Source organism: Amycolatopsis sp. CA-128772, from assembly GCF_002904295.1.
In the GTDB taxonomy this organism is placed as follows: Bacteria; Actinomycetota; Actinomycetes; order Mycobacteriales; family Pseudonocardiaceae; genus Amycolatopsis.
The window spans coordinates 115343-173013 of sequence record NZ_PPHG01000026.1 but is presented as its reverse complement, the minus strand read 5'-3'; the positions used below and the strand labels follow the sequence as shown (position 1 = coordinate 173013).

At 75.0% G+C, this 57671-nt stretch carries 27 protein-coding genes (2 of these 27 running past the window's edge); 18 read left to right on the top strand and 9 right to left on the bottom strand.

The window, feature by feature from the left end:
- The 3 genes in view from C2L59_RS11950 to C2L59_RS11940 are tightly spaced (each overlapping or abutting the next) and all read left to right on the top strand, a layout consistent with a single transcriptional unit that may run on beyond the window.
- Positions 1 to 32: the 3' portion of an alpha/beta hydrolase gene (locus C2L59_RS11950; RefSeq protein ID WP_103349588.1), read on the top strand. The gene continues 946 nt to the left of window position 1, outside the view; only the last 32 of its 978 coding nucleotides appear in the window; its start codon lies beyond the left edge, outside the window; its stop codon occupies positions 30 to 32.
- Positions 29 to 991: an alpha/beta hydrolase gene (locus tag C2L59_RS11945; RefSeq protein WP_103349587.1), complete on the top strand. Its 963-nt coding sequence runs from the start codon at positions 29 to 31 to the stop codon at positions 989 to 991. The genes C2L59_RS11950 and C2L59_RS11945 overlap by 4 nt, the downstream gene beginning before the upstream one ends.
- A complete protein-coding gene (locus C2L59_RS11940) occupies positions 988 to 2175 on the top strand; it encodes a multidrug effflux MFS transporter (protein ID WP_103349586.1) in 1188 nt (395 codons plus the stop codon). The genes C2L59_RS11945 and C2L59_RS11940 overlap by 4 nt, the downstream gene beginning before the upstream one ends.
- On the opposite strand, the gene C2L59_RS47405 is transcribed toward C2L59_RS11940, so the two are convergent.
- On the bottom strand, positions 2160 to 2327 hold the full coding sequence (locus C2L59_RS47405; RefSeq protein ID WP_158263046.1) for a hypothetical protein: 168 nt from the start codon (positions 2325 to 2327) through the stop codon (positions 2160 to 2162). The genes C2L59_RS11940 and C2L59_RS47405 overlap by 16 nt on opposite strands.
- 45 nt (positions 2328 to 2372) lie before the next feature.
- Between C2L59_RS47405 and C2L59_RS11935 the strand changes: the two genes are divergently transcribed.
- Entirely contained in the window at positions 2373 to 2552 is a 180-nt protein-coding gene (locus C2L59_RS11935) for a hypothetical protein (protein ID WP_103349585.1), read from the top strand.
- Positions 2553 to 2635: 83 nt separating this feature from the next.
- Here C2L59_RS11935 and C2L59_RS11930 read toward each other — a convergent pair whose 3' ends face one another.
- A complete protein-coding gene (locus C2L59_RS11930) occupies positions 2636 to 3049 on the bottom strand; it encodes a MarR family winged helix-turn-helix transcriptional regulator (protein ID WP_233223430.1) in 414 nt (137 codons plus the stop codon).
- 101 nt (positions 3050 to 3150) lie between these two features.
- Here C2L59_RS11930 and C2L59_RS11925 point away from each other — a divergent pair, with 101 nt between their 5' ends.
- The 3 genes from C2L59_RS11925 to C2L59_RS11910 all read left to right on the top strand — a co-directional run bounded on the left by C2L59_RS11925 (position 3151) and on the right by C2L59_RS11910 (position 6780).
- Positions 3151 to 3933 (top strand): alpha/beta fold hydrolase, encoded by a 783-nt coding sequence (locus tag C2L59_RS11925; RefSeq protein WP_103349584.1) that lies wholly within the window; start codon positions 3151 to 3153, stop codon positions 3931 to 3933.
- A gap of 25 nt (positions 3934 to 3958) precedes the next feature.
- Positions 3959 to 4723, top strand: a complete 765-nt coding sequence (locus C2L59_RS11920; protein WP_103349583.1) for an MBL fold metallo-hydrolase — start codon at positions 3959 to 3961, stop codon at positions 4721 to 4723.
- Between the two features lie 491 nt (positions 4724 to 5214).
- Positions 5215 to 6780: a glycoside hydrolase family 44 protein gene (locus tag C2L59_RS11910; protein WP_233223429.1), complete on the top strand. Its 1566-nt coding sequence runs from the start codon at positions 5215 to 5217 to the stop codon at positions 6778 to 6780.
- A gap of 228 nt (positions 6781 to 7008) precedes the next feature.
- Here C2L59_RS11910 and C2L59_RS11905 read toward each other — a convergent pair whose 3' ends face one another.
- Entirely contained in the window at positions 7009 to 7569 is a 561-nt protein-coding gene (locus C2L59_RS11905; protein WP_103349582.1) for an EF-hand domain-containing protein, read from the bottom strand.
- A 251-nt stretch (positions 7570 to 7820) separates the two neighbouring features.
- Between C2L59_RS11905 and C2L59_RS11900 the strand changes: the two genes are divergently transcribed.
- Together C2L59_RS11900 and C2L59_RS11895 are read left to right on the top strand one after the other, a co-directional pair.
- Complete coding sequence (locus tag C2L59_RS11900) at positions 7821 to 10208, top strand: molybdopterin-dependent oxidoreductase (RefSeq protein ID WP_103349581.1); 2388 nt, start codon at positions 7821 to 7823, stop codon at positions 10206 to 10208.
- Entirely contained in the window at positions 10205 to 10756 is a 552-nt protein-coding gene (locus C2L59_RS11895; RefSeq protein ID WP_103349580.1) for an EF-hand domain-containing protein, read from the top strand. The genes C2L59_RS11900 and C2L59_RS11895 overlap by 4 nt, the downstream gene beginning before the upstream one ends.
- 39 nt (positions 10757 to 10795) lie before the next feature.
- Here C2L59_RS11895 and C2L59_RS11890 read toward each other — a convergent pair whose 3' ends face one another.
- Positions 10796 to 11440: an alpha/beta hydrolase gene (locus tag C2L59_RS11890; RefSeq protein WP_199199029.1), complete on the bottom strand. Its 645-nt coding sequence runs from the start codon at positions 11438 to 11440 to the stop codon at positions 10796 to 10798.
- Between the two features lie 14 nt (positions 11441 to 11454).
- Positions 11455 to 12048, bottom strand: a complete 594-nt coding sequence (locus C2L59_RS11885) for an NAD-dependent epimerase/dehydratase family protein (protein WP_103349578.1) — start codon at positions 12046 to 12048, stop codon at positions 11455 to 11457.
- A 137-nt stretch (positions 12049 to 12185) separates the two neighbouring features.
- On the opposite strand from C2L59_RS11885, the gene C2L59_RS11880 reads away from it, so the two are divergent.
- Positions 12186 to 12719: a LysR family substrate-binding domain-containing protein gene (locus tag C2L59_RS11880; RefSeq protein WP_233223428.1), complete on the top strand. Its 534-nt coding sequence runs from the start codon at positions 12186 to 12188 to the stop codon at positions 12717 to 12719.
- Between the two features lie 2 nt (positions 12720 to 12721).
- Here the strand turns inward: C2L59_RS11880 and C2L59_RS48035 are convergent, their stop codons facing one another.
- Positions 12722 to 13264 carry an Ltp family lipoprotein gene (locus tag C2L59_RS48035; protein ID WP_199199028.1) on the bottom strand — a complete coding sequence of 181 codons (543 nt, stop codon included), beginning with the start codon at positions 13262 to 13264 and terminating at the stop codon, positions 12722 to 12724.
- Between the two features lie 249 nt (positions 13265 to 13513).
- Between C2L59_RS48035 and C2L59_RS11870 the strand changes: the two genes are divergently transcribed.
- The 3 genes from C2L59_RS11870 to C2L59_RS11860 all read left to right on the top strand — a co-directional run bounded on the left by C2L59_RS11870 (position 13514) and on the right by C2L59_RS11860 (position 16860).
- On the top strand, positions 13514 to 14866 hold the full coding sequence (locus C2L59_RS11870) for a DUF4041 domain-containing protein (protein ID WP_103349577.1): 1353 nt from the start codon (positions 13514 to 13516) through the stop codon (positions 14864 to 14866).
- Between the two features lie 3 nt (positions 14867 to 14869).
- Positions 14870 to 15451 carry a DUF2510 domain-containing protein gene (locus C2L59_RS11865; RefSeq protein WP_233223427.1) on the top strand — a complete coding sequence of 194 codons (582 nt, stop codon included), beginning with the start codon at positions 14870 to 14872 and terminating at the stop codon, positions 15449 to 15451.
- Between the two features lie 800 nt (positions 15452 to 16251).
- A complete protein-coding gene (locus tag C2L59_RS11860; RefSeq protein ID WP_158263045.1) occupies positions 16252 to 16860 on the top strand; it encodes a MerR family transcriptional regulator in 609 nt (202 codons plus the stop codon).
- A gap of 33 nt (positions 16861 to 16893) precedes the next feature.
- Here the strand turns inward: C2L59_RS11860 and eno are convergent, their stop codons facing one another.
- A complete protein-coding gene (gene eno / locus C2L59_RS11855) occupies positions 16894 to 18177 on the bottom strand; it encodes a phosphopyruvate hydratase (RefSeq protein WP_103349575.1) in 1284 nt (427 codons plus the stop codon).
- A 454-nt stretch (positions 18178 to 18631) separates the two neighbouring features.
- Between eno and C2L59_RS11850 the strand changes: the two genes are divergently transcribed.
- The 3 genes from C2L59_RS11850 (at position 18632) to C2L59_RS11840 (ending at position 27376) form a co-directional block, all read left to right on the top strand.
- Positions 18632 to 21454: an AAA family ATPase gene (locus tag C2L59_RS11850; RefSeq protein ID WP_233223426.1), complete on the top strand. Its 2823-nt coding sequence runs from the start codon at positions 18632 to 18634 to the stop codon at positions 21452 to 21454.
- 161 nt (positions 21455 to 21615) lie between these two features.
- Positions 21616 to 24444, top strand: coding sequence for a LuxR family transcriptional regulator (locus C2L59_RS50065; protein ID WP_158263044.1), 2829 nt, complete (start codon positions 21616 to 21618; stop codon positions 24442 to 24444).
- Positions 24437 to 27376, top strand: a complete 2940-nt coding sequence (locus C2L59_RS11840; protein WP_103349572.1) for an AAA family ATPase — start codon at positions 24437 to 24439, stop codon at positions 27374 to 27376. Before C2L59_RS50065 ends, C2L59_RS11840 begins: the two co-directional genes overlap by 8 nt.
- 284 nt (positions 27377 to 27660) lie before the next feature.
- Here C2L59_RS11840 and C2L59_RS48845 read toward each other — a convergent pair whose 3' ends face one another.
- The gene (locus C2L59_RS48845; RefSeq protein ID WP_233223425.1) at positions 27661 to 54789 is read right to left on the bottom strand and encodes a type I polyketide synthase; all 27129 of its coding nucleotides are present in this window, start codon (positions 54787 to 54789) and stop codon (positions 27661 to 27663) included.
- A gap of 484 nt (positions 54790 to 55273) precedes the next feature.
- On the opposite strand from C2L59_RS48845, the gene C2L59_RS11830 reads away from it, so the two are divergent.
- Both C2L59_RS11830 and C2L59_RS11825 read left to right on the top strand, forming a co-directional pair.
- A complete protein-coding gene (locus C2L59_RS11830) occupies positions 55274 to 56083 on the top strand; it encodes a DUF2306 domain-containing protein (RefSeq protein ID WP_103349570.1) in 810 nt (269 codons plus the stop codon).
- 483 nt (positions 56084 to 56566) lie between these two features.
- Positions 56567 to 57556, top strand: a complete 990-nt coding sequence (locus C2L59_RS11825) for a DUF1996 domain-containing protein (protein WP_103349569.1) — start codon at positions 56567 to 56569, stop codon at positions 57554 to 57556.
- A gap of 69 nt (positions 57557 to 57625) precedes the next feature.
- Here C2L59_RS11825 and C2L59_RS11820 read toward each other — a convergent pair whose 3' ends face one another.
- Positions 57626 to 57671, bottom strand: partial view of a DUF305 domain-containing protein gene (locus tag C2L59_RS11820; protein WP_103349568.1) — the 3' portion only. The gene runs 542 nt beyond the window's last position; only the last 46 of its 588 coding nucleotides appear in the window; its start codon lies off the right edge, out of view; its stop codon occupies positions 57626 to 57628.

Below are 57671 nucleotides of genomic sequence, written 5' to 3'. Positions count from 1 at the left end.
GGCTGCGCCGGATCCTCGGGATCGCGCGGTGAAGCCGGTCCCCTACGACCCGGAACTCGAGCCGGGCCTGGCCGCGTTCCTCGAGCTGGTCGAGCGGATCCCGCTGCGCGCGGACACGATCCTGGAGAACCGGGCCCACTTCGCCACCATCGTCCCGCCGTTGGCGCAGCAGGTCGGCGACCGGCCCGTCGACGTCGAGGAGCGCACGGTCCCCGGACCGCCGGGCGCGCCGGACATCACGCTGACGATCATCCGGCCGCGCGGCGGCGTCACCGGAGCACCCGCGTTCTACGCCATCCACGGCGGCGGCATGATCCTCGGCAACCGGTTCTTCGGCATCGACGGCCTGGTCGACGACGTGCTGCGGTTCGGCGCGGTCGGCGTCTCGGTGGAGTACCGGCTGGCGCCGGAGCACCCCGCCCCGGCCGCGGTCGAGGACTGCTACGCGGGCCTGGTGTGGCTGGCGAAGCACGCGGCCGAGCTGGGCGCCGACCCGGCGCGGATCGTCGTGACCGGGGCCAGCGCGGGCGGCGGCCTGTCCGCCGGCGTCGCGCTCATGGCCCGCGACCGCGGCGGCCCGCACCTGCTCGGGCAGGTGCTGCTGTGCCCGATGATCGACGACCGGAACGCGACGGCGTCGGCCCGCCAGTACGACGGGATCGGCGCGTGGGACCGCACCAACAACGACACCGGCTGGAACGCGCTGCTCGGCCCGTTGCGCGGCACGGAGGAGGCGTCGCCGTACGCGGTCCCGGCCCGCGCCCGGGACCTCTCGAACCTGCCGCCGGCCTTCATCGACGTGGGCGCGGCGGAGGTGTTCCGCGACGAGGCGACCGAGTACGCCCTGCGGATCTGGGCCACCGGCGGGCCGGCCGAGCTGCACGTCTGGAACGGCGGCTACCACGCGTTCGCCGGCTTCTCCCCCGGCGCGGAGGTGTCGCGCGCCGCCGCCGCGGCCCGGCTTTCCTGGCTGCGGCGACTCCTCTCGTGAACCGGCGCCGGCTGGCGGTGGTCCTCGGGCTGCTGGAGATCTTCGGGCCGATCTCGATGGACCTCTACCTGCCCGCCCTGCCCCGCCTGGCGGCCGACCTGCACACGTCGACGAGCCTCGCCCAGGCGACGATGTCGATCTGCATGCTCGGCCTGGCGTTCGGCCAGCTGGCGGTGGGCCCGCTCAGCGACCGCTTCGGCCGGCGGCGCCCGCTGCTGGCCGGAACGGCGTTGTTCGCCGTGCTGTCGCTGGTCTGCGCGGTGGCGCCGTCGATCGAGGTGCTGCTGGTGGCCCGGCTGTTGCAGGGCCTGTGCGGCTCGGCGGGGATCGTGCTGTCCCTGGCGATCGCCCGCGACGTCGCGTCCGGGATCGAGCTGGTCCAGCTGCTGGCGTTGCTCACCACGGTCGGCGCGCTGGCCCCGATCGTCGCACCGCTGGCGGGCGGCCAGCTGGAGGCGTGGATCGGCTGGCGGGGCATCTTCGTCGTCCTCGCCGGCATCGGGTCGGCGTTGTTCCTCCTGGCGCTGGTTTCCCTGCCGGAGACGCTGTCCCCGGGCGCCCGGGGCCGCCCGGCCGAGTTCGGCGTGCTCCTGCGCGACCGGCTGTTCGTCCGCTACCTGCTGGTCGGCGCCTGCGGCGGCGCCGGTTTCTTCACGTACCTGACGTCGGTCAGCTTCGTCCTGCAAGACGGCTTTTCGTTGTCAGCCCGCACCTTCAGCCTGTGCTTCGCGGCGAACGCGGCGATGTCCATCCTCGGCGCACAGGTCAACCGCGCGGTGGTGCGCCGGCTCGGACCGGCCCGCATGTACCTCATCGCCACCACGGTCACGGCCCTGGCCGCGGCGGCCATGCTGTCGGCGGCCCTCCTCGGCGCGGGCCTGGCGGGAGTGCTGATCCCGCTGGCGGTCATCTTGTTCACCGGCGGCGCCACCCAGCCCAACGGTTCGGCCCTGGCCCTGACCGACCACGGCCCCCGCGCGGGTGCGGCCGCGGCATTGCTGGGGATGTCGGCCTTCGCGGTCGGCCCGCTGGTCGGCCCCCTGGTGTCGCTGAAGGGCCCGGGGGCGCTGTCGATGAGCGCCACGATGACGGCGGCCTACGTCACCGCGGCGCTGCTGGTGTGGACGACGGTCGGGGGAAGGACCGGCCGGGCGACGAAGGAGGTCGGTCAGCAGCCGAGGTAGGCGACGACGAGGTTCGGATCCCGCCCGGTCACGTACGCGGCGCTGAACACGTGGACGGTGCGGCCGCGGACGGCCACCGAAGTGGGGTTCTGCAGGCCGTCGGCCGGGGTGAGCACGATCGAGTGGCTCCCGTCGGGCCGGACGAGGGCCACCTTCGCCGGGGTCGTCGAGCGCCGCGTGGTGCCAGCACCGAGTCCGTGACGTACAGGGCCGGTGTCCTGGTCGAGGGCCAGGCCGTTGGGCAGGCCCCCGGCAGCGCCAACGGCCTGAAGCTGCGCGGCGGCGCGGTGTGGGCCACGAACCTCGACCGGGGCACCGTGCTGCGCATCCCGATCCGGCGGGACGGCCGCGCCGGCGCGTGGATTGCCGAGCAGTGACCAGCCGCCGGAGGCCGGCTACGCGCCCGCGCTGATGTTCACCGGGTCACGCGTGTCGGTGGACGAAGCCGAGGCCGCGCCGGTCACCGCTGTCCGGCGGCTTTGAGCAGTAGCTCGTGCAGGGTGACCCGCTCGGCATCGGTCAGTGCGCCGACGGTCTCGGCCAAGACGGATTCGAGGACGAGCGATCCGGCTTCGAAGGCGCGCTCGCCTTCGCCGGTCAGCTCGTGGCGGGTGGCTCGGCCGGGTCCGTCGGCCCGTTTCAGCAGGCCTCGCTCGATCATGCGTTTGGCGAGGGTGCCCATCGACTGGTCGGTCTGGAAGGTCAGTTCCGCCAGCGTGTGCAGGGTGGCGTCCGGCTGCTGGTGCAGGTGCCGGAGAACGTCCCACTGCACCAGGGAAAGCCCGTGCCCGGCGAGGCGGCGGTTGGCCTCGCGGTGGTGGCGCCACTGCAGCCGCTTCACAGCGAGCCCGATCTCCTGAAGCGACGGCGACACCGACGCAGCGTAACCCACCACCGGCGGCCTCCTCACCCTTGGCGAAATAAGGATATTTATATAAGGTTGCTTAGACAGCATAGCCCACAAGGAGCCATCCGATGCGCAACTCCGTCCCCGCCGGAACCCTCCGGCCCACCCGCACCCTCACCGCGCCTGCCGCCGGCGGCGCGGTGACCGTCGAAGATCGCGACCACACCCGGCCCTTCCTGCTCCTGCACGGCGGCGGCGGACCGGCAACGGTGACCGGCTTCGCCGACCTGCTCGCCCAGCGCACGCACTCCCGCGTGCTGACCCCGACCCACCCCGGCTTCGCGGGCACCCCGCGGCTGCCGGGCGTGGACTCGACCCGTGCGCTCGCGGCGGCCTACGCCGGCCTGCTCGACGAACTCGGCCTCGACGACGTCACCGTGATCGGCAACTCCTTCGGCGGCTGGCTGGCCGCCGAGATCGCGCTGCTGGGCAGCCCGCGCGTCAGCGGTGCGGTGATCGTCGACGGTATCGGGGTCGAGGTCGAAGGGCACCCCGTGACCAGCGTCGCCGGCCTCGCGCCCGCCGAACTGGGCAAACTGTCCTTCCACGACCCCCGCAAGGCTCCGGCGCCGCCCGCCGGCGGTGGGACCGGGCCGGGCCCGGACGTCCAGGCGCTGATCTCGTACACCGGCCCGGCCATGTCCGACCCGACCCTGCTGGACCGGCTGCGCACGCTCGACGACCTGCCCGTCCACGTCATCTGGGGCGAGAGCGACGGGATCGTCAGCACCGAGTACGGCAAGGCTTACGCCGCGGCGATCCCGATGGCGAAGTTCACCGTGCTCCCCCGGTCCGGCCACCTGCCGCAGGTCGAGACGCCCGAAGAACTCCTCGGCGCCATCACCGGCTGACCGTTCCCGGAAAGGAGCACCCGGCATGAGCACTCCCCTCGCGGTCACCCGGATCGCCCACGCGTGCCAGCTGATCGAGTTCGGCGACCTGCGGGTCCTCACCGACCCCTGGTTCACCGAGACGGCCACCTACCACCCGGGCGAGCGGCTCGCGGCACCCGTGTCCGCCCTCGGCCGGCTCGACGCGGTCGTGATCAGCCACGAGCACTACGACCACTGCGACCTCGACGCCCTCCTCGCCGGCGGCCTCGACCCGGGCACCCCGCTCATCGGGCCGGGCACCGTGACCGCCCTCGCCCGGGAGAAGGGGTTCCGCGTCCTGCACACCATCGAGGCGTGGGAGTCGGCCCGGGTCGGCGACCTCACGGTCACCGCCACCCCCGGCGAGCACGGCGTCCACGAGGTGACGTTCGTCCTCCAGGCGGGCGGCCGGACCGTGTTCTTCGGCGGCGACTCGCTGCGGGTGCCCGGACTCGACGAAATTCCCGGCCGCCTAGGACCGGTCGACCTGACGATCCTGCCCACCAACGGCCTCTGCGTCCGGCCGGCGAACCTGCGCCAGGTGGTGATGGACGCCGAGCAGGCGGCGGAGCTGACCGCCGTCCTGCGGCCGGCGCTGGCGATCCCCCACCATTACGCGTTCCACAGCGGCTACCTCGGCGACCGCATGATCACCCAGGCCGACCAGGACCCGCGCCACTACGCCGACGCCGTCGCCCGCATCGCTCCGGACATCGAGGTGCGCATCGCGCTGCCCGGGGTCCGGGTGGCCGTCCCGGCGCCACACTGACGGGTGGACCTCGCGACACGACATCGACAAGAAATGCCGGCCGATTCATCCTGAAAGGTTGCGGCCACGAAACGATCGACACGGACCCCGGCTGCCGGGTCATCGCCGACGCCGACGGCTCGAACGCCGAAGAGATCGCCGGCCGGCAACACCCGGCGGAGGGCCGGATCTTCGAGCACGACCGCTACCAGGTGGCGATGATGGCGGCCCTGAGCGAAGTCCCGCCGCTCGGAGTCACCGTCCGTCGACCTGTCCGGATTCCGGGCCTCCGGCGGCGGCCCCCCCATGCTGCACCTTGAACCTGCGCCCAGCGGATGACCGCCACCGGGCGTAGGCGCAGCCGGTCCTTCCACCCGGCCGATTGACGACCGGCACCTGACCGGTATCGTGTGGGAGCGCTCCCACACATCGACGTCAGGAGTCTCCCCGTGGCTGCTCAGCGGCGGAATCGCGTACGGTCCGGCACGCCCCTCGCCGCGGGCGGTTGCCTGGTGGCGGCGCTCTTGACCACCGGAGCACCACCGGCTTCCGCCGCCGGGGTCAGCCTGTCGGTGGACCTCTTCGCGGCCCGGCACGCGATCAGCCCCGACATCTACGGGATGAACGGCGGCGATCCCGCGCTGGTCGCCGAGCTCGGCACCCCGGTCTCGCGCTGGGGCGGCAACGCGAGCAGCCGCTACAACTTCACCAACCACACCTACAACACCGGCAGCGACTGGTACTTCGAAAACATCGTCGCCGGCCCGGACAACACGCTCGAAGCGTACGTCCAGCGCAACCGCGACCGCGGAATCAAGCAGGTGGTCACGCTGCCGATGTCCGGCTGGGTGGCGAAGGACTCGCCGTCGTCGCCACACGCCTGCGGTTTCCCGGCCACCCGCTTCCCCGCCCAGGACGCGTTCGACCAGTGGGACGCCAACTGCGGCAACGGACGGCTGGACAACACGAACCTGACCGGGGCCGAGCCCACCGACACCTCGATCCCGGCTGACGCGTCCTTCGCGGGTGCTGAGGTGTCGCACCTGGTGAGCCAATTCGGCCCGGCGGCGCGGGGCGGCGTCCCGATCTACGAACTCGACAACGAACCGGTGCTGTGGAACTCCACGCACCGCGACGTCCACCCCCAGCCCGTGTCCGACGACGAACTGGGCGGCAAGAGCACCGCGACCGCAAAGGCCGTCAAGGCCGCCGATCCGCGGGCGGCGGTCCTGGGCCCGTCGGGCTGGGGTTACTGCGAATGGGTTGCGTCCGGTGTGGACGGGTGCGCGCCGGGTGCGGACGCCGCCGCCCACGGCGGGCTCAACCTGTCCCAATGGTTCCTGAAGAACATGAAGGACGCGAGCAGCGCCGCGGGCAAGCGGCTGCTCGACTACTTCGACCAGCACTACTACCCCCAGATCAGCGGCGACAAGACCCCCGAAGCCAACGCGCTGCGGCTGCGGTCGACCCGCTCCCTGTGGGACCCGGCCTACGTCGAGGAATCCTGGATCGGCCCGAGCGGCGTCAACGCGCCGCCGCTGCAGTTCATCCGCACGATGAAGCAGTGGATCGCCCAGTACAACCCCGGCACCAAGACCGCCATCACCGAGTACAACTGGGGTGCCCTGGACGACATCAACGGCGCCTTGGCCGAGGCCGACGTGCTCGGCATCTTCGGCCGCGAAGGCCTCGACCTGGCGACCATCTGGGGCGAGCCCCAGCCCACCGATCCCGCCGCCTACGCGTTCCGGATGTACCGCAACTACGACGGCACCGGAAGCAAGTTCGGCGACATCAGCGTCTCGGCGGCCAGCACCGACCAGGGACAGCTCGCGATCTACGGCGCGCAACGCCGCTGCGACGGGGCCCTGACGCTCATGGTGGTCAACAAGACCGGCGCCGACGTGAGCGCCCCGCTGTCGATCACCGGCGCCGCCGGCAAGAGCAAGGCCCAACGGTTCACCTACGGTGCGGCCGACCTCTCCTCGATCACGCGAGGCGGCGATCTGCCGGTGAACCACGGCCGCGTCACCACGACCTACCCGGCGAACTCCATCACCCTGCTCGTCCTGCCGTAACGGGCAGCCGGCGGCGAACTCGCTGCGAAGACGCCGGCAGGACCCGGTCTCCGGTGTTTGGGCGCGGACACGTCTGCGCAGGAAGAGATGATCGATAACGTCACGAACGACATCCGGAGCAATGTCGTCCACCAGCAGCTCCGCGACCAGCATGGCAATCCGGATTCAGGTACGGAAGCGCGACACCGCCTGCCGTTGCCCGTGGTCCGGCCGCGTGCGGCTTCGGCGTCAGCTGAAGCTGCGGCCCATCCACCAGTTGCCGGGGGCGTCGGGGTCGGTGCTGGACCAGAACTCCACGCAGGCGCGGGTGAACTCCTCGGCCGTGAGGTGGCCGTCGCCGTCGGTGTCCAGGTGGGTGAATGCCTGGGCGATCTCGGCTTCGGTCAGGCCGGGGAAGTGGCCGCGCTGGAACAGCAGGAACTCGGTGGGACTCACGCGGCCGTCGGCGTCGGTGTCGGCGATGGCCAGGAACGCCTCGGCGAGCGCGCCGAGGCCGGCTTGCGCCGCATCCGGGTCGTCGGCCAGGGAACCGGTCGAGGCGATGAACTGCTCGCGGGAGATGGCGTCGCCGCCGCCGGGGATGTGGGGCAGGTGCAGCTCGCGCCAGATGCGCAGGTAGGCGTCGATGATGGCCTGTTCCTGCGGCGAACCGGGCGCGTGGCCGAGGGCTTCGGCGGCACGCCGGCCCATCAGGACGTGGTCCTGTGCGGTGAGCCGCCCGTCCCCATCGACGTCCAGGTGGGAAAACCCGTGCTCGATCTTGGCTTTCAGCAGGTCGTTGACCGGCACGAGGGTCTCCCGGCGTGATCGGTGGCGGCGGACGGTGTTCAGGATGCCGCCGCCGCGAGCCCCCGGACAAGCACCGAACGGGTCCCGAGCCACCACGAACAGGTGACGTCGAATCCGGCGCCGAATACCGCGTGCAGCCTCGGACCAGGACCCGTGCGGACGTCGTCAACCGCGTCCCGGCCGGGGTATGTTCCGTTGCGGCACACCACTCCGGCGACCCGAGGACGCTTCAGGAATGGAGTTGATGCGTGATGGAAAGACGCGTGCCGGTGGCGACGCACTGGGGTAGTTTCGTCGCCGTCGTCGACTCCGGCCGGCTGGTGCGCATCGAGCCCAGGCCCGACGATCCCGCGCCGTCGCCCATCGGCCCCGGCATGGTGACCGCCGCCGACGACAGCGCCCGCGTGCTGCGCCCTGCAGTGCGCCGGGGCTGGCTGAACGGCGAGCCTCGCACCCCCGGCGCGGCCAGGGGCTCGGACGCCTTCGTGGAGGTGAGCTGGGACCAGGCGATCACGCTGGTGAGCGAGGAACTCCGCCGGGTTCGTGCCCAGCACGGGAACAGCGCGGTGTTCGGCGGGTCCTACGGCTGGGCGAGCGCGGGCCGGTTCCACAACGCGCAGGGACAGCTCCACCGGTTCCTGGCGCTGGACGGGGGCTACACCGGCTCCCGCAACACTTACAGCACCGCGGCGCTGGAGGTCATCCTCCCCCACGTGATCGGCGGTCATCCGTGGAGCCACCAGAGCCGGATGCCGATGTGGGACGCCATCGCCGGGAACTGTGAACTGGTGGTGGCGTTCGGCGGGCTGGCCCTCAAGAACAGCCAGATCAACCCCGGCGGGCTGGTCAAGCACCGCACGCAGGAGCTGCTGCGCCGGTGCCGTGCGGCCGGGGTGCGGTTCGTGAACATCAGCCCCCTCCGCAGCGACGTCGCCGGGTTCGCCGACGCCGAGTGGCTGCCCGTCATCCCGGGTACCGACACCGCCGCGATGCTCGGCATGGCCCACACGATGCTGGTCAACGGGTGGCACGACGAGGACTTCCTGCGCCGGTGCTGCACCGGGTTCGACCGCTTCGCCGCCTACCTGACCGGCGAGCTCGACGGCGTCCGGAAGGACGCCGCCTGGGCGGCGAAGATCACGGGCATCGGGGCCGACGTGCTCGTCGACCTCGCTCGCCGACTCACCACCCGGCGGTCCCTCATCATGGTCAACTACGCGGTGCAGCGCGGAGACCACGGCGAACAACCCGTCTGGATGTCGGTCGTGCTGGCCGCCATGGCCGGTTCCCTGGGGCGGCCCGGGTGCGGCTGGGGCACGGGTTACGCGACGATGGACGCGACCGGCGTGGCCGAGGACCGCGCTTTCGTGGCGTCGGTACCGGCGGTGGCCAACCCGGTTCCGGATTTCATCCCCGTCGCGCGGATCGCCGACACCCTGCTGCACCCGGGCGAAGTCATCGACTACGACGGCCGGCGCCTCACCTTGCCGGAGCTCCGCCTGATCTACTGGTGCGGCGGGAACCCGTTCCACCACCACCAGGACCTCCACCGGCTGACCCGCGCCTGGCAGCTCCCGGACACGGTGGTGGTGCACGAAGCCTGGTGGAACACGACGGCCAAGTTCGCCGACATCGTCCTGCCCGTGGCCACCAGCCTGGAGCGGGACGATTTCGCCGCCGGGTTCTCCGACCCCCACCTGATCGCGATGCCGAAAGTTCGCGAGCCGGCGGGCGAATCGCGCACCGATCACGCGATTTTCGCCGCCTTGGCCGCCCGGCTCGGGTTCGAGCGGGAATTCACGGAGTCGCGTTCGGAAATCGGCTGGGTCCGGCACCTCTACGAGCAGACGAGGGAAAAGCTCGGCGAAGCTGCCGCGCTGCCGGGTTTCGACGACTTCTGGCGAAGCTCCACCGTTGAGCTCCCGGCGTCGACCGGGCCGTATCCCGGCAGTTTCGAAAGCCTGCGCGCGGATCCGCAGCGGTTCCCGCTGACGACGCCGTCGGGCCGGATCGAGATCTTCTCCGAGGAGATCGATTCGTTCGGGTACGACGACTGCGCCGGGCACCCGAAGTGGTTCGAGCCGGCGGAGTGGCTGCGCGCCGGCCTGTCGGACCGGTTCCCGCTGCACCTGATCTCGAACCAGCCCGCTTCGCGCCTGCACAGCCAGTACGACAACGGCGGCCACAGCCTCGGTTCGAAGATCCGTGGCCGCGAGCCGGCGACGATCAACCCCTCGGACGCCGCGGCGCGCGGCATCGAAAGCGGCATGATCGTGCGCGTGTACAACGACCGGGGCAGCTGTCTCGCGGGCGTGATCCTGTCGGACGACGTCATGCCGGGCGTCGTGCAACTGTCCACGGGGGCGTGGTGGGATCCGGTCGAGCCGGGACAGAGCGGAACGCTGGACCGCCACGGCAATCCGAACGTCCTCACCGCGGACCGGCCGTGCTCGCGCCTGTCCCAGGGACCGAGTGCCCTCAGCGCGCTGGTCGACGTCGAGCGCCACGACGGTCCCGTTCCCGATGTGCTCGCCTTCGCACCACCCCGCCTCGTGCCACCCGAACGAATGATCCAGTTCCCTCCTTCGGGGACGCCGCTGGACATCAGGCAAGGGCGTGCATACGTTGCGGGCCCATGACCGAAATTCGGGATCTCAAGTACCGCCAGTGGTTCAAGGGTGCGGACGTCGACGGCGACGGGTCGATCACCCGTCACGACGTCCGGTTGATGGGCGAGCGCTACATCGCGGCCCGTGGCACCGGGCAGCAGATCGCGACCGCCCGGCAGCTGACCGAGGGCCTGGACGCGTTCTGGGCCACCGTGATCGCGCCGATGGACCAGGACGGCGACGGCAAAGTCGACCTGCGCGAGATGACCGAAGGGTTCCGCCGGGCGCTGGCCGACCCCGCTTTGTACGCGCAGCAGGTCGGCCCGGTGGCCGACTGCTACTTCGACCTGATCGACCTCGACGGCGACGACCGGGTCGACCAGGCCGAGTTCGCGGAGATCTTCGGCCAGGCGGGCAACGTGTCCCAGGAGGACTGTGCGGCGGTCTTCACCGCACTGGACCTGGACGGCTCGGGCGGCATGGACCGAGCCGAATTCCACCAGGCACTGACGGAGTTCTTCTACGGCGAAGACCCGAACGCCCCCGCGGCGCACCTGTTCGGGAAGATCCCGGGCTGACCGGTCCGCCCATGCCGCCGGACCCGATGTCCTGACGCATCATTCCCGTTCGAAGGCCCGCCGGCGGAGCTGCTCGCCGACGAAGGCGGCGACGTCGTCGATCTCCGGGCCGCGGACGTCGTGCCCCAGCCCGGGATGGACGCGCACCTCGGCGGTGGCGTGGCGAGCCGGCCACCGTTCGGTCCGCGCGAGCGCGCCGGCCGGGATGACCCGGTCTTCCCGGCCCCGTCCCCAACAGACGGGTGGTCGCGTGACGCTCAGCGGTTCGTCGCCGGGCTGCTCGTCCCGCACGACGAATCCCGCCAGGTTCACGCAGTAGGCGAACCGGTGCGGCGCCAACCGCATGAGCTGGTGCGCCATGGCGCCGCCTTGCGAGAAGCCGAGCAGCCCGATCGACGGTGCCTCGATGGTCTCCAGCCACGACAGCACGTCCAGCGCCGCGGCGTTCGCGACCGCCGGCCGGGGATCACCGATCGGGTCGCCTTCGCTGGGGAACCACGCATACCCACCGCCTTCGGGAATCCGCGCCCGCACCGAGGCGACCACAACCTCGTCCGGCAGGCGCGGCGTGATCAGCCGGTACAGGTGCGTCTCTTCGTAGCTCCAGCCGTGCAGCATCACCAGCAGCGGCCGTGCCCCGCGACCACCCTCCACTTCGGACCACGACACCGCCTCGCGGTCCATGCCCGGCTCCCGGTTCATTCCGCGGCGAACTCGGTCAGCGGATCGGCGTGCACCGGCGTCCAGCCCAGTTCACGCTGCGCCTTGGCCGGGGTCAGCTGCTGGTCGAGGGCGAACGCGTCGGCGATCGGGCTTATCCGCTCACGGGCCTCGGCCAGGGACAGGGAGACGGTCTTCCCGGCCGGCCCCGCGGCGTGGGCGCACGCCTCGGCGACCTCCTTGGCCGTCGGGTTGACCCCGCCCACGCCGAGGTAGACCGAGCCCGCCGGAGCCGGCAGCGCCGCCGTGTACAGCCGGGCGAGGTCGTCGAGGTGGATCAGGGCCCAGTGGTTGCCGCCGTCGGCGATGTAGGGGATCGCGCCGCTTTCCCTGCCCGGCTCGCCGCCGGTGGCCTGGGCGAGGTGGATCACGGCTTCCGCCCTCGCCGCCGCCTGGTTGAGCACGTCGAGGTCGGTCAAGCCACCACGGACCGCGCTCGCCCCGGCGGCGACCACGGCCGCCTCGGCCCGCTCGCTGCGCGCGAGCGCCTCGACGACGTGCCCTTGCCGTACCAGCTCGCCGATCGTGGCGCGGCCGATGTAGCCCGAGCCGCCCGTGAGGAAGATCTTCATCACTGTCCCATCACTCGTGTTCGGTTCCTCCTCCACGGTGGCCCGGGCACCCGGGATGCGTCCAAGACCCGTTCCGTGCGCTGTGATGCCGCGACGGCATCACAGACCTGCGATGATGGGGGCGACGGGAGCGGGAGGTGCGCACCAGCTGGCACGACCAGGTGGAGGTCGTCCACGACGGCCGCGTGGACGTCAGCATCATCAGGCTGCCGGTCGACCAGCGCGGCCTGACGGTGCGGCCGCTGTTCACCGAACCCCGCGTCGTGATGGTCCCCGCCGGGCATCGGCTGGCCGGGAAGGAGTCCGTGTCGGTCACCGAACTCGCCGACGAGCACCTGCTGCAGGACCCCGACGCCGTCCCGGAATGGCGGGACATCGCCCTCGAACTACGCAAGCCGGACCGCCCCGAAGTCCCGCGCATCCACAGCGTCGAAGAAAAACTGGAACTCGTCGCCGCCGGCGCGGGAATCAGCGTCATCCCCCTGTCGACGGCCACGTTCTACACCCGCCCGGACGTCATCGGCATCCCGGTCGAAGACATCGGGCCGAACCAGGTGTCCCTGGCCTGGCTGGCAACGCGGCGGTCACCGCTGATCGACGCCTTCCTCGACGCCGCGGGCAGCCTGGTGCCCCAGGTGCACGGCCCGGGGGTGGCGACATCAGGCACTTGACCTTACTTGCACGCGTCGGTCCGGCCGGCTCCGTAGGCGGCCTGCGCCTTGGTGTAGCCCTCTCCGGCAGACGACGAGAGCTGCTGCTTCAGGCCTGAGCAGGAGAACGACGTGAAGCTCAGATAGCTCTCGGCCGACTTGACGGCCTGCGCGTTCCAGTCGACCGACAGGCTGTCCACGGCTTCGGTGGCCACGGCTTTCGGAAAACCTTCCCCAGCGTCCGAGGACAGCTGCCGGATCAGGCCGGCGCGGGAGAACGCGCTGAAACCGAGGTAGCTCTGCGCCTTGTCGCGGGCCATCTCCACCTGCGGTGAGAACTGTGCAGCCGCCTCCACGGTGCTGGTCTCGTTGTGGTGGCTCGCGCTGGTCGGCAACAGCGTGCTGGGCGCGGAGGTGACCGGCTGGGTAGTAGGCGGCTGGGTCGTGGCCGCGGCGGGCTGCTCGATCGGCGCGGACGCCCGAGGTGCCGGGCCGCTGCACGCCGTGGCGATCACGAGCAGGGCGAACTCGACGCCGACGCCGACGCCGATAAGAACCTTCTTCACGGTGGTTCTCTCTTTCTGAGTCGAATCGCGTTTCTTGGGCCTCTCGGTGACAATGCGCGTGAATGAGGGGTCGCGGTGGCTACTCTGCGTGTTACGTCCGCGCTCACGGCGCTGCCGAACTGTGATCAAGTGCAGAGAGGCGCACCTGGAGCGACGTTGTAACAGGGCATGGGGTGTTGCCGATCTCAGGTGAGCCATCCGGTCCGTTGTGGCCGGATACGAAATTCACCGGGTGAAAGGGCAACGGCAGTGGCACTGTTCGGCGGTCGGGAGAATGCGGATCTGACCGCGTTGCAGCAGCAGCTCGGTGCCGCACACGCGACGATCGCGGAGTTGCGCGGATGGGTCACCCAGCTGCGCGGCGCGGAAACGCCCGCGCTGGAAGCCGACCTGCGGCGGTTACGTTCGACCGTCGAGAAGACGAAGCAGGAGAGCGCGGCTCTCGACGCATCGATCGGACAGCGGAAATCCGAGACCGCGACGTGGCAATCCAGGCTGGTCGAGACGCGGGAACTCGCGCTGCTGCAAGAGGTCGGCGTCTACGAGTACGCCCACCCGCTGGACGACGCCGTCGCCTACAAGGACGAACTGAAGAGGCTGCGCGAACAGATCAAGGTCGAGGCGCGGGGCAGTGCGGTGTCGTGTCAGGTCGACTGGGCCGTCAACGGGTCGGTCAAGGAGGGCCAGAAGCTCGGCCGCGACATGGCCAAGCTGATGCTGCGTGCCTACAACGCCGAAGCCGACAACGCCGTCCGCGTCGTCAAGCCCCACACCCGCGAAGCGGTGAAGAAGCGGCTTTCGACCACACGGGACACCATCGGCCGGCTCGGTGTGCTGATGCGGATCGCCGTCTCCGACAGCTACCACCGCCTTCGGCTCCGGGAAATCGACCTGACCGCGGACTACCTGGTGAAGGTCGAGGCCGAGCGAGATGAAGCCCGCGCGGAACGTGAACGCCTCCGCGAAGAGGCCAAGGTGATGAAGGAGATCGAGCGCGAACGCGCCCGCCTGGCCAAGGAACGGGCCCACTACGCCACCGCCATCACCAAGCTCGAAGCGAAGGGTGACTTCGACGGTGCCACGCGGGCGAAGGAGCAGCTGACGTCGATCGACGACGCCATCGCCGGAGTCGAACTGCGAGCGGCCAACATCCGGGTCGGGTACGTGTACGTGATCTCCAACATCGGCGCCTTCGGCCCGGACGTCGTCAAGATCGGCATGACACGACGGTCCGAGCCCCTCGACCGGGTCCGCGAGCTCGGGGACGCGTCCGTGCCCTTCCGCTTCGACGTCCACGCCCTGGTTTTCTCCGAGGATGCGGTGACGTTGGAGACCGAACTCCACCGGCGGCTCAGCCACAAGCGGGTCAACCTGGTCAACATGCGGCGCGAGTTCTTCTACGCCACTCCGGCCGAGGTGAAGGAGCACCTGATCGCGATCCGCGACGCCCACGTCCTCCAGTACACCGACACGCCCGAGGCCGTCGAATGGCGCGCGTCCGAGCCGAACCGCCGCGGCGCGGCAGTACCTCTTGGGGCGCCGGCGCTGCCGGCCATGGCTCTGCACGCCGACGGCGATCTCTCCGACGACGGGGGTGAGTGACGCGTGACCCGGCCACCGATCACTCCGGTCCGCCCGCCCGGATGGTTCACCGATCCCCTCGACGAACTGCTGCTCCGCTACTGGGACGGCCGACGCTGGACGTTCCACACCGCCGAGCTGCCGGCTCGGGCACCGGCAGCCGTGCCACCCGCGCCCACGAAGCCGGCGGAGACGGCTCCCGCGCTCCGACCGGACATCGCGCACGCGGTGGGCCGCGTGCGCGGCCTGCTCGTCGGTTCGATGAAGGAGGTCAACCTCCTGGCCGGCTACCTCCGTCCCGAGGAGCGGGTCCTGGCCCTGACCGGAGCACAGGGAGAAGGCTTCGGCGTCCTCGCCTGCACGAACCAGCGGCTCCTGTTCCTGTTCGTCGGCATAGTGCGCAGGCAGGTCCTCGAGGTCGACTGGAACCAGGCCAAGGCCGCGATCTACAACCGCTCGACGAAGTTCCTCGCGGTGTACACGACCCGGCCGACGAAACGCGCGGTGCCGGCCATGGCGGTGCGCGTGAACAACGCCGCCGACGCACACGCGATCGTCGACGCGGCGGAGGCAGCGTCGGCCGCTCCCCGGCTTGACGTCATGTGAGTTCGCGGGCTGGACCGCATCGCGGACTCAACTCGGCAGCGACTTGTAGCAGTCGCGGGCCGGGCGGCTCTCCATGGCGCGCGTGCAAGCGAGACACAGCACGCCGCCGGGACCGGCTGGTGCACGATCGCAATGAAACAGGATCGTTCGACGATCTGCTGGTCGTGGTCGGGATTGACGCAGAGCGTACTTTCCGCGGCTCGGCCACCTCGAGGACGACGGTGTCCGGCCAGTACGCGCCGTTCTGCCCGGTCAGCTCCTCGAACCGGGTCAAGGTCTCGGGTGCGACGAGGTGCACATCACCCCGCAGCGCCCGTTCGGACAGGTCCCGAAGTTCGTGACCGTACAAGCGCGCGCGACGAACCGGCTCGGCCCCAGCGCGGTAGCGGACCGCCTCGGCGGCAACGAACTCCACGGCAGCTTGGTGCAGCCGAGCGCCGGAACTTCGTGGAACCACGGCGGCGTCCGGTCGGAGTCCAGGAACCAGACCGGCAGCCGGCATCCTCGGCGGCCCGCAGCACCAAGGTCGACATCCGGCGCCTTCCCGGCGTGATACGGGCGGCAATGCGGCCATTCGAGTACCGATCAGCCCAGACCGTCGGCGGCACGAAGCCGAGCCAAGCCGGACAAGGGGACACATCCGGCTCTCGTGGACCGGGCAATGTCAGCCATACCGCCGCCGGCGCGAAGTCTAAGCATCCTCGCAGACTTCGTGCCCGACCCTGGGCCCCGGCCCCGCTCAGCGGTTGACTGGGGTGCCCGGCTCGACGGGTGGAAAAGGGGAACCCTGCGCAATGCGGATGGCTGAACTCAGCGCGGCATCGGGCGTTCCGGTCGCGACCGTCAAGTACTACCTGCGCGAGGGGCTGCTGCCCGGCGGGCGGCGGGTCGGGCCGAACCAGGCGGACTACACGGATGGGCACGTCAAGCGGCTGCGGCTCGTCTGTGCGTTGCGGGAGATCGGTGGGTTGTCGCTCGCCGAGGTGGCTGATGTGCTCGGGGCGCTGGATGCCGGGCGGGCGGCGCGGGTCGTGCTCGGGGTGGCGCAGGACGGGCGGGTCAGCGGGCGGCCCGTGCCCGCCGCCGCGCGGGCGTGGGCGCTTGCGCACGTCGGACGGCTGCTCGGGGAAGCCGCGGACGACGCCGATGCGGCGGTGGCGAACCTCGTCACCGTGCTGGCCGTCTGCCACGGGCTCGGGCACGAGGCCGTTTCCGGCCGGCTCGCCCAGTACGCCGCCCTCGCCCGGGAGGTCGCGGCCGTCGACGCGGCGCTGATCGACGACGTCGGCCCGGCGCGGCGGCCCGCCGAGACCGCGCTCATCACCACCCTGCTCGGCGAACGGCTGTTCGCCGGGCTGCGCCACTGCGCCCTCGTCGACGCGCTGGGCGCCGCGCCGGCCGGAGCCTGACGCCGGGACCCCGCGGGCCCCGGCGCCCGGACCTCAGCGCTTCCGGCGAAGCGGGGCGCGGCCCGCGTACTCCGCCGCCGGGCCCAGGTTCTCCTCGATCCGCAGCAGCTGGTTGTACTTCGCCGTGCGGTCGGCCCGCGACAGCGACCCCGTCTTGATCTGGCCACAGCCCACCGCGACCGACAGGTCGGCGATCGTCGTGTCTTCGGTCTCCCCCGACCGGTGCGACAACACGACCCCGTACCCGGCGCGCGAGGCCACCTCGACCGCGTCGAGCGTCTCGGTCAGCGTGCCGATCTGGTTGACCTTGACCAGGATCGCGTTCGCCACCCCCTGCTCGATGCCCTCGGCCAGCAGGGCCGGGTTGGTGCAGAAGACGTCGTCGCCGACGAGCTGGACCTCCTCGCCCAGCGCGCGGGTCACCAGCTGCCAGCCATCGGTGTCGTCCTGGGCCATGGCGTCCTCGATCGACGCGATCGGGTACCGGGCGACCAGCTCGCGCAGGTAGCCGGCGTGCTCGGACGCGGACCGCTTCACGCCTTCGCCGCGGTAGTGGTAGCTGCCGTTCTCGTAGAACTCCGAGGCGGCGAGGTCCAGCATCAGCACCACGTCGTCCCCGGGCACGTACCCGGCCCGCTCGATCGCCCGCACCACGAAGTCCAGCGCCTGGTCGGCCGTCTCCAGCTGCGGCGCGAACCCGCCCTCGTCCCCGACGTTCGTGTTGTGCCCGGCGTCGCGCAGGATCCCGCGCAGCGTGTGGAAGACCTCGGCGCCGACCCGGACCGCGTCCGCGAAGCTCGACGCGCCGACCGGCGCGATCATGAACTCCTGGAAGTCGATGCCGTTGTCGGCGTGCACGCCGCCGTTGACGATGTTCATCATCGGCGTCGGCAGCAGGTGCGCGCGCTCCCCGCCCAGGTGGCGGTACAGCGGCAGCACGTGGGCCTGCGCGGCCGCCTTCGCCACCGCCAGCGACACGCCGAGGAGCGCGTTCGCGCCCAGCCGCGCCTTGTTCGGCGTGCCGTCCAGCTCGATCAGCACCCGGTCCACTTCGGCCTGTGACCGCGCGTCGAGGCCCACGACCGCGCGGGCCACCTCGCCGTTGACCGCGGCGACGGCTTTGGCCACCCCCTTGCCGAGGTAGCGGCGGGGATCGCCGTCCCGCAGCTCGACGGCTTCGCGGGTGCCCGTCGACGCCCCCGAGGGGACCGCCGCCCGCCCGAACGACCCGTCGGCCAGCTCGACGTCGACCTCGACCGTCGGGTTGCCGCGGCTGTCCAGGATCTCCCGGCCGGTGACTTGGGCGATGGCAGTCATTTCTCTCCTCAACGCACGACAGGGTCGCGCCTCGGGTTTCGGGGAAGGGCCGGCGGGACGAACACGGCCGGAGCGGGACGACGTCGTCACCGGGCACCGGCCGGACCGGTCCCCCCGTTCTACCGGTCCCGGCACTGGGGAAAACCCCAGCATCGGGGTTACCCGAGCGTTCCGATGGTTTTCGCCGCGTGCTTCGGACGTCCCGAGACGCCGGGCGTTTCCGTTGCGCGCCAACGCTTCCCCGCCGGCGGTCGTCCGGACACCGGGGGCTGGCCGAGCGCACGGGGGGCGGCCTTCCGGAAACCCGCGAACCGGATCCGGATCGGCCGCCGGTCCCCGTGGTCAAGCAGTTCCGGGGGAAATCCGGGTCCGGGTGCGGCGGGCGCGCCTCCGATGGGCCAGGCTGAGGGCGCCGGCCCGGGCGCTCCGCCCGGCGATCGCGGACGGGAGGAACGTGGCTGTTCGGAGTGGGGTACGGGAACCGGCGCGGGCGGGCCTGGCGGGCCGGGACTGGGAACTGCGGGTGCTCGGCGAACGCGCCCGCGCCGCCGGCCGGGGTGCGGGCCAGGCGGTGCTGCTGCGCGGCCCCGCCGGGATCGGGAAGACCGGGCTGCTGTCGGTCGCGCTCGGCGAGCCGGCCGCGACCGCCGCCACCGTGCTCTCCGCCTCCTGCGCCGACACCGGTGCCGCGGCCTACGAAACGGTCCGCGCGCTGTTCGGCCCGTTGTGGCCCCGCGGGGACGCCGCCGAGGGCGACCTGCTCACCGGCAGCGCCCGGCTGGCGCTGCCGGCCCTCACCCCGGGGCGCGCCGACGGCTCCGCCGACACCTACTCGGTCATGCACGGCCTGTCCTGGCTGGTGGCGGACCTGGCCGCCCGCGCCCCGGTCGTCCTCGCGGTGGACGACGTCCAGTGGTGCGACGAGGCTTCGCTGCGGTGGCTGGGTTTCCTGCTGCGCCGGGCCGAGGACCTGCCGGTTCTGGTGCTGCTGGCCCAGCGCACCGGGGCCGGCGAGCCGGTCCCGGAGGTACTGGCCGAGCTGGGCGCCGCGGCGAACTGCCTCGCGGTCGACCTGGCGCCGCTCACCGCCGCCGCGGTGGCCGACGTCCTGGCCGCCGGGTTCGGCGCGGTCCCGGACCCGGAGTTCGTCCGCCGCGCCGTCGGCGTCACCGGGGGCAACCCGTTCCTGCTCGAACGCGTCATCGGCGCGCTGCGCGACCGCGTCGCCCCGGACGCCGGGCACGCGGCCGTGCTCGACGAGCTCGGCCGGGAAGCGGTGATCCGCCCGCTGCTGGACCGGCTGTCCCCCGGCGCGCTGTCCGTGGCGCGCGCGATCGCCGTCCTGGGCGGCGAAGAGCTGGAGACGATCGCCGCCCTCGCCGGCACCCGGCCGGGGCCGGCGCGCACCGCCGTGCAGGCGCTGCGCGAGGGCGAACTGCTCGAACCGGGCCGGCTCGACTTCGCCCACGACCTGATCCGCACGGCCGCGCTCGCCACGGCGGACGCGGCCGAGCTGGCCCGCCTGCGGGAACGCGCGGCCACCCTGCTCAACGACAGCGGGCGCGCCGGTGAAGAAGTCGCCGTCCACCTGCTGGCGCTCGACGGGCCGCCGCAGCCGTGGATGGTCACCGTGCTGCGCGACGCGGCCGCCGCGGCCGAAAGCCGGGGTGCGCCGGCGGCAGCCGCGCGGTACCTCGCGCAGGTGCTGCGGACGCACGAGGACGACGTCTCCGTGCTCGTGCACCTGTCCCGGGTGCTCGGGCAGATCGACCCCGCGGCCTCGCTGCGGTACCTCGAACGCGCGCTCGGGCTGGTGCACGACCCGCGCCGGCGAGTGCCGATCGTCATGCAGTACGTCATGGTGTCGCTGAGCGCGCAGAACGCCCAGCGGGCCTATGCGCTGGCGACGGAGGTGTCCGACGCCCTCGAGCCGGTGATCGGGCCGGCCCCCTCCCCCGCCGACCGGGCGCTGCGCATGGTCAGCCAGTCGGCGCTGCTGCTGTCCGGGCTGGACGAGAAAGCCACCGTCGCCCAGGTCGGTGCCCGGTTCCGCGACGTCGTCCCCCCGCCGGGCGACACCGCCGAGGAGCGCGAGCTGCTCGGGATGCTCTCGTCGCTGGGCACCCTGCAGGGGCGCCCGGCGGCCGGAGCCGTCGCCCAGGCGGCCCAGGTGCTGCGCATCGGCGACGTGGCCCCGGGCGGCTGGGCCGTGCTCGGCGCCGTGCTCACCCTCTACCTCGCCGACCGGCCCGAACCCGCGCTCGCGGCGATCACCGGCGTGCTCGACCACGCCCAGCGCCGCGGCGAAGCGTGGACCTCCGTCCTCGCGGCGACGGTCCGCGCCTGCATCCACCAGTTCTGCGGCAACCTCACCGACGCATTGGCGGACGCCCAGTACTCCTTCGACGTGATCACGCAGGAGCACTGGGCGCCCGGGATCGCCATGCCGCAGACCGTGCTGGGCTCGCTGCTGGTGTACCAGGGCGACCCGGCGGGCGCGGAGCGGGCGCTCGCCGCGATCGTCCGGCCGCGGCTGGAGGACTTCACGCTGGAGTACCACTGGTACCTGGTCGCGAAGGCCCGTCTTCGCGCCGCGCTGGGGGACGCCGAAGGGGCGCTCGCCGTGCTGCGCACGTGCGGGGAAAGCCTCAAGGGCAGCGGGATCGGCAACCCGGTGCTGGCGCCGTGGTGGTACGAGGCGGCCGGGCTGCTGGCCGGGCTCGGCCGGACCGCCGAGGGCGAGGCCGTGCTCGACGACGTCGAACCCGCGGTCCGCCGCTGGGGCACCGGCCGGGGGCTGGGCATGCTCGAGACCTCGCGTGGGGTGCTCGCCACCGGCGACGCGGCGATCGAGCGGCTGCGCCACGCCGCCGAGCTTCTGGCGGACACGCCGGCGAAGGTGGAGCTGGCGAACGCCGAGTACCTGCTGGGCCGGCGCCTGCTGGCGCGCGGGGACGCCGAAGGCGCGCGGGACCGGCTGCGCCGGTCGATCGAGCTTTCCGTGCTCAGCCGGGACCGCCGGCAGCTCGCGCTGTCCCTGCCGGCGCTGGCCGAGGCGGGCGGCCGGATGCACCGCGGCACCGGTTCGCCGTCGGACGCGCTGAGCGGCAGCGAGCGCCGGGTGGCGCAGCGGGCCGCGGAGGGCGCGACGAACCGGGAGATCGCCGAGTCGCTGTTCATCACCCAGCGCACCGTCGAGGTGCACCTGACCAGCGTCTACCGCAAGCTCGGGATCGCCGGCCGGGCCGACCTGGCGGTCGCGCTGCGCGACCGCTGAGCCGCGGCCGGCCACCGGATTGCCCGGCAGTGCCCGGGAAATCTGGCCGGGCGGGCAGAGCTCCCGGTCCCGGCGCGCGGTCCGGTGCCGCGGCCCGGACGGCGGCTTAGGCTGCCCCTCGGCCGGTCGCCGTGGACCCGGCCGGCGGAGGAGGTCGTTTCGTGCGCGAGTCGCGTCTCGTCGGCCGGGAGCACGCGACGAACGTGCTCCGGGACCTGACCGCGGGACTGGGGCGGGGACGCGGGGCGACGGCGCACATTTCGGGAGCCGCGGGCACGGGCCGGACGGCCCTGCTGGACCGGGTGCTCGACGCCGCGCCGGGCGCGCTGGCGTCGTGCGTCCCGGACGGGGTTCCGTTCGGCGCGGTCACGCAGCTGGCCGCCGCGCTGCTGCCACCGCCGGCGTTCGCCGATCTGGTGACCGCGTGCCTCGACGACCGCGAAGGCGCGGCCGCCCGGCTGGGCGACGCCTTCGCCGGGCTCGCGGCCGGGCGGCCGCTGGTCCTGGCCGTCGACGACCTGCAGTGGGCGGACGAGTGGTCGCTGCGCTGGTTCGGGGAGATGGCCGCCCGCACCGCGGACGACCCCGTGCTGCTGGTCGCGACCGGCCACGAGCCGGTCGGCGCCGGCCACCGGATCCCGTTGTCCCCGTTGACGACCGGTGAGACGGCTTCGCTGGTGCTCCGGGTCCTGGGTGACCTGCCGCCGGAGGCGCTGACGGCGGTGCTCGACGTCGTCCGCGGACGGCCGGCGGTCCTGCACGAGCTGGCGGCGGTGGCCGGTGCGGCCGGGTGGGAAGACCCGGCGCGGGTCGCGGCCGCCGGGCGCGCGGTGACGTCGGCACGGGCGGCGCGGGTCCGCCGTGGCCTGCCGCCGGCCGCGCTGGCGGTGCTGCGGGCGATGTCGGTCTCGGAGCGGCTGGACGTCGTCGCGGTGCTGGGCCTCGCCGGCCTGCCGCCGGCGGCGGTGCCGGGGGCGCTGGGCGCGCTGGAGGCGAGCGGCCTGGTGGCCGACGGCCGCCCGGTCGAGCCGCACCTGGCCGCGGACGTGCTGGCGGAGCTGGCCGAGCCGGAGCGGAACGGGCTTCACCGCCGGGCGGCGGAGCTGGCCCACCGGACCGGGGCGGGCGCGCTGGTGGCGGCGGAGCTGCTGGTTCCGGCGCCGCCGGTCGGAGAGCCGTGGGCGCGGGCGGCGCTGGTGGAGGCGGCGGAGCAGTGGGCGGCCCAGGGCAACTTGGTGGCAGCGGCGGCTTCTCTGCAGCGCGCCCTGGCCGAGCCATCCGGCCCGGCCGAGCGGGCGGCTTTGGTGCTCCGCCTGGCCGCGACGGTGGTCCGCCGCGACCCGGGCCACGCGGACCGCAGGCTGATCCAGGTCCTGACCGAGCCGGCCCTGTCACCCCTCCCGGCGGCCACGACGGCGGCGGACCTCCTCCTCGCCCGCGGCGACGCGGAAACGGTGCACCGCCTGGTGGCGGAGCGGGAATCCACTGTGGACCCGGCTTTGGTGGCGCTGGGCCGTCTGGCCCGGGAGGAGGCGGCGGTGGAGCCGGAGATGCCGGTGGCCGCGCTGTCCTGGTTGGACGACGGCGGGGTGGAAGGCACCGCGGGGAGCACTGCTGCGCCCGATGCGGGGCGAACGGGGTCGAAGCTGGGCACGCCGGTAACCGCCCAACCCCGGCCGAACCGTGCCGAGGCGGAAAGGGCCGCGGCGAGCACTGCTACGCCCGACGCGAACCGAACCGGGCCGGAGCCGGGCATGCCGGTGGCCGCGCTGTCCTGGCTGGACGGTGCCGAGGCGGACCGAGCCGGCCGGGACCGGGCGACCCCCGGCACCGCAGCCTTCACCGGACCCACGACATCGCCATCTTTCGCGTCCGGCGCTGCCCGTGGCCCGAGGGGCCTGGCAGCGCCCCTCGGCGACTCGGCCGCGTGGCACTCGGTGGCCGCGGGGACCGGCGTCCGCCGTGGCGATCGGGGGCCTTCCGCGACTCCCGCCGCGGCGGGGGTCGCCGCCTTCCGGCTTGCCGTGCGGGGGGAACAGCGTGCCGCCGTGCTGGAGCTGGCCGATCGGGCGCTCGTCGTGCGGGAAGAGGCGGCGCTCATGCCGCGGATCGCCGCCTGCCGGGCGCTTTTGTGCGCCGGGGTGGCCGGGGGTGCCGTCGATGCGCTCGGGGCCGTTCTCGCGGCCGCGCGGCGGCGGGATGCGCGGGCCGCGGCCGCGCAGGCGCTCGTGCACCGGGCCGCCGCGGCCGTGCGCGACGATCGGGCGGACGAGGCCCTGCGCGACCTCGCCGCCGCCGAGCGGGAGCTGCCCGCGCGCTGCTGGCACCCGCTCGCCGTGCCGCTGCGGTCGGCCGTCGAGATCACCGCGCGGATCCGGCTGGGGCGGATCGACCAGGCTCGGCACCTCGCCGACGAGCCGCTGCCCCGGGGTGCCGAGCTGGGGGCGGCCGCCGCGTTCCGGCTGCACGCCGAGGCGGAACTCGCGCTCGCCGAGGACGATCCGGCGGCGGCCCTGGCCGCGGCCCTCGAGTGCGGCCGCGTGCTGCGCTCGCGCGGCTGGGTCAACCCGATGATCACCGCCTGGCGCACCACGGCGGCTTTCGCGCTGCGCCGCCTCGGCGACCGCGAGGGCGCCGAGGCACTGGCCGCCGAGGAGCAGGACCTCGCCGGACGCTGGGGCACCGCCGCGGGGCTCGACGTCCTGCGCGAGCGGGTCGCCGCCGGTCTCCGCCGGGCCGTCCCCGCCCCGCGGCGGCCCGCCGACCCGCTGCCCTCGCTCCCGGCCCTCGGTCCGGACGTCCTCTCCCCCGCTGAACGGGACGTCGCCGAGCTGGCCGCCCGCGGGCTCGCCAATCGCGAGATCGCCCGGGAACTGGCGATCGCGCTGCGGACCGTCGAACTGAGGCTGACCAAGGTCTACCGCAAGCTCGGCCTCAAGGGCCGGGCCGCGCTCGCCGGCCACTGGCCGACCCGGACGCCGGGTGGCTGACCCGGTGCTGTTCGAACGCGAAGCCGAAGACGCCGTCCTGGCCGAGGCGGTGCGGTCCCTCGGCGGCGGCACCGCGGCCCGGCGAACCGGCGATCACGCCGCCGCGCAGCAAACCAGCCGGCACACCTCCACCCAGCAACCCAGCGGACACACCGCCACGCGACGACCCGGCGGACACGCCGGCACCCAGCAACCCAGCGAACACACCGCCACGCAGCAAACCAGCGAACACACCACCACCCACCAACCCGGCGAACACACCGCCACGCGGCAAACCGGCGAACACACCGCCACCCAGCCACCCGGCGGGGTCGTCGTGGTGCGTGGGGAGGCCGGCGCCGGCCGCTCGGCGTTGCTCCGGCGGCTCGGCCGGCTCGCCGCCGACGGCGGTGCCCGGGTCCTGCGGGCCGCCGGTGCCCCCGCCGAACGGGACCTGCCCTTCGGCGTCGTCCGCCAGCTCTTCCTGCCGCTGCTCGACGATCCGTGCGAAGCCACCCTGCCGCCGATCGCCGGGAAGCTGCTCCGGTCCCTGGCCGGGGCCGCCCCGGACGACGCCTGCGCCACCTTGCTCCACGGCCTGCACGTCCTGCTGGTCTCGCTGGCCGCGCACCAGCCGGTCGTGGTGCTGGCCGACGACCTGCGCTGGGCCGACGAACCTTCGGTGCGCGCCCTGGCCTTCCTCGCCGGCCGGCTGCGCGGCACCCGGATCCTGCTCGGCGTCGCGCTGCCCGGCTCCCCGCGGACCCCGGCCCTGCGGGACATCGCCCGAGCCACCGCGTACGAGGTCTGCGCGCGGCCGCTGTCCGCCGACGGCACCCGGCGGGTCGTCGCCGCCCGGACCGGGGCCGAGCCCGACCCCGCGTTCGCGGCCGCCTGCCAGGAGCTCACCGGCGGGCGGGCCCGGGACCTCGACGAGCTGCTGTCCCGGGCCTTCGCCCACCGGCTGGCCGGCACGGCCGCCCACTGCGCGCCGCTGCGCGAGCTCGGCGCCGCCGCGCGCCGGGAACGGCTGCGGCTGCTGGTCCGGCGCGAGCCGGAGGTGGCCGCGCTCGCGCGGGCGGTCGTGACGCTCGGGCGGCACGCGGAACCCGGGCTCGTCGCCCGGCTGGCCGGGCTGGACGGCGAGGCGTGCGCCGAAGCCCGCACGCTGCTCGGGGACGCGTGGCTGAGCACCGCCGCCGACGGGCGGCTGGTGCCCGAACCCGCGCTGGTGCGGGTGGTCGAACAGATGCGGACCGGCGCCGACGCCGGGGCCGCGCACCGGGCCGCGGCGGCTTTGCTGGCCGCGCAGGGGTTTCCGCCCGAGCACGTCGCCGCGCAGCTGATGGGCGTCGACACCCTCAGCGGCCGCGAAGACGTCGCGACGCTGCGGACGGCAGCGGTCGCGGCGCAGCGCCGGGGCGCCGCGGACCTCGCCGCGCGCTACCTGCGGCGGGCGCTGCTGGACCTGCCGCCCGGCAAGCCGGGCCGGGCCCGGCTGCTCACCGAGCTGGCCGCCGCCGAGGCCGATCCGCGCGCGGCCGTGCGGTACCTGGTGCAGGCGGTGCCGCTGCTGCCCGCGGGCCGGGCGCGGGCCGAAGCCGTCGCGCGGATCCCGCTCACCGCCGCCGCACGCGGGCCACTGGTCACCGAGCTGGTCAAGACCGTCCCCCGCCCCGACGACCCCGAGCTGGCAATGCGGCTGGAAGCCCGCGACTGGTTCGCCGCCCTCGAAGAGCCGGCGCGGCTGGCCGCGGCGGCCGGCCGGCTGCGGCAGCTGCCCGACCGGCCGCGCGGCCCCGGCGACCGGGAACTGCGCGCGGTGCTGCTCCTGGCCGCCACGCTCGGCGGGCACGTCACCGCCGCGGAAGCCGCCCGCCACGCCGGTGTCCTGCTCGAGTTCGAGCCGGCGCGGACCGTCCGGGCCGGGACGGCGCTGCGGATCGTGCCGCTCGTGCTGATCGCCGCCGGCCGCCCCGGTGCCGTCACGTCGTGGCTGGCGGCCGCGGACCGGCCGCGGCTCACCACCTCGGCGCGCGTGCTCGTGGACGTCCACCAAGCGCTGGCCCTGCTCGCCCGCGGCCGGTTCGCCGACGCCGCCGGACCGGCGGAGCGGGCGTTCCGCGCGGCCGAGCCGGGCGGTTACGACGTACTGGCGCTGCCGGCCACCACCCTCGCGCTGGTCGCCGAGGCCGCCCGCCGCCGCGACCTGGCCCGTCAAGTGCTGGAGGGCCTGCCCGGCACCGACGACCTCGCCGTGTTCGCGGTCCGCCGGGGCATGCGGGGGATGCTGGCCACCCGCGAGGAGCCGGACGCGGCGCTCGCGCAGTTCCTCGACCGCGGCCGCCTGCTGGACCGGGCGGGCTGGCGCAACCCGGCGATCCACCCCTGGCGGGGGTCGGCGGCCCTGCTGGCGCGGCGGCTCGGGCGTACCGGAGAGGCCCGGCAGCTGGCCGAAGAACACCACCGCCACTCCGTCGCGTGGGGGGCGCCCGCGCCGGTCGGACGGTCGCTGCGGGTGCTCGCCGCCCTCGCCGACCGGCGGCGCGCGGTCGAGCTGCTGCGGGAGGCGGTCGAGCTGCTCGACGGCGCGCCGGACGAGCTCGAGGCGGCCAAGGCCTACGCCGACCTGGGCACCCGCCTGCGCGAGACGGAACCCGCGGCGGCGCGGCGGTTGCTGGCCCGGGCGCAGGAGCTGGCCACCGCTTGCGGAGCGGGCCGGCTGGAGGCGCGCGAGGACGGCACGATCGGCCACGCGCCGCCGGCCCGCACCACGGCGGAGCTGACCGCGGGCGAGGCGACCGTCGGGCGGCTGGCGGCGGCCGGGCGGACCAACGCCGAGATCGCCGAGGAGCTGGGCATCAGCCGCCGGGCGGTCGAGAAGCACCTGACGAGCCTGTACCGCAAGCTCAAGATCGACGGCCGCGCCGAGCTGGCCACGTCGCTGGGCTGACGCTCGGAGGACGGCGGTCCGGCGCCGGGCCCTCGTCCGCGCGGAGCCGAAGCCGTTGCCGAGGAGGCGGCCGAGCCGGGCACCGAAACAGGGCCGGCCGTCGAGACCGGGGCCGAGCTGCCGCCGGTCGAGGCCACCGCTGCTGCCGAGGGACACGATCACGCCCGGATGCCGGTTCGGCGCCTGCCCGCCGATGCGGGCCGCCGGGCCCTCGTCGTCGCGCAGGACGCGATCGCGCCCCGGATGCCGGCCCGGCGCCGGGCTGCGGCTCCGGCGCCGGGCCGTCAGTCCCCCAGCTTCTCGTCCAGCAGCGCGAACATCTCGTCGTCGCTGGCCGTGGCGAAGTCGAAGCCGGTGCCGGCCACGTCGTCGCGGGCCGTCCACGTGCCGCGTACCCGGTCCAGGTGGGCGGTGATCTCCTCGAGCGCGTCCGGGTCGAGCACGGTTTCGCGCAACGCCTGCTCCAGCCGGGCCAGGTCGGCCAGGATCGCCTGCTCCGGCTTCTCGTCCGGGGCGAGGAGCTCGGCCAGGTGCCGGGCGAGGTCGCGCGGGGTCGGCTGGTCGAACGCCAGCGTCGCGGGCAGCTGCAGCCCGGTCACCGCGGTGAGGCGCCGGCGCAGCTCGACCGCCGTCAGCGAGTCGAAACCCAGTTCCGTGAACGCCTGGTCCGGGCCGACGCTGTCCTGGTCGCCGTGCTCGAGGACCACCGCCACGGCGCCGGCGACCACGTCCAGGAGCAGCTCGACGCGTTCGGCCGCGCCGAGCCCGGCGAGCCGCGGCGCGAGGTCCGGTACCGCCGCGGTCCGGGCCGCGGCCCGGCGGGGAACGAGCGCGCGCAACACCGGCGGGACGTCGTCGAGGGCGCGCAGCGCGGCCAGGTCGAGGTGCACCGGCACCACCACGGCGTCGGTACCGGCGCGGACGGCGTCGAACGCGGCCAGGCCGTCCGCCGGGGCCAGCAGCCCGACGCCGGCGCGGGCCAGCCGCCGGAGTTCCGCGTCGGGCAGGTTCGCCGTCATGCCGGTTTCGGCCGTCCACGGTCCCCACGCCAGCGACACCGCGGGCAGGCCGCGGCGCTGGCGGTGGACGGCGAGCGCGTCGAGGACGGCGTTCGCGGCCGCGTAGTTCGCCTGCCCGGCCCCGCCGAACGTGCCCGCCAGCGACGAGAACAGCACGAACCCGGCGAGGTCGCGCCCGGTCGTCAGCTCGTGCAGGTGCCGGGCGCCGCCGGCCTTGGGCCGCAGCACGGTGTCGAGCCGCTCCGGGGTGAGCGCGCCGACGACCCCGTCGTCCAGCACCCCGGCCGCGTGCACGACGGCGGTGAGGTCGAGGCCGTCGAGCAGCGCCGCGACCGCGGCCCGGTCGCCGACGTCGCAGGCCCGCACGTCGGCTCGGGCACCGGACGCGGCGAGGTCTTCGAGGAGCCCGGGTTCGGCGGTGCCGGACCGGCTGACCAGCACCAGGTGCCGGTGGCCGCCGGCGGCCAGGTGGCGGGCGACCAGCGCGCCGAGCCCGTTCGTGCCGCCGGTGACGAGCACCGCGCGGTCGCGGTCCCACTCGGCGACGGCGTCGCCGGGCGTGGCCCGTCCGACGCGCGCGGCCGACACCACACCGTCCACGATGGACAGTTCGGCTTCGCCGGCGCCGAGGAAGTCCCGCGGTACCACGGATCCGTCGGAGTCGACGAGCACGAACCGGCCCGGGTTCTCCTGCTCGGCCGAGCGCACCAGCCCCCACACGGCCGCCGCGGCGAAGTCTTCGCCGTCGAGCGCGCCCCGGGTCCGGAGCACGAGTTTCGCCGCGCCGAAGCGCGGATCCCGCAGCCACGTCTGGACGAGGGCCAGCACTTCGGCCGTCAGAGCGCGGACCTCGGCGCCCGGCGGAACGACCACCTCGACGAACCCGGGCACCGCGACCAGCTCGGCCAGCGCGCGGCCCGGGCCGGCGAGCGCGTGCCCGGGCGCCGTGACGACGTCCGCCGGGGCGGGCGCGATCGGAGTCCAGTTCAGCCGGTAGAGGTGCGCAGGCCGCCGTTGCCCGGCCGCGCGGACGGTCAGCCCGTCGACCGAGGCCACCGGGGCCCCGGACGCGTCGGCGATGGCGAGCCCGATCGTGTCCGGGCCCGCCGGGGTCAGCCGGACGCGCAGGTCCGCCGCGCCGGGCCGGTGCACCGACACCCCGCGCCAGGTGAACGGCAGCGCGGGCGGCCCGTCGGGGTGGGCCACCAGCTGGGCGTGCAGGACGGCGTCGAGCAGCGCCGGGTGCAGGCCGAAGCCCGCGGCCTCGTCGACGCGGGCTTCAGCGAACAGCTCGTCGCCGCGCCGCCACAGCGCCCGCAGGCCCTGGAACGCCGGGCCGTAGGCGAACCCGCGGTCGGCCAGCCCGTCGTAGGCGCCGGCCAATGGCACCGGAACGGCGTCCGCCGGCGGCCAGTCCGCGGCCGCGGCCTCCGCCGGCCCCGCGTCCGGGGCGACGACGCCGGAGGCGTGCCGGGTCCACGTGCCGTCGTCGCCGGCGGAGTGGACGTCCACCGGGCGGCGGCCGTCCGCGCCGGCGGCGCCGACGGAGACCTGGATCGTCACGTCCCCGGTGAGGACCAGGGGCGCCAGCAGCGTGAGGTCCTCGACGCGCGCGCAGCCCGCCTGGGCGCCGGCGTGCCGGGCCAGTTCGAGGAACGCCGTGCCGGGCACGAGGGCCGTGCCGAAGACGACGTGGTCGGCCAGCCACGGGTGCGCGGCCGCCGACAGGCGGCCGGTGCTGACGAGCGTGCCGGTCCCGGCCACTTCGACGGCCGCGCCGAGCACCGGGTGGCCGCCGCGGCGGGGGTCGCCGGCCGGGCGCGCCGGCGGCCAGAACCTCCGGTGCTCGAACGGGTAGGCGGGCAGGTCGGCGCGCGGCCCGTCGGTGGCCCACTCGACGTCGAGGCCGGAGACGTGCAGCCGGGCCAGCGCGGTGGTGAAGGTGCGGTCCTCGGCGCGGTCGCGGCGGGCGACCGGCACGACGACCGCGTCCGGCACGCCGACCAGGCCGGACAGCACCGCGTCCGGGCCGACCTCGACGAACCGGGTCACCCCGGCGAGCCGCTCGAGCGTGTCGGCGAACCGGACGGTGTCGCGCACGTGCCGGACCCAGTACGCCGGGTCGGTGACGTCGCCGGACGTGATCAGCGGGATCGCCGGCTCGGCGAAGGTCAGCCCGGCGACGACCTCGCCGAACCCGGCCAGCATCGGGTCCATCAGCAGCGAGTGGAACGCGTGCGAGACGGGCAGCCGCCGCTGCTTGCCGAACTTCCCGGCGACGGCGGTGACCGCGTCTTCGAGGCCGGACAGCACCACCGACTCCGGGCCGTTGACCGCGGCGAGGTCGACGCCCGCGCCCAGCAGCGGGCGGACGTCCGCTTCGGCCGCCCGGACGGCGATCATCACGCCGCCTTCGGGCAGCGCGCCCATCAGCCGGGCGCGCGCCGACACGAGCGCGCAGGCGTCGTCGAGGGTGAGCACGCCGGCGACGTGCGCGGCCGCGATCTCCCCCACCGAGTGCCCGGCGACGAAGTCCGGGCGCACCCCCCGGGAGGCCAGCAGCCGGGCCGCGGCCACCTCGAACGCGAACAACGCCGGCTGGGCGTGTTCGGTGCGGTGCACCCGGTCGTCGGCCACCGCGGACCGGACGGCCGGGCCGAGCCGGTCGAGGACCTCGTCGAACGCGGCGGCGAACACCGGGAAGCGGGCGGCCAGCTCGTGGCCCATGCCCGGCCGCTGCGCGCCCTGCCCGGAGAACAGGAACGCGGTCGGGCCGGTCGTCGCCACGCCTTCGACGACGTCCGGGGACGGCTCACCGGCCGCCAGTGCGGCGAGGGCTTCGGCGGGGCGCTCCGACACGACGACGGCCCGGTGCGCGAACCGCGATCGCCGCGCCAGCGCCCGGCCGACCGCGTCGGCGGCCAAATCATCCACAGTGGACGCCAAGCGGGCGGCGTGCGCCCGCAGCGCCGCCTCCGAACGCGCGGACAACGGCCAGGCCGCGAGCCCGTCCGGCGCTTCGGCCGGAACCGGCGTCTCGGGAGCCTGCTCGATGATCACGTGCGCGTTGGTGCCGCTGATGCCGAACGAGGAGATCCCGGCCCGCCGCGGCCGCTGCGCCGCCGGCCAGGCGCGCGGCCCGGTGACGACCTCCACCGCACCCGCCGCCCAGTCCACATAGGACGACAGCGTGCCGGTGTGCAGGCTCGCCGGGACGACGCCGTGGCGCATCGCCAGGATCATCTTGATGATCCCCGCCACCCCGGCGGCGGCCTGGGTGTGCCCGATGTTCGACTTCACCGACCCCAGCAGCAGCGGGGTTTCCCGGTCCTGACCGTACGTGGCCAGCAACGCCTGCGCCTCGATCGGATCGCCCAGCGCGGTCCCGGTGCCGTGCGCCTCGACGACGTCGACGTCCGAAGCGGACAGACCGGCGCCGGCGAGGGCGGCGCGGATCACGCGCTGCTGGGAGGGGCCGTTCGGCGCGGTGAGGCCGTTGGAGGCGCCGTCGGAGTTGACCGCGGAACCCCTGACCACGGCAAGGATCCGGTGGCCGTGGCGGAGTGCGTCGGACCGGCGTTCCAGTACCAGCAGGCCGACCCCTTCGGCCCAGCCGGTGCCGTCGGCGTCGTCGGAGAACGCCTTGCAGCGGCCGTCCGGCGAAAGCCCGCGCTGGCGGGCGAACTCGACGAACGTCGCCGGGGTCGCCATCACCGTCACGCCCCCGGCCAGCGCCAGCGAGCACTCCCCCGACCGCAGCGCCTGGCTCGCCCAGTGCAGCGCCACCAGCGACGACGAACACGCCGTGTCCACCGTCACCGCCGGGCCTTCCAGGCCGAGCGCGTAGGCGACCCGGCCGGAAGCGACGCTCGGCGCGCTGCCGTTGCCTTGCTGGCCTTCGTAGTCGCTGCCGGCGAGCAGGCCGCCGTAGTCGCTGTACATCACGCCGGCGAACACGCCGGTCGCCGAGCCGCGCAACGTCGCCGGGTCGATGCCCGCGTGTTCCAGTGCCTCCCACGACGTTTCGAGCAGCAGCCGCTGCTGGACGTCGGTCGCGACCGCTTCGCGCGGGCTCATGCCGAAGAACGCGGCGTCGAAGTCCGCGGCATCGGCCAGGAAGCCACCGGCCCGCGCGTAGGTCGTGCCCGGGTGGTCCGGGTCGGGGTCGTAGAGGGCGGCCAGGTCCCAGCCGCGGTCGGGCGGGAACGGGCCGACCGCGTCGCGGCCCGCCGCGACCAGGTCCCAGAACTCGTCGGGCGAGGCCACCCCACCGGGGTAGCGGCAGCCCATGCCGACGACGACGATCGGGTCGTCGTCCCGCGCGCGGACCGGGCCGCTCCCGGTGGCAGCGGCCGCGTCGGTCCCGGTCAGCTCGCCGAGCAGGAACGCCGTGAGCGCCGCGCTGTTCGGGTGGTCGAACACCAGGGTCGTGGGCAGCCGCAGGCCGGTCGCGCCGGCCAGCCGGTTGCGCAGTTCGACGCCGGTGAGCGAGTCGAAGCCCAGCGCCGAGAACGCGCGGGACGGCTCGACCGCCGTGCCGTCGGCGTGCCCGAGCACGGCCGCGACCTGCGCGGTGACCAGGCCGGCGACGACGTCGTGGCGCTCGGCTTCCGGCAGTTCCGTGAGCCGGGCGGCGAGCTCGCTCGCCGCGGCGGCCCGGCGCGTGGCCGGGCGGACCAGCCCGCGCAGCGGCGCGGCGACCTCGCCGGCGGCGGTCGCGGCCAGCCGGACCGGCACCAGGTTCGGCGTTCCGGCGCCGACGGCCGCGTCGAACAGCGCGAGGCCGTCTTCGGCGGTCAGGGCGGCGATCCCGGCCCGTCCCATCCGCGCGAGCTCGGCGCCGCCCAGCTCGGCGGTCATGCCGCCGACGCCGGTCCACGGGCCCCAGGCGAGGGAGACGGCGGGCAGCCCGCGGGCGGCGCGGTGGGCGGCGAGGGCGTCGAGGTAGGCGTTGGCGGCGGCGTAGCCGGCCTGCCCCGCGCCGCCGATCGTGCCCGCGACGGAGGAGAACAGCACGAACCCGTCGAGGTCGCCGGCCAGCTCGTGCAGCAGCCGGGCGGCCTCGGCCTTGGGACGCCAGACCCGGTTCAGCTGCTCACCGGTCATCGTCTCCACGGTGCCGTCTTCGAGGACCCCGGCCGCGTGCACGACGGCGGTCAGGCGGTGGCCCTCGAGCGCGGCGGCCACCGCGGCCCGGTCGGTGACGTCGCAGGCGGCGACGGTCACCTCGGCCCCGGCGTCGGTCAGCTCGGTGACGTCGGCCCGGCCGCCGCGGCTGAGCAGCAGCAGGCGGCGCATGCCGTGCGCGGTCACCAGGTGCTTCGCCAGCAGGCGGCCCAGACCGCCGGTACCGCCGGTGATCACCACCGTGCCGTCGGGGTCCCAGCCCAGCGGTGCCGGTGCCGCGGGCGCCTTCGCCAGCCGCGGGACTTCGACGACGCCGTCGCGCACGCGGGCCTGCGGCTCCCCGGTGACCAGGGCGGCGTCGGCCGGATCGGCGCTGTCGACGAGCACGAACCGGCCGGGGTGCTCGGCCTGCGCGGCCCGGACAAGGCCCCAGACGCCGGCCGCGGTGGGGTCGGTGCCGTCGGTGGCGCCGGTGGTGTGGACGACGAGTTCGGCGTCGCGGGGTTCGGCGAGCCAGCCGCGGACCAGCTCCAGGGCGTGGGCGGGGCCGTCGGGCGTGACGACCACCCGCTCCGGGGCTTCGCGGCCGGTCGGGGTGACCGGGACCCAGCCGAGCCGGTACAGCGCGTCCCCGACGTGGGTGCGGACGGCGGCCGCGGGCCGGAAGGTCACCGCGTCGACCTCGGCGACCGGGTGGCCTTCGGCGTCCGCAAAGGACAGGGAGACCGCGTTGTCCCCGGCCGGGCTGATGCGGACCCGCAGGAGCGACGCACCCGTGGCGTGCAGCCGGACGCCCCGCCAGCTGAACGGCACGTGCGGCCGGTCGTGCCCGGCGGTCAGCGCGACGGCGTGCAGGGCGGCGTCCAGCAGCGCCGGGTGCACGCCGAACGCCCCGGCCGGCTCGTCGCCGAGGCTCAGCTCCGCGAAGACGTCGTCGCCGTGGCGCCAGGCGCGGCGCAGGCACTGGAACGCCGGGCCGTAGCCGAGGCCGAGCGCGGCCAGCCGGTCGTAGGCGTCGCCCAGGTCGAGGGGCTCGGCGTCGCCCGGGAGGGTGACGTCCCGGGGTGCGGTTCCGGGATCCGGCTCGAGGACGCCGGTCGCGTGCCGGGTCCAGCCGCCGTCGCTTCCCTCGGGGCGGGCGTGGACGGCGAAGTCGCGCAGCCCGTCGTCGCCCGCGTCGGTGACGCGGACCTGCAGGTGCACGGCGGCTTCGGCCGGGACGGCAAGCGGTTCGACGACGGTGAGTTCGCGGACGGCGCCGAGGGCCAGCGCGAGGTCGGCGAAGGCCGCGCCGGGCAGCACGGCCGAGCCGAGCACGGTGTGGTCGGCCAGCCACGGCTGCGCGGCCGGGGAAAGCCGGCCGGTGCAGAGCAGTCCCGCGCCGTCGGCGAGGTCGACCGTGCCGCCGAGCAGCGGGTGCCCGGCCGCGCCGAGCCCCAGCCCGGCCGGGTCGCCGGTGCGCCGGCGGGCCGGCGGCCAGAACCGTTCGTGCTGGAAGGCGTACCCCGGCAGCGGAACCGCCCGGCCGTCGGCGAGGCCGTCCCAGTCCACCGGGACGCCGGCCGCGAAGAGGCGGGCGAGCGCGGTGCGGAAGGTGCGGGGCTCGTCGCGGTCGCGGCGCAGCAGGGGCACGGCCAGGGCGTCGTCGCCGGCGGCGAGCCCGGCGAGGACGGCGTCCGGGCCGATTTCGACGAACTTGTCGACGTGCCACGCCCGCAGTGCGCGCAGGGCGTCGGCGAAGCGCACGGTGTCGCGGACCTGCCGCACCCAGTAGGCCGGGTCGGTGACGCTGCCGTTCGCCACCACGGGAATCGTCGGCTCGCGGTAGGTCAGCCCCGCCGCGATTTCGCCGAACCCGGCGAGCATCGGGTCCATCAGGGACGAGTGGAAGGCGTGCGAGACCGACAGCCGTTTCGCGTCGCCGAAGTGCGCGGCCACCGCGGCGACGGCGGCTTCGGGGCCGGAGACCACGACCGAGCGCGGGCCGTTGACGGCGGCGAGGCCGGCCCCGCCGGTCAGCAGCGGCCGGACGTCTTCCTCCGCAGCCCGCAGCGCGACCATCGCCCCGCCGGGCGGCAGCGCCTGCATGAGCCGGCCGCGCGCGGTGACCAGCCGGGCCGCGTCGGCCAGGGAGAACACCCCGGCGACGTGCGCGGCGGCGATCTCGCCGATCGAGTGCCCGGCGACGTAGGCCGGGGTGACCCCGCGGGCGGTCACGGTGCGGAACAGCGCGACCTCGACGGCGAACAGCGCGGGCTGGGCGTACTCGGTCCGGTCGAGCGCGGCGGCGTCGTCACCCCACATCACGTCGCGGACCGCGGGGTCGAGTTCGGCGAGGACGGCGTCGAGGGCGGCGGCGAAGACCGGGTCCGCGGCCAGCTCGCGGCCCATGCCCAGGCGCTGGGAACCCTGCCCGGAGAACAGGAACGCGGTCCGGCCGGGCGCGGGGACGCCGGTGACGACGTCCGGGTGCTCGTGGCCGCCGGCGAGCGCGGCCAGCCCGGCCGCGCCGAACACGACGGCTCGTTCGTCGAACCGGGCGCGGCCGTGGGCCAGGGTCCACGCCGCGTCGCGGGCGTCGTGGTGTCCGATGTGGACACTAAGCCGCTTCGCCTGTGCCCGCAGGGCTTCGGGGGTCTTGGCGGTGACCAGCCACGGCACGTCCGGCGCCGCGGGCCGCTCCGGCACCGGGCGGGCCGCGGGCTGTTCGAGGATGACGTGGGCGTTCGTGCCGCTGATGCCGAAGGACGACACGCCGGCGCGGCGCGGGCGCCCCGCGTCGGGCCAGGCCGTCCCGGCGGTGGCCAGCTCGACCGCGCCCGCGGTCCAGTCGACGTGCCCGGACGGCGCGGTGACGTGCAGCGTCCGCGGCACGACGCCGTGGCGCATCGCCTGCACCACCTTGATGATCCCGGCGACGCCGGAGGCGGCCTGCGTGTGGCCGAGGTTGGACTTGACCGACCCCAGCAGCAGCGGCGTCTCGCGGTCCTGCCCGTAGGTCGCGAGCAGCGCCTGCGCCTCGATCGGGTCGCCCAGGGTCGTGCCGGTGCCGTGCGCTTCCACGACGTCGACGTCCCTGGTGGACAGACCGGCGCCGGCGAGCGCGGCGCGGATCACGCGCTGCTGGGACGGGCCGTTGGGGGCGGTGAGGCCGTTGGAGGCGCCGTCGGAGTTGACCGCGGACCCCTTGACCACGGCGAGGACCTCGTGTCCGTGGCGTTCGGCGTCGGACAGCCGTTCCAGGACGAGCATGCCGACGCCCTCGGCCCAGCCGACGCCGTCGGCGCTGTCGGAGAACGGCTTGCAGCGGCCGTCGGCGGCGAGCCCGCGCTGGCGGGAGAACTCGACGAACGCCGTCGGCGTCGCCATCACCGTGACGCCGCCGGCCAGGGCGAGGTCGCACTCCCCCGACCGCAGGGACTGGGCGGCCCAGTGCAGCGCGACCAGCGACGACGAGCACGCCGTGTCCACGGTGACCGCCGGGCCTTCGAGGCCGAGGGTGTAGGCGACGCGCCCGGACGCGACGCTGCCGGCGCTGCCGCTGGTCTGGTAGCCCTCGGTGTCTTCGCCGCCGTCGAGCAGGCGGCTGTAGTCGCCGTACATCACGCCGGCGAACACCCCGGTGGCGCTGCCGCGCAGCGACGACGGGTCGACGCCCGCGCTTTCCACGGCCGCCCAGGAGGTTTCGAGCAGCAGGCGTTGCTGGACGTCGGTCGCGACGGCTTCGCGCGGGCTCATGCCGAAGAAGGCGGCGTCGAACTCGGCGGCGTCGTGCAGGAAGCCGCCGTGGCGCGTGTAGGACGTGCCGGGGTGGGCCGGGTCGGGGTCGTAGAGCGCGGTGAGGTCCCAGCCGCGGTTCGCCGGGAACCCGCTGATCGCGTCGCGTTCTTCGGCGACCAGCCGCCAGAGGTCCTCGGGCGAGGAGACGCCGCCCGGGTAGCGGCAGGCCATGCCGACGATGACGATCGGGTCGCCGTCGACGGCCTTCGTGGTGAGGACCGGACCGGCCGGTGCTTCGCCGGCGAGGTGGTCGGCCAGTGCGCCGACGGTCGGGTAGTCGAAGACGAGCGTCGCGGAGAGCCGGAGCCCGGTGGCCGCGGTGAGCCGGTTGCGCAGCTCGACCGCGGTCAGCGAGTCGAAACCGAGTTCGGTGAACGACTTGGCGGGGGTGATCCGCTCGGTGCCGCGGTGGCCCAGGACGTGCGCGACCTCGGCCGCGACGACGGCCACGGCCTCGGCGCGGTCACGCAGCCGCCGCTCCCGCGCCGGGGCCGCCGCCCGGCGCGCCCGCGCGCGGACCAGGCCGCGCAGCGGGTGCGGGAGGTCGTCGCGGCGGCGCAGGACGGCCCGGTCCAGCCGCACCGGCAGCACCACGGGCGCGGCGCCGGCGACGGCGGCGTCGAAGAGCGCGAGGCCCTCTTCGACGGCGAGCGGCGGGAACCCGGCACGGGCGAGCCGGTCGAGGCCGGTGTCCCCGAGTTCCGCGGTCATGCCGGAGGTGGCGACCCACGGGCCCCAGGCGAGGCTCACGGTGTGCGGGCGGTGCTGGGCCAGTGCGTCGAGGAACGCGTTGGCGGCGGCGTAGTTGCCCTGCCCGGGCAGGCCGAGGGTGCCGGAGACGGAGGAGAAGAGGACAAGCGGCGTGTCGTCCGCGACCAGTTCGTGCAGGTGCCAGGCGGCCAGGCCCTTGGGCCGGTGGACCGCGGCGAGGCGCTCCGGGGTGAGGTCGCCGAGGAGGGCGTCGTCGAGGACCCCGGCGGCGTGGACGACGGCGGTGATCTCGCGGTCCCGGAGGAGCGCTTCGAGGGCGTCCCGGTCGGCGACGTCGCAGGCGGCGAGGGTCACGTCGGCGCCGGCTGCGGTGAGGTCGCCGGCCAGCTCGGCGGCACCGGGGCTGTCCGCGCCGCGCCGGCTCACCAGGAGCAGGCGGCGGGTCCCCCCGGCGACGAGGTGCCGGGCGATGACCGCGCCGAGACCGCCGGTCCCGCCGGTGACGAGCACGGTGCCGCCGGGGTCCCAGGAGGCGGCGCTTCCCCGTGGCCGCGACGCGGTCAGGCGGGCGGCGAGGAGGGTGCCGCCGCGCACGGCCAGCTGGGGTTCCTCGCTCGCCAGGGCGGCCGGGACGAGTTCGGTGGACGCGGACCCGTCCAGGTCCACCAGGCCGAAGCGGCCCGGGTGTTCCGACTGCGCCGCGCGGATCAGGCCCCAGACCGCCGCGGCCGGGAGGTCGGTTCCGTCGGTGGCGCCCCGGGTCAGGAAGACCAGCTTGCCCGTCCCGGGCTCCGCGACCCAGCGCTGGGCCAGCTCCAGTGCCCGGCAGGTCAGCTCGTGCGCCGACGCCGGGACGTCCGCGCCGCCGGTCAGGCACGTCACCACCAGCGGGGCGCCGGTGAGGTCGCCGGTGGCGGGCAGGGCGAGGCCGAACGGGTCGGCGCCCCAGCGGACCGCCGGGGCCGCGGCGGGGGCGGGCACCGGGAGCCAGTCCAGGGTGAACAGCGCGTCGCTGCGGTGGGCCGCCGGGCGGTGCTCGCGCAGGTCGAGCGCGTCGATCGTGGCCACCGGGGTGCCGTCGGGGGCGGTCAGGGCGAGGCCGTCCCCGCGCACGTGCACCCGCAGCGCCACCGCGCCCGCCGCGTGCAGCGACACCCCGCGCCACGAGAACGGAAGCGCCCGCGGCGGGGTGCCCGGCCGCAGCGTCAACGCGTGCAGGGCCGCGTCAAGCAACGCCGGGTGCAGGCCGAACTCCGCCGCCTCCGCGTGGTGCTCGGCGTCGAGGGCGACCTCGGCGAACACCTCGCCGCCCCGGCGCCAGGCCGCGCGCAGGCCGCGGAAGCGCGGGCCGTACTCGAAGCCGTCGGCCGCTAAGTCCGCGTAGAAGTCCGCCGGCGCGACCGGCTCCGCGCCCGCGGGCGGCCACTCGTCGGCCGCGGCCGGCGGCGGGGCCGAGGCGGGGCCGAGGGTGCCGGTGGCGTGCTCGGTCCAGTCATCCTGTTCGGACTGTCGCGAGTGGATGGCGACCGGCCGGGTGCCGTCTGCTCCCGGCTCGCCGACGCGCACCTGGACGCGGGCGGGCACCACCAGCGGAACGGCCATGGTCAGCTCGTCGATCCGCGGGCAGCCGCACTCGTCGCCCGCGCGCACGGCCAGCTCGGCCAGCGCCGTGCCCGGCAGCAGCGCCGCCCCGGCCACGACGTGCTCGGCCAGCCACGGCTGCGCGGCGACCGACAACGTCCCGGTCAGCACGACTTCGTCCGCGCCGGCCAGCGCGACCACGTCGTCCAGCAGCGGGTGCGCCACCGGACCGGCCGCGCGGACCGGCCGCGGGGCGGGCCAGAACCGCTCGCGCTGGAACGGGTAGGTGGGCAGCTCCACCCGCCGTCCGCCGGTCAGCGCGGGCCGCCAGTCGACGTCGACGCCGGCCACGAACAGCCGTGCCGCCGCCGCCACGAACGCGGTCTCCTCGCCGCGGTCGCGGCGCAGCAGCGGCACCGCGAGCCCGTCGGGCACCAGCGCGGACAGCACGCCGTCCGGCCCGGCCTCGACGAACCGGGTGACCCCGGACATGGTCAACGCCGTGACGGCGTCGGCGAACCGGACCGCTTCGCGCGCGTGCCGCACCCAGTAGCCCACTGTCGTCGGTGCCGCCTCGGGTTCCACTGTGGACACGAACGGCAGCCGCGGCGGCGCGAACTCCAGTCCACCGAGGACTTCGGCGAACTCCGCCAGCATCGGTTCCATCAGCGGCGAGTGGAACGCGTGCGACACCGCGAGCCGCCGGGTCTTCGCGAACCGCGCGGCCACCGCGTCGACGGCCTCCGCCGTCCCGGAGAGGACGACCGACCGCGGCCCGTTCACCGCGGCGAGCGCGACGTCCGGGCCGAGCAGCGGCCGGACCTCGGCCTCGCTCGCCACGACCGCGACCATCGCGCCACCGCCGGGCAGGGCCTGCATCAGCGCGCCGCGGGCGGCGACCAGACGGCAGGCGTCGGTCAGGGAGAACACCCCGGCGGCGTGCGCGGCGGCGATCTCGCCGATCGAATGCCCGGCGACGAAGTCCGGCGCGATCCCCCACGACCCGGCCAGCCGCAGCAGCGCGACCTGCAGGGCGAACAACGCCGGCTGCGCGAACTCCGTCCGGTCCAGCCGGGACTGGTCGGCACCGCGCACAGCCGCCGCGATCCCGGGGCCGAACTCCGCCAGGACGGCGTCGTACGCTTCGGCGAAGACCGGGAACCGCCCGGCCAGCTCGCGCCCCATGCCCGCGCGCTGGCCACCCTGCCCGCCGAACAGGAACGCGGTCTTGCCCGGGACGGCGGCCCCGGTGACGGCGGCCGGGTGGGCCAGGGTCAGTGCGTCCCGGGTGGTCGCCGCGTCGGTGGCCAGCACGACGGCCCGGTGCGCGAACCGCGACCGGCCGGCCAGGGTGCGGCCCACGTCGAGCGGCTCCGCGGTGACGGCCGCCAGGGCCGCCGCCTGCGCACCCAAGGCGGCCTCGGACTTGGCCGACAGCGGCCACGGCACCACCGCGGGCGCGGGTGGCGCGGGCACGTCCACGGCGGCCGGGGGCTGTTCGAGGATGGCGTGGGCGTTCGTGCCGCTGATGCCGAAGGACGAGACCGCCGCCCGGCGCGGCCGGCCGTGCTCGGGCCACCGGGCCGGTTCGCCCAGCAGGGCGACCCCGCCGTCCTCCCAGTCGATGCGCGACGACGGCGTGTCCGCGTGCAAGGTGCGCGGCAGCACGCCGTGGTGCATGGCGAGCACCATCTTGATCACGCCGGCGACGCCCGCGGCGGCCTGCGTGTGCCCGATGTTGGACTTCACCGAGCCCAGCAGCAGCGGCGTCTCGCGGTCCCGGCCGTAGGTGGCGATCAGCGCCTGCGCCTCGATCGGGTCGCCCAGCGGCGTGCCGGTGCCGTGGCCCTCCACCGCGTCGACGTCCGAAGGGGACAGACCGGCGTGCGCGAGCGCCGCGCGGATCACGCGCTGCTGCGACGGCCCGTTCGGGGCCGTGAGGCCGTTGGAGGCGCCGTCCTGGTTCAGCGCGCTCCCGCGGACCACGGCCAGCACCGGGTGGCCGTGGCGGCGCGCGTCGGACAGCCGTTCCAGCAGCAGCATCCCGGCGCCCTCGGCCCAGCCGGTGCCGTCCGCGCCGTCGCCGAAGGAGCGGCAGCGGCCGTCCGCGGACAGGCCGCGCTGGCGGGAGAACTCGACGAACGTCGACGGCGTGGCCATCACCGTGACGCCGCCGGCGAGGGCGAGGTCGCACTCCCCCGACCGCAGCGCCTGCGCGGCCAGGTGCAGGGACACCAGCGACGACGAGCACGCCGTGTCCACGGTGACCGCCGGGCCCTCCAGACCGAGCACGTAGGACACCCGCCCCGAGGCGACGCTGCCCGCGCTGCCGCTGGTCAGGTAGCCCTCGGCGTCTTCGCTGCCGCTGAGCAGGCGGCTGTAGTCGTGGTACATCACGCCGGCGAAGACGCCGGTCGCGGTGCCGCGCAGCGCCACCGGGTCGATGCCCGCCCGCTCGACGGCCTCCCACGACGTCTCCAGCAGCAGCCGCTGCTGGGCGTCGGTGGCGAGGGCTTCGCGCGGGCTCATGCCGAAGAACTCGGCGTCGAACTCGGCGGCGTCGTGCAGGAACCCGCCGTGCCGCGTGTACGACGTGCCCGCGTGGTCGGGGTCGGGGTCGTAAAGCGCGTCGAGGTCCCAGCCGCGGTCGGCGGGGAACTCCGAGACGGCGTCGCGGCCGTCGCGGACCAGCGCCCACAGCTGGCCGGGGGTGCGGACGCCACCCGGGTAGCGGCAGGCCATGCCGACGATGACGACCGGGTCCCCGGCCGTCGCCGCCGGGCGGCGGACGTCGGCGGCCGGGGTACCGGCGTCGAACAGCTCGGCCAGCAGGTACGCGGCCAGCGCGGTGACGGTCGGGTGGTCGAACACGAGCGTGCTGGGCAGCCGCAGGCCGGTGGCGGCGGCGAGGCGGTTGCGCAGGTCGACGCCGCTGAGCGAGTCGAAACCGAGGTCGGAGAACGCGCGGGCGGGGTCGATCGCGGCGGCGTCGGCGTGGCCGAGCGCGAGGGCGACGTGCGTGGCGACCAGCCCGGCGACGGCTTCCTCGCGTTCGGCCGCGGGCAGCGGCGCGAGGGTGCGGGTGAGGTCGCCGGCCTGCACCGATCCGGCGGCGGCGCGGCGGCGGCCGGGCCGGACCAGGCCGCGCAGGACGGGCGGGACCGCGGGCAGCCGCCGCACGGCGGCGAGGTCGAGCGGCAGCGGGAGGAGCGCGGGCTCGCCGGCGGCGCGGGCGGCGTCGAACAGCGCGAGACCCGCTTCCACGCCGACCGGCGGCAGCCCCGCTTCGGCCAGCCGCCGGAGGTCGGCCTCGGACAGGGTCGAGGTCATGCCGCTGCCGGTCGCCCACGGACCCCAGCCGAGGGACACCGCGGGCCGGCCCTGCGCGTGCCGGAGGCGGGCGAGGGCGTCGAGGAACGCGTTGGCGGCGGCGTAGTTCCCCTGCCCGGCGCCCCCGTAGGTGCCGGCGACGGAGGAGAAGAAGAGCAGTTCGGTGCCGACGGCGGTGAGCTCGTGGAGGTGCCAGGCGCCGTCGGCCTTGGCGCGCAGCACGGGCTCGAAGCGCTCCGGGGTCAGCGCGGCGAGGGTGCCGTCGTCGAGGACACCGGCGGCGTGGACGACCGTGGTGATGTCGCGGCCCGCGAGGAGCCGGGCGAGGGCGTCGCGGTCGCCGACGTCGCAGGCCGCGACCTCGACGCCGTCGCCGAGGTCGGCGAGCAGGGCGGGATCGGCCACGCCGGAGCGGCTGACCAGCAGCAGGTCGCGGCCGCGGGCGGCGAAGTGGCGGGCGACGGCGCTGCCGAGCCCGCCGGTGCCGCCGGTGATGAGGACGGTGCCTTCGCGGTCCTCCGGTTCGGCCGGGGGCGCGGTGACGCGGACGAGCCGGGCGGCGAAGACGCGGCCGCCGTCGATCTTGAGGACGGGTTCGCCGTCCGCGACGACCGGCTCGCCGGAGCCGTCGGTCTCGACGAGCACGAACCGGCCCGGGTGTTCGGCCTGCGCGGCGCGGACGAGGCCGCCGGCCGCCGCCGCGACCGGGTCGCCGGCGGGGATCAGCACGACCAGCGTGCGGTCCCCGGCGAGCGCCTGCTGCAGCTCGGTCAGGACGCGGGCGGTGACCTCGCGCAGCGCTCGCGGGACGTCGGTGTGGTCGCCGGCGACGGTGAGGAGGCCGGCGTCGGCCGCCGGCCGGGCCGTGACGGGGGTCCAGTCGAGGCGGAAGAGCGGCTGCGGGGCCTTCGCCGTGCCCGGGTGGCGCAGGACGAGGTGCTCGACGGAGACGACGGGGACGCCGGCCGGGTCCGTGGCGGTGATCCGGAGGCCGCCGTCGGCCGGGGTGAGCCGGACGCGCAGGGCGTGGGCGCCGGTGGCGTGCAGGGTGACGCCGTGCCAGGAGAACGGAACGCGGCCGGCGAGGGCGGGATCCAGGACGGAGACCAGGCGGAGGGCGGCGTCGAAGAGGGCGGGGTGGAGGCCGTAGGCGGTGGCGTCGGCGCGTTGCGGGCCGGCGAGGGCGACTTCGGCGAAGACCTCGTGGTCCCGGCGCCAGGCGGCGGTGGGCCCGGGGAAGGCGGGGCCGTAGCCGAGCCCGTCGGCGGCGAGGCGCTCGGTGAGGCCGGTGAGGTCGAGGGCTTCGGCGCCGGCCGGGGGCCAGGGGTCCGGGGTGGCGGCCGGCCCGGTCGAGGGAGCGGCGCCCGGCGCGGTCTCCGGGATCAGCCGGCCGGTCGCGTGGCGCGTCCACGGCTCGTCCGTCCCGTCCGGGCGGGAGGACACCGCGAACTCGCGCGCGCCGTCGTCCTCGGCGGCGTTCACCCGGACCTGCAGCTGCCGGTCCGCCGTCACCGCCAGCGGCGACTCGATCGTCAGCTCGTCGACGGCGAGGTCCTCGCCTGCCGCCGACGCCAGGTCCACGAACGCCGTGCCCGGCAGGACCGGGGTTCCGTGCACCGTGTGGCCGGCCAGCCACGGCTGGGTCGCCGTCGTCAGCAGGCTCGTCCGGACCGTGCTGCCGTCGGTGAGGTCCACGGCCGCGCCGAGCAGCGGGTGCCCGGGGGCCGACGGCCAGAACCGCTGGTGCTGGAACGGGTACGTCGGCAGGTCGGCCGGCCGCGCGCCCGAGCCGGCGAACCACGCGGGCCAGTCCACAGTGGAGCCGGCCACGTGCAGGCGGCCCAATGCTTCCAGGATCGCGACCGGTTCCGGGCGGTCGCGGCGCATCAGCGGTGCCACCGTCGCGGCCGGGTCGCCGACCAGACCGGACAGGACCGCGTCCGGTCCGAGCTCGGCGAACGTCGTCACGCCCGCTTCGGCCAGCGAGCCGAGCGTGTCGTGGAAGCGGACCGTCGCGCGGACGTGCTCCACCCAGTACTCCGGGGACGTCACGTCACCGGCCGCGAGCAGCGGGATCCGCGGGGGTGCGAACGCCAGCTCCGCCACGACCGCGCGGAACTCCGGCAGCATCGGCTCCATCAGGTGCGAGTGGAACGCGTGCGACACCGCGAGCCGCCGCGCCTTGCCGAAGCGGGACGCCACCGCCAGCACCGCTTCCTCGACGCCGGAAACCACCACGGACCGCGGCCCGTTCACCGCCGCCACGTCGACGCCGTCGAGCAGCGCCGCCCGGACGTCCGCTTCGGACGCTTCGAGCGCCACCATCGCGCCGCCGCGGGGCAGCGCCTGCATCAGGGCGCCCCGGGCGGAAACCAGCGTGGCGGCGTCTTCCAGGGACAGCACCCCGGCCACGTGCGCGGCCGCGATCTCGCCGACCGAGTGCCCGGCGACGAAGTCCGGGCGGACGTCCCACGACGCCAGCAGCCGCGCCAGGGCGACCTCGATCGCGAACAGCGCGGGCTGCGCGCAGCCGGTCTCGGCCAGCGCTTCGGCGTCCGGACCCCAGATCACCGAGCGCAGGGCCGGGTCGAACGACGCCAGGACCTCGTCGAAGGCTTCGGCGAACACCGGGTACTCCGCGGCCAGCTCGCGGCCCATCCCGATCCGCTGGGCGCCCTGCCCGGTGAACAGGAACGCCAGCGGCCCCGGCGCCACGACCCCCCGGGCGACCTCGCGCACGCCGCCGGCCCCGGCCAGCAGCACCGCCCGGTGCGCGAACCGGGCCCGGCCGGTCGCCAGGGTGAACCCGGCGTCGAGCGGCGCGGGCGAAGCCTGCGTGACACGCGTGATCTGCTCGGCCAGCGCCGCTTCGGACCGCGCCGAAAGGACCCACGGCACCACCGGCGGTTCGGCCTGGTCCCGGGCCGGGACGTCGGCGGGGGCCTCGAGGACCACGTGGGCGTTGGTGCCGCTGATGCCGAACGACGAAACCCCCGCCCGCCGGGGACGGTCCGGGACCGGCCACTCCCGGGCGTCCGCGAGCAGCTCGACCGCCCCGGCCGACCAGTCCACGTGGGACGACGGCGTTCCGGCCCACAGCGATTTCGGGACCACGCCGTGGCGCATGGCCAGGATCATCTTGATGATCCCCGCGACCCCGGCGGCGGCCTGGGTGTGCCCGATGTTCGACTTCACCGACCCCAGCAGCAGCGGGGTTTCCCGGTCCTGGCCGTACGTGGCCAGCAGGGCCTGCGCCTCGATCGGATCACCCAGCGCGGTCCCGGTCCCGTGCGCCTCGACGACGTCGACGTCCGAAGTGGACAGACCGGCGGTGGCCAGCGCGGCCCGGATCACCCGTTGCTGCGCCGGGCCGTTCGGGGCGGTGAGCCCGTTCGAAGCGCCGTCGGAGTTGACCGCGGAACCCCGCACCACGGCGAGGATCCGGTGCCCGTGGCGGACGGCGTCCGACTGCCGTTCCAGCACCAGGACGCCGACGCCTTCGGACCACCCGGTGCCGTCGGCGTCGTCCGAAAAGGACTTGCACCGGCCGTCGCCCGAAAGCCCGCCCTGGCGGGCGAAGTCGAGGAACGTCGCCGGGGTCGACATCACCGTCACGCCGCCGGCCAGCGCCAGCGAGCACTCCCCCGACCGCAGCGCCTGCGCCGCCCAGTGCAGCGCCACCAGCGACGACGAGCACGCCGTGTCCACCGTCACCGCCGGGCCTTCCAGGCCGAGCGCGTAGGCGACCCGGCCGGAGGCGATGCTGCCCGCGGTGCCGTTGACGTCGAAGCCGCGCGCGTCCGGCCCGACCGATAGGGCCGCGTAGTCGTGGTACATCACCCCGGCGAACACGCCGGTGTCGGAACCCTTCAGCGACGCCGGGTCGATGCCGGCCCGCTCGACCGCCTCCCACGAGACTTCCAGGAGCAGCCGCTGCTGCGGGTCGGCGCTGAGCGCGTCCCGCGGGGAGATGCCGAAGAAGTCGGCGTCGAAATCGGTGGCCCCGGACAGGAAACCGCCCGCGAAGCCGGCGCCGGGGACGTGCCAGCCCCGGTCGGCCGGCAACGGCGTGATGCCTTCACGGCCTTCGGTCAGCAGGTCCCAGAAATCCTCCGGCGACGCCACGCCACCCGGGTACCGGCAGGCCATGCCGACGATCACCACGGGGTCGTCCTCGCGCGCCGCCACCCGGACCGGGCGCGCGGACGGCTCGTCGCGGGCCGACAGGAACGCCGTCACGGCGTCGGGCGTCGGGTGGTCGAACACCAGCGTCGCGGGCAGCCGGCGTCCGGTCGCTTCGGCGAGGCGGTTGCGCAGTTCCACCGACGTCAGCGAGTCCAGGCCCAGTTCGCGGAAGGTCAGCGACGAGTCGACCGATGCCGCCGAAGCGTGTCCCAGCACGTTCGCCACCGTCGTCACGACCAGCGCGCCGAAGTCGGCGGCCGCCGCGGCCGCGCGGCGCGGGCGCGGCGGCGCCAGGCGGTGGAACACCGGGGGCACGACGTCGAGGGCGCGCAGCGCGGCGCGGTCCACGTGCGCGGCGACGACCGCGGGTTCGGCGCCGGCCAGCGCCGCGTCGAACCACGCCAGGCCCTCCTCGGCCGAGTGCGTCGGCAACCCGGCCCGCGCCATCCGCCGCAGCGCGGCTTCGGACAGGGTGCCGGTCATGCCGCCTTCCCGCGCCCAGGGTCCCCACGCGATCGCGCGGGCGGGCTGCCCGGCGGCGGCGCGGACGCGGACCAGCTCGTCGAGGGCCGCGTTGGCCGCGGTGTAGGCGCCCTGGCCGCCGTTGCCGAGCACGCCGAACACCGACGTGAACACGACGAACGCGGACAGCTCCGGGGCGAGTTCGTGCAGGTGCCAGGCCGCGTCGACCTTCGGGGCCAGCACGCGGGCGAGGCGGTCGGGGGTCAGGGCGGAAAGGACGCCGTCGTCGAGGACACCGGCGGCGTGCACGACGCCGGTGACGTCGTGGGCGGCGAGCAGGGCGGCGACGGCCTCGCGGTCGGCGACGTCGCAGGCGGCCACGGCCACCTCGGCGCCGAGCGCGGCCAGTTCGCCGGCGAGGTCACGCGCACCGGGCGCGTCCGGGCCCCGGCGCCCGGCCAGGACGAGCCGCGTGACGCCGTGCGCCGTCACCAGGTGCCGGGCAACGTGGCCGCCGAGCCCGCCGGTGCCGCCGGTGATCAGGACCGCGCCGGCACCCCAGTCCACCGGGCCCGGCCCGGCCGCGGGAACGGGAGCGAGGCGCGGGACCTCGACCCGGCCGGCGCGGACGCGCACCTCGGCCTCCCCGGACGTCGGCAGCGCGGCCAGGTCCGCCGCCGAGGGCACGCCGGACAGCAGGAAGAACCGGCCCGGCCGTTCGGACTGGGCCGAGCGCACGAGCCCGGCGGCCGCCGCCGCGGCCGGGCCGCCGCGGGTGACGAACACCAGCCGCGTGTCGTCCTCGAGGTGCCCGCGCAGGTGGCTCAGCACCGTCGAGGTCACCAGGCGGACGGCGGCCGGGACGGGCAGCCCCACCGGATCCGGGAGCGGGACGACAAGCACGTCGGCCGACGCCGGGACCGCGTGGCGGCCGGCCAGGAGCGCGCCGAGGCCGTCGTCGTCCGCGCCGACGACGGCCCAGGTCAGCTCGGCCGGGGCGCCGAGGTCCTTGGGCGTCCACTCGACGCGCAGCAGCGGCGGGGCCGCCGGCGCCGCGCCGGCCGGCGGCCGCAGCACCAGGGACCCGACGGTGGCGACGAGCGCGCCTTCGGGGTCGGTCACCGTGAGGGTCACCGTGTCCGGGCCGAGGCGGCGGATCCGCAGCCGCAGCGCGGACGCGCCGACCGCGTGCAGGCCGACGTCCGACCAGACGAACGGCAGCCGGGCGCGCGGGTGCGGGTCCAGCCCGAGGAAGGGCACCAGGTGCAGGGCGGCGTCGAACAGGGCGGGGTGCAGCAGGTAGCCCGCCGGGTCGCCGGCTTCCGGGGGCAGCACGAGGTCCGCGCACAGCTCGTCGCCCTCGTGCCAGGCCGCGCGGACCCCGCGGAACGCCGGCCCGTAGGCGAGCCCGGCCGCGGCCAGGGTCGGGTACAGCTCCTCGACGTCGAGGGCGCCGCCGCGCTCTCCCGGCGGCGGGACCGGGGCCGCGGCCGCCGGGACCAGCCGTCCGGTCGCGTGCTCGGTCCAGCTACCGCCGGCCGTGCGGGCGTGCACGGTGACCGGGCGGCCGCCGTCGTCGGCGCCCACGCGGACCTGCACGGTCACCCCGGCGGCCGGCAGCGGGAGCGGCGCGGTGAGGGTCAGCTCGGCCAGTGCGCCGCAGCCGGTTTCGGCGCCGGCGCGCAGCGCGAGTTCGACGAACCCGGTGCCGGGGAACAGGATCCGGCCGTCGACGACGTGATCGGCCGGCCACGGCAGCGCGTCCGGCGAGACGTGCCCGGTGAGCACGACGCCGTCTTCGCCGGGCAGCTCGACGGGTGCGCCGAGCAGCGGGTGGTCCGAGCGCTCGAAGGGCCGGGCCGCGGGCCGCGCGGTGACCCAGAAGCGTTCGTGCTGGAAGGCGTAGGTCGGCAGGGCGACCCGGCGGGCGCCGGTGCCGGCGTAGAACGCCGGCCAGTCGGGTTCGGCGCCGAGGACGTGCAGGCGGCCGAGCGCGGTCGCGAACGCCGTCTCTTCGGGACGGTCCGAACGCAGCAGCGGCACTGGCGACGCTTCCGGCAGCGTGCGGGCGACCAGGCCGGACAGGGTGCTGTCCGGGCCGATCTCGACGAACGTCGTGATCCCGGTGCCGCGCAGCGATTCGAGCGCGTCGGCGAACCGGACGGTGGCGACGACCTGCGCGACCCAGTAGCCGGGGTCGGTCAGTTCGCCGGGCCCGGCGAGGCGGCCGGTGACCGTGGAGACGACCGGCAGCACGGGTTCGCGGAAGGTCAGCCCCTCGGCCACGCGGCGGAAGGCGTCGAGCATCGGCGCCATCAGCGGCGAGTGGAACGCGTGCGACACCGCGAGCCGCCGGGCTTCTTCGAAGGCGGCCGCCAGCCGCAGCAACGCGTCCTCTTCGCCGGACACGACCAGCGATTCGGGGGCGTTGACGGCGGCGATCGCGACGCCGTCGGTGAGCAGCGGGCGGACCTCGTCCTCGGTGGCCTGCAGCGCGATCATCGCGCCGCCTTCGGGCAGCGCCTCCATCAGCCGGCCGCGCGCGACGACGAGCGCGCAGGCGTCCGGCAGGTCGAGCACCCCGGCGACGTGCGCCGCGGCCAGCTCGCCGATCGAGTGGCCGGCGACCCGGTCCGCGCGCACGCCGAGCGATTCGGCGAGCCGGAACAGCGCAACTTCGAGGGCGAACAGCGCGGGCTGGGTGACGCCGGTGCGGTCGAGCACGGCCGGGTCCCCGGTGGCGATCGCGTCGGCCACTTCGGCCGGGAAGCAGGCGCAGACCTCGGCGTGGGCGGCCGCGAAGGCGGGGAACCGCGCGGCCAGCTCGCGGCCCATGCCGGGACGCTGGGTGCCCTGCCCGGCGAACACCGCGGCGATCGGGGGCGCGACCGCGGGCGCGGTGCCGCCGGCGATTTCGGCGCCGCCGAGCAGCACGGCCCGGCGGTCGAACGACGTGCGCGTGGTGACCAGCGAGTGGCCGACGTCGACGGGATCGGCCTCGACCGCCCGGATCCGGTCCACCGCCGCGCGCAGGGCCGCTTCGGACTGCGCCGAGACGATCCACGGGACGGCGGTGGCGACGACCTGGCGGGCGGGCCCGGCGGCGGGTTCCGCCGGGGCCTGTTCCAGGATCAGGTGGGCGTTGGTGCCGCTGATGCCGAACGACGACACGGCCGCGCGGCGCGGCCGGCCGGCGTCCGGCCACGGGCGGGCCGCGGTGACCAGCTCGACCGACCCCGCCGTCCAGTCCACGTGGGACGACGGCGGGTCGGCGTGCAGCGTGCGGGGCACGATCCCGTGCCGCATCGCCGCGATCACCTTGATGACGCCGGCGATGCCGGCCGCGGCCTGCGTGTGGCCGATGTTCGACTTCACCGAGCCCAGCAGCAGCGGCGTTGCGCGGTCCTGCCCGTAGACGGCGAGCGCGGCCCGCGCCTCGATCGGGTCGCCGAGGCGGGTCCCGGTGCCGTGCGCTTCGAGGACGTCGACGTCGGCGGGGGTGAGACCCGCGTCGCCGAGGGCTTCGCGGATCACGCGCTGCTGGGCCGGGCCGCTGGGCGCGGTGAGGCCGTTGGACGCGCCGTCGGAGTTGACCGCGGAGCCACGGACGATCGCGAGCACGTCGTGGCCGAGTTCGCGGGCACGCGAGAGCCGTTCGACGACGACCATGCCGACGCCTTCGGCCCAGCCGGTGCCGTCCGCACCCTCGCCGAACGCCTTGCAGCGGCCGTCTTCCGAGAGACCGCCCTGCTTGGCGAACTCGACGAAGATGCCCGGCTCGGCCATCACCGTGACGCCGCCGGCGATGGCCAGCGACGTCTCGCCCGAGCGCACCGACCGCACGGCCAGGTGCAGCGCGACCAGCGACGACGAGCACGCCGTGTCCACGGTGACGGCCGGGCCGCCGGTGCCGAGGACGTAGGCGACCCGGCCGGAGACGAGGCTCGGCGAGGTACCGGTGAGCACGTACCCCTCGGCGTCGCCGGTGCCTTCGGCCAGCCGCGGGCCGTAGTCCTGCGCGGTGGCGCCGACGAACACGCCGGTCCGGGTGCCGCGCAGCGACGACGGCGCGATGCCGGCGCGTTCCAGGGTCTCCCACACGACTTCGAGCACCAGCCGCTGCTGCGGTTCCATCGCCTGGGCTTCGCGCGGCGAGATGCCGAACAGGCCGGCGTCGAACCCGGCGACGTCGGCGAGGAAACCGCCCGGCCGCCCGGTCCCGAGCACGGAGGCGGGCCAGCCGCGGTCGGCGGGCATCGCGGTGATCGCGTCCACTTCGGACTCGACGAGCCGCCAGAGTTCCTCGGGCGAACCGGCTTCGCCCGGGTAGCGGCAGCCGAGGCCGACGATGACGACCGGATCCTCGTCCGCGTCCACGGTGGCGGCGGCCTCGGGGACGGCCGCCGGCGCGGAGCCGGCGAGGTGCTCGGCGAGCGCGCGGGCGGTCGGGTGGTCGAACAGCACGGTCGTGGCCAGCGTGCGGCCGGTGGCCGCGCCGAGCCGGACGGCGAGGTCGACGTTCATCGCCGAGTCGAAGCCCAGCTCGCGGAAGGACGTGCCCGGGTCGACGCCGGCGCCGAGGACCGCGGCGGCTTCGGCGCGCACGAGCTCGAGCAGGTCGCGGCCGGCGGGCGCCGCCGCGGGTTCCGGTTCCGCTGCGTCGAACCAGTGGCGTGCGCGGTCGAAGGCGTAGGTCGGGAGGTCGAGCGGCCGGCCGCCGGCGGTGAGCGCCGTCCAGTCGGCGGCGAGGCCGTGGACGTGCAGCTCGGCCAGCGCGGCGAGGGCGCCGACGTCCTCCGGGCGCCGGGAGCGCGCCGACCGGACGGTCACCGGGTCGCCGTCCAGGGTGGCCCGGACCAGCGAGGTGAGCGTGCCGTCCGGGCCCAGCTCGAGGAACGCGGTGGTGCCCTGGCGGGACAGCGTGGTGACCGCGTCGGCGAAGCGCACGGTGTCCCGCGCCTGCCGGACCCAGTACCCCGGGTCGCTCAGCTGCGCGTGCCGGATCACGCGGCCGGTCACCGTCGAGACCATCGGCAGCCGCGGCGGGCGCAGGTCGAGCTGCTCGACGACCCGGCGGTACTCGGCCAGCATCGGGTCCACCAGCGGCGAGTGGAACGCGTGCGAGACGTCGAGGCGGGTCACCTTGCGGCCGTCGGCCTCGAACCGGGCCGCCAGCGCCAGCACCGGCGCCACCGGCCCGGCGAGCACGACGTGGGCGGGGCCGTTGACCGCGGCGAGCACGACGTCCTCGCCGAGCAGCGGCTCGACCTCGACGGCGGCGGCGCGGACCGAGACCATCGCCCCGCCCGGCGGCAGCGAACCCATCAGCCGGCCGCGGGCGGTGACCAGCACGCAGGCGTCGTCGAGGGACAGCACACCCGCAACGTGCGCGGCGGCGATCTCGCCGACCGAGTGCCCGGCCACGTGCTCCGGCTCGATCCCCCACGAGGAAAACAGCCGGTAGAGCGCGACTTCGTAGGCGAACAACGCGGGCTGGGTGTGCCCGGTCTCGGCGAGCACGGCGGCGTCCGCCGAGCCCGGTTCGGCGAACAGGACGTCCCGCAGCGGGCGTTCGGTGTCGCAGCGCGCGCAGATTTCGTCGAGCGCCTCGGCGAACACCGGGAACCGATCGTAGAGCGCGCGGCCCATGCCGGGCCGTTGCGCGCCCTGGCCGGGGAACAGGACCGCGAGGCGGTGCTCGCCGGCCGTGCCGGTGATCAGGTCGGCCGACGGTTCGCCGGCCGCCAGTGCGGCCAGGGCGGCGGGATCGAGGACGACGGCCCGGTGCGGGAACGCGCTGCGGGTGGCGACCAGCGAGTGGGCGACGTCGAGCGGGTCGGCGTCGACGGTGGCCAGCGCGGCGGCCTGCTTCCGCAGGCTGCCGGGGGTGCGGGCCGACAGGACCCACGGCGCGGTCGCGGCGGGGGCGGGCCGGGGCGGCTCCGGCGTGCGGGGCGCGGCGGACAGGACGAGGTGGCAGTTCGTGCCGCCCATGCCGAACGACGAAACCCCGGCGTAGGCGGCGTCGGGCCACGGAAGGGTTTCGCGGGCGACACGCAGGCGCCAGTCGTCGAACCGGATGGCCGGGTTCGGGCGCTCGTGGTTGCGGCTGGGCGGGACTTCGCCGTGGGACAGCGACAGCGCCACCTTCAGCAGGCCCGCGATGCCCGCGGCGCCTTCGAGGTGGCCGATGTTGGTCTTGACCGAGCCGACCCACAGCGGGTCCGCCCCGCGGCCGGGCGCGAAGACGGCCCCGAGCGCGGCGGCTTCGAGGGGGTCGCCGACGCGGGTGCCGGTGCCGTGCAGCTCGACGTACCGGACGGCGCCGGCGGGGACATCGGCCCGGCGCAGCGCGGCCCGGATGACCGCTTCCTGGGCGTCGGCGCTGGGCGTGGTGAGGGTTTCGCTGAAGCCGTCGTTGTTGACTGCGCCGCCTTCGATGACGCAGTGGATGCGGTCGCCGTCGGCCAGCGCGGCGGCCAGGGGCTTGAGGACGACGAAGCCGCCGCCCTCACCACGGACGTACCCGTTGGCGCGTTCGTCGAAGGTGTAGCAGCGCCCGTCGGGCGAGAGGCCGCCGAAGCGGTCGGCGGCGATGGTGCTGTCCGGGGCGAGGTTCAGCTGGACCCCGCCGGCCAGCGCCAGCTCGGCCTCGCCGCTGCGCAGGGCTTCGCAGGCGAGGTGCACGGCGACCAGCGACGACGACTGGCCGGTGTCCACCGACAGGCTCGGGCCGCGCAGCCCGAAGGAGTAGGAGATGCGGTTGGCGACGACCGCACGGCTCTGCCCGGTGAGCGTGTGGTGCCCGATCGCCGGCACGCCGCCCTGCTTGAGCAGCGTGGCGTAGTCGTCCGCGCTCGCGCCGACGAAGACGCCGGTCGAGGAGCCTTCGAGGCGTTCCGGGACGATCCGGGCGTCTTCGAGGGCCTCCCAGCCCAGTTCCAGGGCCAGGCGCTGCTGCGGGTCCATGGTCGCGGCCTCGCGGGCCGGGATGCCGAAGAAGGCGGCGTCGAAGGTGTCCACTTCGGACAGGAACCCGCCGCGCCGGGTGCCGGGCGGGACGGAGGACCGGCGGTGCGCCGGGACTACGGAGGTGCCGTCGGCGCCTGCGCGCAGCAGGGTCCAGAAGGCGCCGGGCGCGGGCGCCGCGGGCAGGCGGCAGGCCAGGCCCACGATCGCAACGGCCCCTTCGCGGGCAACGTGCTCGGCTCGATCCACCGCGGCGCTCCCAGTGATCCGGTTCGGGCGGGCGCCCGCCGCCTCGCGACGCCGGAGCCACCGCCGGGGTTCAGGTCGAAGGCGACTATGCCGGGGGCGTGGCCGGTTTTTCCCCAGAGATCCGGGGGCAGGTGCGCTCGCGGTGCCGGGCAGCGGGGGCCGGTCCTGGCGAGCCGGGCGCGCGGAGGCCGCCGCACCCGGACCGCGTCGGTGCGGGCAGCAGCCCGAACCGGTCCGGACGAACCGGCCGAGCGCATCCCCGCCGCCGAACCCGAATCCCGGACCGCGTCGGTGCGGGCAGGAGCCCGATCGGCCGCGGCGCGCATCCCGCCCCGCACCGGCCGCAACGTCGGGATCACCCGAACCGGCCGTCACCCGCCGGGCGGCCACACCCGACCCCGGGCGCGGCGCGTGAAGTCTGCGGTTTTCCGTGGTTTCGCGGCGGCATGCTCGTCGCGCCGGATGTTCCGAAGGAAGGCAGGCCATGGCAAGCATCGGACGGGCGTTGAGACGCCCCTGGATCATCCCGTTCTACTTCCTGGTGTTCGGGTTCCTGGCGTACCGGTTGCCCAACTACCTGGGCTTCGACCCGAGCCGGTCCACCGCGGCCACGCGCCTCGACCTGCCGTTCTACTACCCGCTGCTGGTGGCGCACATCCTGTTCGGCTCGGTGGCGTTCGTGACCGCGGCGATCCAGGTCTGGCCGTGGCTGCGCAACCGCCACCCGAAGCTGCACCGGATCTCCGGCCGCGTCTACGTCCTGGGCGGCGCGCTGCCGGCGGGCCTGGCGATCCTGACCATCACCCCGTTCCTGACCCACGGCGCGGGCCAGAAAGCGGGCAACGCGCTGCTGGGCCTGCTGTGGCTGAGCACGACGATCGTCGGCTTCCGGCGGGCGCGGCAGGGCCGGATCGTCGAACACCGCGAGTGGATGCTGCGCAGCTTCGCGCTGTGCTTCTCCATCCTCGCGTCCCGTTTCTGGCTGGGCCCGGCGATCCTGTGGCTGGAGCCCGAGGTCTTCACGATGGGTGTCGACGGCCCGCCCGCGGTGCAGGACCAGGTCTCGACGCTGACGTCGTGGATCCCCTGGGTGGTCAACCTGCTGATCGCCGAGTGGTTCAACCACCGGGCCCGGTACAAGGCCCTGGGCCGTCAGGCGGCCAAGCGCACCGCGGCGAAGCAGGAGCCCAAGGTGAGCACCTCCGTCACCCCGCCCGTCCCGGTCGAGCCGGTGCTCGCGACGGCCACGAAGACGCCGGTGCTGGAGCGCCCCGCCCCCGACCCCGTCCCCTAGTCTCGCGGCTGCCTTCCCGCGGCGGAAAACCCCGGCACACCCCCCAGGTGCCGGGGTTTTCCGCACGCCCGGACGCGGGCGCGTTCGCGACGGACCTTCGTGGTGGGAAACTTGCCGTCCAGCGTCTTGACGCTGTCCGATTGGCGCGGTTTACTGACAGTTGCCTCGATGGAACCGGTTCCGCGGCCGCCACCTGGACCTCTCCAGCACCTCGGGTTGGTTGATGCTCCGCTGCTTCAGCTACCTCACCCGAATGCCGCGCGTCGTGCGCGGCACGATGGATCACGACGGACCAGGTGGGCTCGAATGAGATCAAGGACGTTCTCCGTTCCGCGCCGCGATTGACCGCGCGCTCGCCGACGCTTCGGCTCTTCGTGACAGGTCCCGCAGAAGTGCCGGTCGAAACCCGACCGGGAAAGACATCCCACCCGAGCTCGATGCAAACGGGGTTTGCAGTCCGACAGCGAAAGTGAGGATATCCGCATGCGAAAAACGTCACCTCGGCTCCGGACCCGGGCCGTCCTGACCGCAGCCCTCGCGCTGGCACTGGCCGGGAGTACGGCCTTCGTGGCCGGTGCCACCGAAACCGCCGGGGCCTCGGGCGGGGCCACCGCGGCGGAAGCCGGCTGGGTGGACGTGGACCAGGCCCGCTACCAGCGTGAACTGGCCGACTACCAGCGCATCGTGCCGCCACCGGTGCCGGCCGGGACGACGAGGGTTCCCGAGTTCCACACCGACTGCACGATCGCGAACGAAGCCAAGGACGACGCGATCATCTTTCCCGGCCTGCCCGGCGCCTCCCACATGCACACGTTCTTCGGGCCGAGGAACGACGCTTTCGTGACCACGGAAGCGCTTCTCGCCGCCGGATCGACCACCTGCGACGCCCCGGGTGACAACGCCGCTTACTGGGTACCGCAGCTGCAGCGCAACGGGGTGGCCGTTCCGTTCAAGAGCATGCGCATCTACTACGGTTCCCGGGTCTCCGACCCGTCGGCCGTCCGGCCGTTCCCGCCCGGGCTGGTGATGGTGCAGGGTGACGCCAAACTGCAGGTTCCGACCCAGAAGGGGCAGGGCAACCAGTTCTGGTGCGCGGGCAGCGCCGAGGTCGGGCGCAGCGCCGACGGGAACTGGCCGGTCTGTGCCCCCGGCGGCAACCTGATCTTCCAGCTCCCGTTCAAGGACTGCTGGGACGGCAAGCACATCGACTCGCCCGACCACAAGTCGCACATGGGTGACCCGGTCGCCGGCAAGTGCCAGGGCAGCTACCCGGTCGCGGTGCCGAACCTGTCGTACATGGTCAACTACGACAGCCTGGGGGGCAACGGCCTCGCGCTGTCGTCGGGGATGGCGTCGTCGATGCACGGTGACTTCATGAACGGCTGGAACCACGTCAACCTGGCCGCGCTGGTCAAGACCTGCCTCAACCAGAACGCGAAGTGCGGGACCACGCCGAGCTTCACCGGCGGCTGAGAGCGACGGCCGCCGTGCCGGATCGTCCCGATCGGCACGGCGGCCGTTGTCTTGACTGGTGCCGGAACGCTAGCCGATCAGTGGGGAGAGCCGGTCTCGCTCCTGCAGGACTCGC

Coding starts and splice junctions, on each gene's coding strand:
- C2L59_RS11925 (WP_103349584.1), top strand. CDS start 3,151: ATGCGCAACTCCGTCCCCGCCGGAACCCTCCGGCCCACCCGCACCCTC.
- C2L59_RS11920 (WP_103349583.1), top strand. CDS start 3,959: ATGAGCACTCCCCTCGCGGTCACCCGGATCGCCCACGCGTGCCAGCTG.
- C2L59_RS11900 (WP_103349581.1), top strand. CDS start 7,821: ATGGAAAGACGCGTGCCGGTGGCGACGCACTGGGGTAGTTTCGTCGCC.
- C2L59_RS11895 (WP_103349580.1), top strand. CDS start 10,205: ATGACCGAAATTCGGGATCTCAAGTACCGCCAGTGGTTCAAGGGTGCG.
- C2L59_RS11890 (WP_199199029.1), bottom strand. CDS start 11,440: ATGGACCGCGAGGCGGTGTCGTGGTCCGAAGTGGAGGGTGGTCGCGGG.
- C2L59_RS11885 (WP_103349578.1), bottom strand. CDS start 12,048: ATGAAGATCTTCCTCACGGGCGGCTCGGGCTACATCGGCCGCGCCACG.
- C2L59_RS11860 (WP_158263045.1), top strand. CDS start 16,252: ATGGCTGAACTCAGCGCGGCATCGGGCGTTCCGGTCGCGACCGTCAAG.
- eno (WP_103349575.1), bottom strand. CDS start 18,177: ATGACTGCCATCGCCCAAGTCACCGGCCGGGAGATCCTGGACAGCCGC.
- C2L59_RS11830 (WP_103349570.1), top strand. CDS start 55,274: ATGGCAAGCATCGGACGGGCGTTGAGACGCCCCTGGATCATCCCGTTC.
- C2L59_RS11825 (WP_103349569.1), top strand. CDS start 56,567: ATGCGAAAAACGTCACCTCGGCTCCGGACCCGGGCCGTCCTGACCGCA.